General features: G+C 57.1%; 61 protein-coding genes (1 of these 61 only partly in view). 16 read left to right on the forward strand and 45 right to left on the reverse strand.

The window, feature by feature from the left end; all coding sequences use genetic code 11:
- Positions 1-92: 92 nt before the first annotated feature.
- Positions 93-2,210: a mechanosensitive ion channel domain-containing protein gene (locus QMX98_RS07275; RefSeq protein WP_221107488.1), complete on the reverse strand. Its 2,118-nt coding sequence runs from the start codon at positions 2,208-2,210 to the stop codon at positions 93-95.
- 357 nt (positions 2,211-2,567) lie between these two features.
- Here QMX98_RS07275 and QMX98_RS07280 point away from each other — a divergent pair, with 357 nt between their 5' ends.
- From QMX98_RS07280 to QMX98_RS07300, 5 genes are all read left to right on the forward strand, one after another.
- On the forward strand, positions 2,568-3,770 hold the full coding sequence (locus QMX98_RS07280) for an MFS transporter (protein WP_221107490.1): 1,203 nt from the start codon (positions 2,568-2,570) through the stop codon (positions 3,768-3,770).
- A gap of 121 nt (positions 3,771-3,891) precedes the next feature.
- Complete coding sequence (locus QMX98_RS07285; RefSeq protein WP_010467306.1) at positions 3,892-4,818, forward strand: DUF72 domain-containing protein; 927 nt, start codon at positions 3,892-3,894, stop codon at positions 4,816-4,818.
- On the forward strand, positions 4,815-5,612 hold the full coding sequence (locus QMX98_RS07290) for an endonuclease/exonuclease/phosphatase family protein (RefSeq protein WP_077749245.1): 798 nt from the start codon (positions 4,815-4,817) through the stop codon (positions 5,610-5,612). Before QMX98_RS07285 ends, QMX98_RS07290 begins: the two co-directional genes overlap by 4 nt.
- Positions 5,609-6,904 carry a cardiolipin synthase ClsB gene (clsB, locus tag QMX98_RS07295; protein ID WP_282410498.1) on the forward strand — a complete coding sequence of 432 codons (1,296 nt, stop codon included), beginning with the start codon at positions 5,609-5,611 and terminating at the stop codon, positions 6,902-6,904. The genes QMX98_RS07290 and clsB overlap by 4 nt, the downstream gene beginning before the upstream one ends.
- Positions 6,891-7,892, forward strand: a complete 1,002-nt coding sequence (locus tag QMX98_RS07300; protein ID WP_282410499.1) for a lysylphosphatidylglycerol synthase domain-containing protein — start codon at positions 6,891-6,893, stop codon at positions 7,890-7,892. Before clsB ends, QMX98_RS07300 begins: the two co-directional genes overlap by 14 nt.
- A 65-nt stretch (positions 7,893-7,957) precedes the next feature.
- Here the strand turns inward: QMX98_RS07300 and QMX98_RS07305 are convergent, their stop codons facing one another.
- The 3 genes from QMX98_RS07305 to QMX98_RS07315 form a co-directional block, all read right to left on the reverse strand.
- Complete coding sequence (locus QMX98_RS07305) at positions 7,958-8,716, reverse strand: alpha/beta fold hydrolase (RefSeq protein ID WP_010467301.1); 759 nt, start codon at positions 8,714-8,716, stop codon at positions 7,958-7,960.
- The gene (locus tag QMX98_RS07310; RefSeq protein WP_010467300.1) at positions 8,706-9,815 is read right to left on the reverse strand and encodes a DUF3182 family protein; all 1,110 of its coding nucleotides are present in this window, start codon (positions 9,813-9,815) and stop codon (positions 8,706-8,708) included. The genes QMX98_RS07305 and QMX98_RS07310 overlap by 11 nt, the downstream gene beginning before the upstream one ends.
- Positions 9,816-10,119: 304 nt before the next feature.
- Positions 10,120-11,115, reverse strand: a complete 996-nt coding sequence (locus tag QMX98_RS07315; RefSeq protein WP_010467299.1) for a GlxA family transcriptional regulator — start codon at positions 11,113-11,115, stop codon at positions 10,120-10,122.
- 104 nt (positions 11,116-11,219) lie between these two features.
- Between QMX98_RS07315 and QMX98_RS07320 the strand changes: the two genes are divergently transcribed.
- From QMX98_RS07320 to QMX98_RS07365, 10 genes are all read left to right on the forward strand, one after another.
- Positions 11,220-11,774 (forward strand): cysteine hydrolase family protein, encoded by a 555-nt coding sequence (locus QMX98_RS07320; RefSeq protein ID WP_010467298.1) that lies wholly within the window; start codon positions 11,220-11,222, stop codon positions 11,772-11,774.
- 282 nt (positions 11,775-12,056) lie between these two features.
- Positions 12,057-12,638 (forward strand): YjfI family protein, encoded by a 582-nt coding sequence (locus QMX98_RS07325; RefSeq protein ID WP_010467297.1) that lies wholly within the window; start codon positions 12,057-12,059, stop codon positions 12,636-12,638.
- A 24-nt stretch (positions 12,639-12,662) separates the two neighbouring features.
- Positions 12,663-13,361, forward strand: a complete 699-nt coding sequence (locus QMX98_RS07330) for a PspA/IM30 family protein (protein ID WP_010467296.1) — start codon at positions 12,663-12,665, stop codon at positions 13,359-13,361.
- 160 nt (positions 13,362-13,521) lie between these two features.
- Complete coding sequence (locus tag QMX98_RS07335) at positions 13,522-14,085, forward strand: rhomboid family intramembrane serine protease (protein ID WP_077749252.1); 564 nt, start codon at positions 13,522-13,524, stop codon at positions 14,083-14,085.
- 71 nt (positions 14,086-14,156) lie between these two features.
- Positions 14,157-15,191: an ion channel gene (locus tag QMX98_RS07340; protein ID WP_077749253.1), complete on the forward strand. Its 1,035-nt coding sequence runs from the start codon at positions 14,157-14,159 to the stop codon at positions 15,189-15,191.
- Positions 15,178-15,852: a DUF2491 family protein gene (locus tag QMX98_RS07345; protein WP_200667137.1), complete on the forward strand. Its 675-nt coding sequence runs from the start codon at positions 15,178-15,180 to the stop codon at positions 15,850-15,852. The genes QMX98_RS07340 and QMX98_RS07345 overlap by 14 nt, the downstream gene beginning before the upstream one ends.
- Positions 15,853-15,867: 15 nt before the next feature.
- Entirely contained in the window at positions 15,868-16,296 is a 429-nt protein-coding gene (locus tag QMX98_RS07350) for a DUF350 domain-containing protein (RefSeq protein ID WP_010467290.1), read from the forward strand.
- Between the two features lie 18 nt (positions 16,297-16,314).
- Positions 16,315-17,034: a DUF1190 domain-containing protein gene (locus QMX98_RS07355; RefSeq protein WP_010467288.1), complete on the forward strand. Its 720-nt coding sequence runs from the start codon at positions 16,315-16,317 to the stop codon at positions 17,032-17,034.
- A gap of 12 nt (positions 17,035-17,046) precedes the next feature.
- Positions 17,047-18,204, forward strand: coding sequence for a glutathionylspermidine synthase family protein (locus QMX98_RS07360; protein WP_010467286.1), 1,158 nt, complete (start codon positions 17,047-17,049; stop codon positions 18,202-18,204).
- A 120-nt stretch (positions 18,205-18,324) separates the two neighbouring features.
- Complete coding sequence (locus QMX98_RS07365) at positions 18,325-20,529, forward strand: OsmC domain/YcaO domain-containing protein (protein WP_010467284.1); 2,205 nt, start codon at positions 18,325-18,327, stop codon at positions 20,527-20,529.
- Positions 20,530-20,598: 69 nt separating this feature from the next.
- On the opposite strand, the gene QMX98_RS07370 is transcribed toward QMX98_RS07365, so the two are convergent.
- Both QMX98_RS07370 and QMX98_RS07375 read right to left on the reverse strand, forming a co-directional pair.
- Entirely contained in the window at positions 20,599-21,126 is a 528-nt protein-coding gene (locus QMX98_RS07370) for a single-stranded DNA-binding protein (RefSeq protein WP_010467282.1), read from the reverse strand.
- A gap of 9 nt (positions 21,127-21,135) precedes the next feature.
- The gene (locus QMX98_RS07375; RefSeq protein WP_083375648.1) at positions 21,136-22,533 is read right to left on the reverse strand and encodes an MFS transporter; all 1,398 of its coding nucleotides are present in this window, start codon (positions 22,531-22,533) and stop codon (positions 21,136-21,138) included.
- A gap of 191 nt (positions 22,534-22,724) precedes the next feature.
- On the opposite strand from QMX98_RS07375, the gene uvrA reads away from it, so the two are divergent.
- Positions 22,725-25,559, forward strand: coding sequence for an excinuclease ABC subunit UvrA (gene uvrA, locus QMX98_RS07380; RefSeq protein WP_010467278.1), 2,835 nt, complete (start codon positions 22,725-22,727; stop codon positions 25,557-25,559).
- A 65-nt stretch (positions 25,560-25,624) separates the two neighbouring features.
- On the opposite strand, the gene bfr is transcribed toward uvrA, so the two are convergent.
- From bfr to rplA, 39 genes are all read right to left on the reverse strand, one after another.
- Positions 25,625-26,089 carry a bacterioferritin gene (bfr, locus tag QMX98_RS07385; protein ID WP_010467276.1) on the reverse strand — a complete coding sequence of 155 codons (465 nt, stop codon included), beginning with the start codon at positions 26,087-26,089 and terminating at the stop codon, positions 25,625-25,627.
- Positions 26,090-26,238: 149 nt separating this feature from the next.
- Positions 26,239-27,693: a catalase gene (locus QMX98_RS07390; protein WP_010467275.1), complete on the reverse strand. Its 1,455-nt coding sequence runs from the start codon at positions 27,691-27,693 to the stop codon at positions 26,239-26,241.
- A 208-nt stretch (positions 27,694-27,901) separates the two neighbouring features.
- Positions 27,902-28,288: a 50S ribosomal protein L17 gene (gene rplQ / locus QMX98_RS07395; protein WP_008145500.1), complete on the reverse strand. Its 387-nt coding sequence runs from the start codon at positions 28,286-28,288 to the stop codon at positions 27,902-27,904.
- Positions 28,289-28,330: 42 nt separating this feature from the next.
- Positions 28,331-29,332: a DNA-directed RNA polymerase subunit alpha gene (gene rpoA, locus QMX98_RS07400; protein ID WP_003176403.1), complete on the reverse strand. Its 1,002-nt coding sequence runs from the start codon at positions 29,330-29,332 to the stop codon at positions 28,331-28,333.
- 22 nt (positions 29,333-29,354) lie between these two features.
- Complete coding sequence (gene rpsD, locus QMX98_RS07405) at positions 29,355-29,975, reverse strand: 30S ribosomal protein S4 (protein WP_003210056.1); 621 nt, start codon at positions 29,973-29,975, stop codon at positions 29,355-29,357.
- An 18-nt stretch (positions 29,976-29,993) separates the two neighbouring features.
- On the reverse strand, positions 29,994-30,383 hold the full coding sequence (gene rpsK, locus QMX98_RS07410; protein WP_002555466.1) for a 30S ribosomal protein S11: 390 nt from the start codon (positions 30,381-30,383) through the stop codon (positions 29,994-29,996).
- Between the two features lie 30 nt (positions 30,384-30,413).
- Complete coding sequence (rpsM, locus tag QMX98_RS07415; RefSeq protein WP_003186020.1) at positions 30,414-30,770, reverse strand: 30S ribosomal protein S13; 357 nt, start codon at positions 30,768-30,770, stop codon at positions 30,414-30,416.
- Between the two features lie 130 nt (positions 30,771-30,900).
- Complete coding sequence (rpmJ, locus tag QMX98_RS07420; protein ID WP_002555468.1) at positions 30,901-31,017, reverse strand: 50S ribosomal protein L36; 117 nt, start codon at positions 31,015-31,017, stop codon at positions 30,901-30,903.
- A gap of 27 nt (positions 31,018-31,044) precedes the next feature.
- Positions 31,045-32,373: a preprotein translocase subunit SecY gene (secY, locus tag QMX98_RS07425; RefSeq protein ID WP_007896784.1), complete on the reverse strand. Its 1,329-nt coding sequence runs from the start codon at positions 32,371-32,373 to the stop codon at positions 31,045-31,047.
- Positions 32,374-32,811, reverse strand: coding sequence for a 50S ribosomal protein L15 (rplO, locus tag QMX98_RS07430; protein ID WP_010467269.1), 438 nt, complete (start codon positions 32,809-32,811; stop codon positions 32,374-32,376).
- A 3-nt stretch (positions 32,812-32,814) separates the two neighbouring features.
- Complete coding sequence (gene rpmD, locus QMX98_RS07435; protein ID WP_003186033.1) at positions 32,815-32,991, reverse strand: 50S ribosomal protein L30; 177 nt, start codon at positions 32,989-32,991, stop codon at positions 32,815-32,817.
- Between the two features lie 2 nt (positions 32,992-32,993).
- Positions 32,994-33,494 carry a 30S ribosomal protein S5 gene (rpsE, locus tag QMX98_RS07440; RefSeq protein ID WP_007943782.1) on the reverse strand — a complete coding sequence of 167 codons (501 nt, stop codon included), beginning with the start codon at positions 33,492-33,494 and terminating at the stop codon, positions 32,994-32,996.
- 3 nt (positions 33,495-33,497) lie between these two features.
- On the reverse strand, positions 33,498-33,848 hold the full coding sequence (gene rplR / locus QMX98_RS07445) for a 50S ribosomal protein L18 (protein WP_003186037.1): 351 nt from the start codon (positions 33,846-33,848) through the stop codon (positions 33,498-33,500).
- Between the two features lie 10 nt (positions 33,849-33,858).
- Complete coding sequence (gene rplF, locus QMX98_RS07450; protein WP_003176412.1) at positions 33,859-34,392, reverse strand: 50S ribosomal protein L6; 534 nt, start codon at positions 34,390-34,392, stop codon at positions 33,859-33,861.
- Positions 34,393-34,404: 12 nt separating this feature from the next.
- Positions 34,405-34,797 carry a 30S ribosomal protein S8 gene (gene rpsH, locus QMX98_RS07455; protein ID WP_003186040.1) on the reverse strand — a complete coding sequence of 131 codons (393 nt, stop codon included), beginning with the start codon at positions 34,795-34,797 and terminating at the stop codon, positions 34,405-34,407.
- Between the two features lie 209 nt (positions 34,798-35,006).
- Positions 35,007-35,312: a 30S ribosomal protein S14 gene (gene rpsN / locus QMX98_RS07460; protein WP_003176414.1), complete on the reverse strand. Its 306-nt coding sequence runs from the start codon at positions 35,310-35,312 to the stop codon at positions 35,007-35,009.
- Between the two features lie 13 nt (positions 35,313-35,325).
- Positions 35,326-35,865, reverse strand: a complete 540-nt coding sequence (gene rplE / locus QMX98_RS07465; RefSeq protein WP_003176415.1) for a 50S ribosomal protein L5 — start codon at positions 35,863-35,865, stop codon at positions 35,326-35,328.
- 20 nt (positions 35,866-35,885) lie between these two features.
- Positions 35,886-36,200 (reverse strand): 50S ribosomal protein L24, encoded by a 315-nt coding sequence (rplX, locus tag QMX98_RS07470; protein WP_003176416.1) that lies wholly within the window; start codon positions 36,198-36,200, stop codon positions 35,886-35,888.
- 11 nt (positions 36,201-36,211) lie between these two features.
- Positions 36,212-36,580 (reverse strand): 50S ribosomal protein L14, encoded by a 369-nt coding sequence (rplN, locus tag QMX98_RS07475; protein ID WP_002555479.1) that lies wholly within the window; start codon positions 36,578-36,580, stop codon positions 36,212-36,214.
- Between the two features lie 23 nt (positions 36,581-36,603).
- Positions 36,604-36,870 carry a 30S ribosomal protein S17 gene (gene rpsQ / locus QMX98_RS07480; RefSeq protein ID WP_003176419.1) on the reverse strand — a complete coding sequence of 89 codons (267 nt, stop codon included), beginning with the start codon at positions 36,868-36,870 and terminating at the stop codon, positions 36,604-36,606.
- 2 nt (positions 36,871-36,872) lie between these two features.
- Positions 36,873-37,064 (reverse strand): 50S ribosomal protein L29, encoded by a 192-nt coding sequence (rpmC, locus tag QMX98_RS07485; protein ID WP_002555481.1) that lies wholly within the window; start codon positions 37,062-37,064, stop codon positions 36,873-36,875.
- Positions 37,064-37,477 (reverse strand): 50S ribosomal protein L16, encoded by a 414-nt coding sequence (gene rplP, locus QMX98_RS07490; protein ID WP_007896757.1) that lies wholly within the window; start codon positions 37,475-37,477, stop codon positions 37,064-37,066. Before rplP ends, rpmC begins: the two co-directional genes overlap by 1 nt.
- 12 nt (positions 37,478-37,489) lie before the next feature.
- Positions 37,490-38,176 carry a 30S ribosomal protein S3 gene (rpsC, locus tag QMX98_RS07495; RefSeq protein ID WP_003176422.1) on the reverse strand — a complete coding sequence of 229 codons (687 nt, stop codon included), beginning with the start codon at positions 38,174-38,176 and terminating at the stop codon, positions 37,490-37,492.
- Between the two features lie 13 nt (positions 38,177-38,189).
- Complete coding sequence (rplV, locus tag QMX98_RS07500) at positions 38,190-38,522, reverse strand: 50S ribosomal protein L22 (RefSeq protein WP_003103908.1); 333 nt, start codon at positions 38,520-38,522, stop codon at positions 38,190-38,192.
- Between the two features lie 13 nt (positions 38,523-38,535).
- The gene (gene rpsS, locus QMX98_RS07505) at positions 38,536-38,811 is read right to left on the reverse strand and encodes a 30S ribosomal protein S19 (protein WP_002555486.1); all 276 of its coding nucleotides are present in this window, start codon (positions 38,809-38,811) and stop codon (positions 38,536-38,538) included.
- A 16-nt stretch (positions 38,812-38,827) separates the two neighbouring features.
- Entirely contained in the window at positions 38,828-39,652 is an 825-nt protein-coding gene (gene rplB, locus QMX98_RS07510; protein WP_003176423.1) for a 50S ribosomal protein L2, read from the reverse strand.
- Positions 39,653-39,666: 14 nt separating this feature from the next.
- Positions 39,667-39,966, reverse strand: coding sequence for a 50S ribosomal protein L23 (rplW, locus tag QMX98_RS07515; protein ID WP_002555488.1), 300 nt, complete (start codon positions 39,964-39,966; stop codon positions 39,667-39,669).
- Positions 39,963-40,565, reverse strand: coding sequence for a 50S ribosomal protein L4 (gene rplD, locus QMX98_RS07520; protein WP_007896707.1), 603 nt, complete (start codon positions 40,563-40,565; stop codon positions 39,963-39,965). Before rplD ends, rplW begins: the two co-directional genes overlap by 4 nt.
- Positions 40,566-40,577: 12 nt before the next feature.
- Positions 40,578-41,213 (reverse strand): 50S ribosomal protein L3, encoded by a 636-nt coding sequence (rplC, locus tag QMX98_RS07525; protein ID WP_003186059.1) that lies wholly within the window; start codon positions 41,211-41,213, stop codon positions 40,578-40,580.
- Between the two features lie 80 nt (positions 41,214-41,293).
- A complete protein-coding gene (gene rpsJ / locus QMX98_RS07530) occupies positions 41,294-41,605 on the reverse strand; it encodes a 30S ribosomal protein S10 (protein WP_003186070.1) in 312 nt (103 codons plus the stop codon).
- Between the two features lie 156 nt (positions 41,606-41,761).
- The gene (gene tuf / locus QMX98_RS07535; RefSeq protein WP_007896660.1) at positions 41,762-42,955 is read right to left on the reverse strand and encodes an elongation factor Tu; all 1,194 of its coding nucleotides are present in this window, start codon (positions 42,953-42,955) and stop codon (positions 41,762-41,764) included.
- A 31-nt stretch (positions 42,956-42,986) separates the two neighbouring features.
- Positions 42,987-45,092 carry an elongation factor G gene (gene fusA, locus QMX98_RS07540; protein WP_010467261.1) on the reverse strand — a complete coding sequence of 702 codons (2,106 nt, stop codon included), beginning with the start codon at positions 45,090-45,092 and terminating at the stop codon, positions 42,987-42,989.
- A gap of 30 nt (positions 45,093-45,122) precedes the next feature.
- Positions 45,123-45,593 carry a 30S ribosomal protein S7 gene (gene rpsG, locus QMX98_RS07545; RefSeq protein ID WP_002555493.1) on the reverse strand — a complete coding sequence of 157 codons (471 nt, stop codon included), beginning with the start codon at positions 45,591-45,593 and terminating at the stop codon, positions 45,123-45,125.
- A 118-nt stretch (positions 45,594-45,711) separates the two neighbouring features.
- The gene (gene rpsL, locus QMX98_RS07550) at positions 45,712-46,083 is read right to left on the reverse strand and encodes a 30S ribosomal protein S12 (RefSeq protein WP_002555494.1); all 372 of its coding nucleotides are present in this window, start codon (positions 46,081-46,083) and stop codon (positions 45,712-45,714) included.
- Positions 46,084-46,299: 216 nt separating this feature from the next.
- Complete coding sequence (gene rpoC / locus QMX98_RS07555) at positions 46,300-50,499, reverse strand: DNA-directed RNA polymerase subunit beta' (protein ID WP_007896632.1); 4,200 nt, start codon at positions 50,497-50,499, stop codon at positions 46,300-46,302.
- A 64-nt stretch (positions 50,500-50,563) separates the two neighbouring features.
- Positions 50,564-54,637 (reverse strand): DNA-directed RNA polymerase subunit beta, encoded by a 4,074-nt coding sequence (gene rpoB / locus QMX98_RS07560; RefSeq protein ID WP_010467260.1) that lies wholly within the window; start codon positions 54,635-54,637, stop codon positions 50,564-50,566.
- Between the two features lie 220 nt (positions 54,638-54,857).
- Positions 54,858-55,223, reverse strand: coding sequence for a 50S ribosomal protein L7/L12 (gene rplL / locus QMX98_RS07565; protein WP_077749256.1), 366 nt, complete (start codon positions 55,221-55,223; stop codon positions 54,858-54,860).
- Positions 55,224-55,303: 80 nt separating this feature from the next.
- The gene (gene rplJ / locus QMX98_RS07570; RefSeq protein ID WP_010467255.1) at positions 55,304-55,804 is read right to left on the reverse strand and encodes a 50S ribosomal protein L10; all 501 of its coding nucleotides are present in this window, start codon (positions 55,802-55,804) and stop codon (positions 55,304-55,306) included.
- A 198-nt stretch (positions 55,805-56,002) separates the two neighbouring features.
- Positions 56,003-56,235, reverse strand: partial view of a 50S ribosomal protein L1 gene (gene rplA / locus QMX98_RS07575; RefSeq protein WP_007896626.1) — the end only. 463 nt of this gene lie beyond the right edge of the window; 233 of the gene's 696 nt are visible here — the last part of the coding sequence; the start codon falls outside the window, past its right edge; the stop codon is at positions 56,003-56,005.

The raw sequence follows: 56,235 nt of genomic DNA on the forward strand, positions 1-56,235 counted from the left end.
AGGCTTGCCCGCGAAGAACGAAGACACTGTTCTACTGATACACCGCGGTGCGCCCTTCGCGGGCAAGCCTCGCTCCTGCAAGGTTTGCGGTGTTATTGAGTACGCGGCTGATCCGGTAACAACACCGGCGAATTCTCCGGCGCCGGCCCGTCGTCTTCCTGCCCGGCCATCGCCTGCCTCGGCATCAAAACCTGCTGTGGATAAGTCTGCGCGAAATGCACGCACGGGCTGTTATCCACAAGCTTCTTCAACCGTTGGTTAAATGCCCGGCTCACCGCATATTGCCCACCCGACACCGTGCGGAACTGCGCCGTCAGCACCACGCCGTTGAGGTCCATTTTGTCGACGCCAAACACATCCAGCGGCCCTTGCAGGTTGTACTTGAGAAACGCGTCCTCGCGGATCGAATCCCCCGCCTCACGGATCAGTTCGATCGCTTTGTCGACATCGGTGTCGTAGGTGAACTGCACCGAGAAAAACGCATAGGCAAACTGCCGCGATTGGTTGGTGACGGCCTTGATCTGCCCGAACGGCACCGAGTGCACGAAACCCTTGCCGTCCCGCAGGCGCAAGGTGCGGATGGTCAGGCCTTCGACCGTCCCGGCATGGCCGGAGTCGAGCACCACCCAGTCGCCGATCGACAGCGTGTCTTCGATGATGATGAACAACCCGGTGATCACGTCCTGCACCAATTGCTGCGAACCAAAACCGATGGCCAGGCCGACCACGCCGGCACCCGCCAGCAACGGCGCAACGTTGATCCCAAGGTTGGCCATGGTGGTAATTGCGCAGATCACCACCAGGATGATTTTGATCGCGTTGCGCAGCAGCGGCAGAATGGTTTTGACCCGCGTACTCGGCTGCGTCGTGCGTTTGTTGACCGGCGGTTTCAGCGCTTCCTGGATCGCCGTATCGAGCACCACCCACAGCAACCAGGTCACCAGAAAGATCAGCCCCATGCTGCTCAACGAATCACTGATTGCCCGCCCTACCTTGTTTTGTTCGGCGAATTCGAACAGCGACACGCCCCAGATCCGCCCAAGGATTTCGATGAAAGCCACGGCCATGATGATTCGTAGCAGCGCATGCAGCAGACTGAGAAAACGCTCCTTGTAAGCGCTGCTGCGCTGGATCGCTTCAACCTGGCGCGACTTGAACATGTGCTGGAAAATTGTGCTGAGAAACACCGTGGCGATCAGCAGGATAGTGGTGAACAACGCACAGCGCAGCGCCTTCTGATTGTCATCGCCGACGCCGAGCAGGTTGATCGCCGAAACCATCACCATCAGCAGGATCGGCCAGTACCAGAGCCCGGAAAAGATCCGCAGGGATTCCTGCAGCGACGGCTGTTTGAGGCGCTGGGCCAAGGGCCGGTTACGGATCAGATGCGCCACCGGGCGCCTCAATCGAATCACCAATAAGCCGAAGATGATCGAGACGAAAAAACCGGTGAGCACGGCAGCGCTGCTGGTGATGTTACCGCCCAGTTGCCGGGCGATCTGCGGGCTGGTCAGCGCATCGCTGAGCGCGGCAAGGAAACCGATCAGGAACAGCGGTCGTGGGCAGAAATCGCGGATGATCTGCACCGCCGTGCGCTTGTGGCCGGTGTTGAACATGACAATCACGCAGAGCAGCATCGAGGTAGAAAAAATGCCGCTGCTGGTGGCGTAGGCGAAACACAGCGCCAGCGCACGGCCCACCGAGGCAGGCAGGAAATGGCTGACGTAAAGGGTCAACGGCAAGCAGATCAGGGCCGGTAGCGTGTAAGGCAACACATAATTGAGCAGGTCCTGACTGCGCTGGCGGGTTCGCAGAAAGCGGCCCTGGTTCAAGCGTTTGGCGAGTATCCCACCGAGCACGGTGAGCAAGGCAAAGCTGCCGAGCCAGACGCCGGACAGCATCAGGAAGTCGCCAATCACGCTCCAGCCGGAACGGCTAGAAGGTCGATTGACCAGTTTATCCACCTCATTCGCCGCCCGGTCCGCCCGCAGGCGCCAGGCATCGACCAGGTCTTCGTTGAGGTCGAGCTTGTCCTGAACGTCGTCGATGCTGGAGCTGATGGCCCCGAGCAGGCCGCCCTGGACCAACGGTTCAGGCGTAGCAGGCTCCTCGGCAGCGGCGGGAACACCCGGCAGCGTGACGGCTTCCAACTCGTTGCTGCCCAGAAACAGCAACGCCCCCAGCAGTATCGCGGTCTTGAACTTGAGCAAAACGGGAAGCTCCTTGGGAAGGGTCTGTAAGGAACTGATCGGGAAATGGCGGGCAAGTTCGGTTTTCACCCCGAGATAACGGCCAGCAAGTTCCCCTGTGGCGAGGGAGCTTGTTCCCGCTAGGGTGCGAAGCGCCCCCCAAAAACCTGCAAACCTGGCTCCTCAAATACAGCATGCGATATGGCATTTGCGACTGCTGCGCAGCCAAGCGGGAGCAAGCTCCCTCGCCACAGGGTTTCATTTGCCCGCGAGATATTTGACCTGCACGCAAATATCAAATGCCCACCCCTCTATTTTTCCGCACAACCCAAACCCCGACACTGCGCTCCATCAATCAAACCCACCGGAGTTGCAGTCATGCCCATTGCCTTGCTCGCGCTGACCCTCAGCGCCTTCGCCATCGGGACGACCGAGTTCGTCATCGTTGGCCTGTTACCCACCATCGGCGCCGACCTCGGCGTCAGTCTGCCGTCCGCCGGCCTGCTGGTCAGTCTCTACGCCCTGGGCGTCGCCATTGGCGCCCCGGTGCTGACCGCCCTCACCGGCAAAGTCCCGCGCAAATTGCTGCTGTTGTCGCTGATGGTGCTGTTCACCCTTGGCAACCTGCTGGCCTGGAAAGCCCCCAGCTACGAATCGCTGATCCTGGCGCGGATCGTCACCGGCCTCGCCCACGGGGTGTTTTTCTCGATTGGCTCGACCATCGCCACCAGCCTGGTGCCAAAGGAAAAAGCCGCCAGTGCGATCGCTATCATGTTCACCGGCCTGACCGTGGCGCTGGTCACCGGCGTACCGCTGGGAACCTTCATCGGTCAGCATTTCGGCTGGCGTGAAACCTTCCTCGCCGTGTCCGCCTTGGGCGTGATCGCCTTTATCGGCAGCCTGCTCTACGTGCCGAAAAACATCGCCCACAGCAAACCGGCTTCGCTGTTGCAGCAATTGCAGGTGCTCAAGCAGCCACGTCTGCTGCTGGTGTACGCCATGACCGCGGTCGGTTACGGCGGCTCGTTCATCGCTTTTACCTTCCTGGCGCCGATTCTCCAGGACATCTCCGGCTTCAGCGCCAGCACGGTCAGCCTGGTGTTGCTGGTCTACGGTATCTCGGTGGCGGTCGGCAACATCTGGGGCGGCAAACTGGCGGACAAGCGCGGCCCGATCAGCGCCCTGAAAATCATCTTTGCCTTGCTCGCGGCGGTGCTGTTCGTGTTGACCTTTACCGCTGGCAACCCATGGCTGGCGCTGGCTACCGTGCTGGTCTGGGGCGCAGTCGCGTTCGGTAACGTGCCGGGGCTGCAAGTCTATGTGGTGCGTCAAGCCGAACATCACACCCCGCATGCGGTGGACGTGGCGTCGGGGCTGAACATCGCCGCGTTTAACCTCGGCATCGCGGGTGGTGCTTGGGGTGGCGGCTTGATCGTGGCTCACATGGGCCTGATCCATACCGCCTGGATTGGCGGGCTGGTGGTGTTGGTGGCGTTGGCGCTGACGGCGTGGAGTGGACGTCTTGACCGACTCGGCCCGGTCTACGCCGAAAGCACGACCCGCATCGTCGCCGGACACTAACCCCACAGAAGGTCGGTATGGTTTTCCGGAACCACCGTCCGTAGCCCCGTCGAAACTTTCTCGGTTGCCCCACGGTCATCAAAAGACAGAGGCAACCGAGGACCATTAGACGGGAGGCGACATGGCGGCGATTCACATTGGCATTTCAGGCTGGCGCTACACACCCTGGCGGGGAGGTTTCTACCCGAAGGGGCTGACCCAGAAGCGCGAATTGCAATTTGCGTCTCGGGCGGTCAACAGCATCGAAATCAATGGATCGTTTTACGCCCTGCAACGGCCTGAGCGTTACGCCCAGTGGTACGCCGAAACCCCGGCGGACTTCGTGTTCAGCGTCAAAGCCCCACGTTTCATCACCCACATCAAGCGTCTGCGGGACATTCATACACCGCTGGCGAATTTCTTTGCCTCCGGGATCCTGGAGCTGAAAGAGAAACTCGGCCCGATCCTCTGGCAGTTTCCGCCCAACTTCAAATTCGATGTCGAGTTGTTCGAAAGCTTCCTCAAGCAATTACCCCACGACACCCAGCAAGCAGCCGCCCTTGCCCGCCAGCACGATTCGCACCTGCACGGCCCCGCCAGCATGAAGGCGTACAAGAAAAAGCCCCTGCGCCACGCCGTTGAAATCAGAAACGAGAGCTTTATTGATCCAGCGTTCGTGCGCCTGCTCAAGCGCTACAACGTGGCCTTGGTTATCGCCGATACCGCCGGAAAATGGCCGTACCGCGAAGACGTCACCAGTGATTTCGTCTATCTGCGCCTGCACGGTGCCGAAGAACTCTACGCCAGCGGCTACACCCCTGAGGCGCTGGAACGCTGGGGCGAACGGATCGACGCCTGGAACCATGGCCAGCAACCGGCCGATCCGCAGCTGATTGCACCTGGGCAAAAGCCGAAAGCACGCAAGTCCCGGGAAGTGTTCTGCTATTTCGACAACGACATCAAAGTCCGCGCGCCTTTCGATGCGCGGCGTTTGCTTGAGCACTTCCACCTCGACAAAGACCTCGCCACCCGTCCCGGTGAACCGGTCGCCGAAGGAGTGCTGTCATGAGTATTTCCGAACCGGTCGGCAGTACCGACGAACAGCAACCCGTCTTCGCCGCCGTGCGCCGTTTCACCGTACTGACGGTCAACACCCACAAGGGGTTCACCGCGCTCAATCGGCGTTTCATCCTGCCGGAATTGCGCGAAGCGGTACGCAGTGTGTCTGCCGATGTGGTGTTTTTGCAGGAAGTCCACGGCACCCACGAGGACCATCCGCAGCGGTACGACAACTGGCCGACGATGCCGCAGTACGAATTCCTCGCCGACACCCTGTGGCCACAATTTGCCTATGGCCGCAACGCGGTGTACCCGGCGGGTGATCACGGTAATGCGCTGCTGTCGAAGTTCCAGATCATTCGCCATGACAACCTCGACGTATCGATCAGCGGCCATGAGAACCGCGGCATCCTGCATTGCGTGCTGCGCCTGCCGGGCGATGGCCTGGAAGTGCACGCCATTTGCGTGCATCTGGGGCTGCGTGAGAGCCACCGCACGGAACAACTGAAGTTGCTGGCGCGACGGCTCGAAGACCTTCCGGTCGACGCCCCGGTGATTGTCGCCGGCGACTTCAACGACTGGCGCCAGCGTGCCGATGCGTTGCTCAAGCCCTGTGGCCTGCGCGAGGTATTCGCCGAGCACCACGGCAAACCGGCGCGCAGTTTTCCAGCGCGACTCCCAGCGCTACGCCTGGACCGCATCTATGTGCGCAACCTCAAGGCCAGCCGTCCGCAAGTGCTGGCGGCACGTCCCTGGTCACACCTTTCCGACCACGCACCGCTGTCGGTGGAGATCGAGCTATGAGCAGCGCCCCGATGGAAAAAGCCACCGTTGAACACGTGCCGACTACCCCGCCGGTGCGTGAGCCCGGCGTGGTCGACGTCGAATACGGCTGGCAGGGCAACAACCTCGTGGAAATGCTGGAAAACGGCGAAGCCTATTTCCCGCGAGTGTTCGAAGCCATGCGCCAGGCCAAGACTGAAATACTCCTGGAAACCTTCATTGTGTTCGAGGACAAGGTCGGCAATGAGCTGCAGCAAGTCCTGATCGAGGCCGCCCAACGCGGGGTACGGGTCACTGCCAGCCTCGACGGGTTTGGCTGTGGCGAGTTGAGCAACGGCTATCTCGCAACGTTGAGCGAGGCCGGCGTTCGCCTGCAAATATTCGATCCGGCGCCCAAGCTTCTGGGGATCCGCACCAACTGGTTCCGACGTCTGCACCGCAAGATCGTGGTGGTGGACGGCACGATCGCGTTCATCGGCGGGATCAACTTTTCCGCCGACCATCTGGCCGATTTCGGCCCCGAGGCCAAGCAGGATTACTCGGTTGAAGTGCAAGGCCCGGCGGTGGCCGATATCCATCACTTCGCGCTGCTGCAATGTGGCCGCCCGGCCCGCGCCAAATACTGGTGGCAACGCCGCCGGCAGCGACGCTCGGAACTGGCCTTCAGCGACCACGACGGCCAGGTTCGCCTGGTGTACCGCGACAACGGTGACCACCGGACGGATATCGAAGAGGTTTACCTTCAGGTGCTGCGCAGCGCCCAACGCCGGGTCGTGATCGCCAACGCCTATTTCTTTCCGGGTTACCGCTTGCTGCGCGAAATCCGCAACGCCGCTCGTCGTGGCGTCGACGTGCGCCTGATTCTGCAGGGGCAACCGGACATGATGGTGGCCAAACTGGCTGCGCGCATGACCTACGACTATTTGCTCAAGTCGGGCGTGCAGATCTTCGAATATTGCGAACGCCCGCTGCACGGCAAAGTCGCGCTGGTGGATGAGGACTGGAGCACCGTCGGCTCAAGCAATCTCGACCCGTTAAGCCTGTCGATGAACCTGGAAGCCAACGTGTTGATCCGCGACCGAGCCTTCAACCAAGATCTGTTCGAACGCCTTGAAGTGCTGAGCAATAACCACTGCAAAGCCATGTCAGCGGACACGTCGCCGCGCGGAAGGATCTGGCACATGACCGTCGGCTTTCTGGTGTTTCACTTCCTGCGTCACTTCCCGGCATGGGCCGGTTGGCTGCCGGCGCATAAACCACGCCTGAAACCCTTCACCCATTCGGCCGGGAGTGACCACCATGAACCGCGTTGAAGCGCACTCGGCACCTCAAGACGGCAGCACAACACCTGCCCCGGAAAAGAAGACACGCTGGAGCCGCTGGAAAAAACCGCTGACGATGCTGTTTTTCCTGGCGCTGATCGTGCTGTTGACGATGCTTGCCCAGCGCATCGAATGGGACGAAGTGTTCCACACCCTGGCCAATTTCAAGGTGCGCACGCTGATCATTGCGTCCGGCCTGACGCTGGTGAGTTTTCTGGTGTATGCCTGTTTTGATCTGATCGGCCGCACCTACATCCGCCAGGACCTGACCTGGAAACAGATCCTGCCGGTGGGGATCATCAGCTACGCCTTCAACCTGAACCTGAGCGCGTGGGTCGGCGGGATTGCCATGCGTTATCGCCTGTATTCGCGGCTAGGGGTGAGCAAAAGCAACATCGCGAAAATCCTCGGGCTGAGCCTGGCGACCAACTGGTTCGGCTACATGGTGATTGCGGGCGCCGTGTTCAGCAGCGGACTGGTCAGAATGCCGCCGGGCTGGAAGTTGAGCAGCGGTGCCTTGCAAGTTGTGGGCGTGTTGTTACTCCTGGTGAGCGCGGGATATCTGGCGGCGTGCCAGTTCTCCAAACGTCGGGAATGGGCGATACGCGGGGTGGAAATCAACCTGCCGTCCTTGCGCATGGCGATGCTGCAACTGGCCCTCGGAGCGCTGAACTGGTCGCTGATGGCGGCGGTGATCTTCACGTTGCTGCCTAACAAGCTGGATTACCCATTGGTGCTGGGCGTGTTGCTGATCAGTGCGATTGCCGGGGTGATTACGCACATTCCGGCCGGGTTGGGTGTGTTGGAGGCGGTGTTTGTGGCACTGCTGCAACATGAAGCGTCGCGGGGGAGCCTGGTGGCGGGGTTGCTGGCTTATCGGGCGATCTATTTCATCTTGCCGTTGCTGATTACGTTGGTGATGTATCTGGTGGTGGAGGCCAAGGTGAAGTCGCTGCGGATTGCCAAGAAACCTTCCTGAGATTGTTGGGGAGGCGGATGACGCTTTCGCGGGCAAGCCTTCGAAAGCGTCCGCAAACCCACCACTCATTTCGACTGAATAATGCTCAACCGCTCACCCACGACCATCTCGGTAATCCAGTCCACCAGGATCGAGGTGTAGGCCTGTTGCGACACCGGCTCGCTCAACGCGTGGTCGGCGCCGTCAATGATCCGGTGCGTCAGCGAATGCGTCTGCTGGCACGCAGCGCGGTAGCTCATGATCGTCGCGTGAGGCACATAGTCGTCGGTCTCGGACTCCACGAGCAGCACATCCCCGGTGAATTGCGAGCACGCATGCAGCGCACGATTGCTGTCGGCGCGTACCAGCGTGTTGCGGTAATCGCGTAAATCAGCCTTATCCAGCTCACGCTTGGGCGTATGCCATTGATCGTCGCGATACAGCGCCGGCACCCGCAGCGCCAGCCAGCGCACCGGGCGCAATGAAGTCAGTATCGAGGCCAGATAACCGCCATAACTGGTGCCGACCACCGCAATGGCGGAGGTGTCGAGCGCCGGGTGGGCGAGCAAGCGGTCGTATGCCGCCAGCAGGTCACGCAGGTTGTCTTCGCGCGTTACGCGAGTAAGCGGGATGCCGGTGCCGCCGGTGTGCCCGCGCAAGTCGAACGTCAGGCACACGCATCCCAGACCGGCGATGCCTTTGGCCCGCTCCAGGTCCCGCTCCTGGCTGCCGCCCCAACCGTGCACAAACAACACGCCGGGGACTTTCGATTTGGGGCTCAGAAAGGTCCCGCTCATCTGTTCATCGTCGATGTCGATCTGAATGGTTTCGCTTCTAGCCGTCATAGGATTTGACCGTCACGTACTTGAGAAGAAAGTCACTGTTTTCCGCGGGCCCGCGATACACCTCAATGGCGTCCGGCGGCAGCGGTTGGTCGATGTAGGTTTCCACTGAAGACACGCGAATCGCGCGCATCCCCGGGTTGTTGACGAAGCTCTGCAACGCGGCCACTTCGGCGCTGCTGGCACCGCCCATGCGCCAGGACTGTTCGAGCACGCCGCTGCGCTGTTTGCCACTGCTGTCCAGGCCTTGGGCGATGTCATAGTTGCGGCGCGAGGCGTAAAAACCGGGATAGGCCTCGTCCGCGGCGCTGTCGAACACTTGCGCTTGCCGGATCGCCAGTTGCACATCGTCAGGCAGGTCCAGTTTCAGCAGGTCTTCGTAATACCCCTGCACCACCAGCAGATTGGAACCTCCATAAACCTGCTCGCCCTGACCGTCTTCGGTCAAGTATTGATCACCGCAATAACTCAGCACCTTATCGCCGATAAAACTCTGGCCAACACTGTGGGTGACGACGTTGTCGAGATCCTGTTCAAGCACCACGCCTTCGCTGAACAGTGCCCTGGCATCGGGGCGAGCCAGAACTTCGTCGAACTGGTCGAGGCTTTTGATCACTTCCTGCCCACGTCCGGCGCAGGCATGAATCGGCTTGATGCGGATCGGGCCGGTGTAAAGCAAATGCTCTGCGGCCGGCCGCGCATCGTCGAGCGAGAACACGCTGAGGCCATCGAGCACGACGTTGCGCACACGTTCGGAAAACAACGGAGACCAGCCTTGCGGGGCGTGCGCATGTTTATTGCGCAACCCGTGGCTGATGGCTTTGGTGCAGATGAAATCGTGGTCGACGTAACCGCCCCACAGATCTTCCGGCCCGGTGACGCCCAATGCCCGGGCGGCAGCGACGCCGACCAGGGTCTGGGTCGGCAAGAGATAAAGATCTCGACCGTTGTGAAGTCCGGGGTCGTAGCTGCCACCGAACTTGAGCCCCAGGATGTGCGCCAGCCAACGGGCCAGCGCGTGATTGGTGTCGACTTCGTGCTGGGGCGCCTCGGGGCGGACTGAGTGGGCGACTACCAGTTTCTTGCGGTTTGTTGGGGTCATGCGTCCCCCTTCAATCGGCTTTTGATGAATGTAGTTGAAGGGGTGCAGAGATCAAGCCATTGAGGGTTGGATAGAAACGGGTTTCAAATCAGGCAGTTGCTGCGAAGGTGATGGCACTGAGCCTGTTTTATTCTGCACGAAGGGTTTCTCTACTCCTGCATTTTGCACGATCCAGGCCTTGCACTGAGCCAATGCGGGAGAGAGCCTGCTCGCGAATTCGGCGTGGGTCAGCCTGCATCTAAGTCACTGACATTGCGCCTTCGCGAGCAGGCTCGCTCCCACATTTGGCTCGGCGGTGATCTGGCTACCGCGTGACAGCTGCACCCGGCGTCACGCCAAACCGCGCCCGGTAATCACTTGGCGCCAGCCCGGTGATTTTCTTGAAGGTCGCGCGAAACGCACTGGGGTCTTGATAACCCACGGTCCACGCAATGTGATCGATGGTGCCGTTGGTGAATTCAAGCATTTCCCGAGCCTTGCCGACCCGCAGATGCTGGCAGTACTCGGTGGGTTTCAACCCGGTCGCTGCACGGAAACGGCGCAGGAACGTGCGCTCTTCCAGCCCCGCCCGCTCGGCCATCGCCGTCAGCGATACATCGGTGGCCCCGGTGCTTTGCAGCCAGTGCTGAACCTTGAGAATCGAAGCATCCCCGTGGCTGAGAATCGGTGAAAAATTGCTGCCGCACTCACTCGCGCTGTCGCTGTGTTCCACCACCAGAAAACGCGCAGTGCCGGTGGCAATGCTCGGGCCGAGCAGGCGGTCGACCAGGCGCAATCCCAACTCGGACCAGGCCATCAACCCGGCGGTGGTGATCAGGTCGCCGTCGTCGACGATAGGGGTATCGGCCTTGAGCTTGATGGCCGGGTAACGCTCGGCGAAGGTTTTGGCCGAGGTCCAGTGGGTGGTGGCGCTGCGGCCGTCGAGCAAGCCGCTTTCCGCCAGTAGAATCGAGCCCACGCAGACGCCGCCGAGGGTCGCGCCCCGGGCGTGTTGCTGACGCATCCAGTGGATCAACGCCTGCGGTGCCTGGCCTTCGGAAAATCCGGCAATCGATGGCGGAATCAACACCGCCACCAAGGCGCGCTCGGGCCCGGGATGACTGTCGTACACCCGCTCGGGCGCCTGCTCGCCATCAACTTGCCAATGGCTGACCCGCAGCAGCGGCAATTGCGCAGCCTGATGCTCGGCGGCAATCCGGTTCGCCACCCCGAACAGGTCCGTCAACCCGTGCACCGCCGCCATCTGCGCGCCGGGATAAATCAGCACGCCGAGTTCGACGATTGCCCTTTCTGCGTCCATTGTCAGTTTTCCCCCTTCTATTGTCGGTGCGGCCAATCCTCGGAAGGCCTGCCACAGACAATACTTCTTTCCACGCCCAACCCACACATTTCGAGGAATCAGGCATGGCCAAGCAAGCACTCATCGTAGTTGATATCCAAAACGACTACTTCCCTCAAGGCAAGTGGCCGCTGGTCGGCGCCGACGCTGCCGCCGACAACGCCGCCCGTCTGCTCAAAGCGTTTCGCGACGCGGGTGATTCGGTGGTGCACATCCGCCACGAATTCACCTCCGAAGAAGCCCCCTTCTTCACCCCGGGTTCCGAAGGCGCGAAGCTGCACCCCAAAGTTCTGAACCGTGCCGATGAGCCGGTGGTGCTCAAGCACTTCGTCAACTCGTTTCGTGAAACCGAACTGAAATCGATCCTCGACGAGCAAGGCATCAAGGAATTGGTGGTCGTTGGCAGCATGAGCCACATGTGTGTGGACGGCATCACCCGCGCCGCCGCGGACTTTGGCTACACCGTCACGGTGATCCACGACGCCTGCGCCTCACGCGATCTGGAATTCAACGGCGTTACGGTGCCCGCCTCCCACGTTCACGCCGCGTTCATGTCGGCCCTGGGTTTCGCCTATGCGAGCGTGATTTCCACTGATGAATTCCTGGCGGCTAACCACTAACCACATAACGTATTGATCAAATTCCAAAAAGGGCCCGCCGCGTTTTAGCGCTGCGGGCCTTTTTCATGGAGCGGAAAATGTATGACAAAAAATCTCACGCGTGAGCTATTGAGCGTGGCAAAAATTGCCTGTAGTGTTTCTCACGCGTGAGTTTTTCACAACGAGGTCAGCCCCATGAAAAGCAGCTCTCCATCGAGTCCTCCCACAGGGCCCGATACCGATTCGGCAAGCCGCAAGGGAGAGCGCTCCAAACCGTCCGCGAAAAAACCATCGAGCTTTTACATGAAGCAGATGCGCGCGGGCCTGGGTGCCGCCGGTTATGTGAAACACGAGACTTGGGTGCTTCCCGAAAACCGAAGCCTGCTCAAGCAGATGGAGAAACAGCTTCGCCAACCGATTCTGGCTGGCTCATTCATGTCGGAGAATTACATGAGCGCAGGTACAAACTGGAACATCGACCGCCTCTTCAGCGCCCTTCAAGCCCTGGACGAAGTGGTTTCAAACGACATCACGCTTTCTCTCGTTCAAGGCTCCGAGTCCAGCATCAAGCTGGAAATGAACGACTTCGGTGGCTTGCCGATTTACATCGCGGTGGTGGGCGAACAGATCATCGTCGACACCGTTCTGGTCGACATCGAGTCCATCAATGACGTACCGGCCTTCAATGACGCCGTGCTGCGCAGCCGGGAGATGTTCCCGCTGTCCTCGATCGGTATCGAGTCCATGCCGAACGGGCAGATTGTCTACAACATGTTCGGCGCTCTGAGCTCCGACTCCAGCCTGACGAACATCGTGACCGAGGTCAAAACCCTGGTCGACAACGTCCAGCGCGCCAGCGAAGCCTTCGAACGTTTCTTCAATTAATTATTCGGGAACAGGAAATATCCAATGACTCAGTCCATCTGGAGCAAATTGTTCACCGCGCTGCGTGGCGGTGCCAACGAAGTCGGCGAATCGATCGTCGACCAACAGGCCCTGCGCATCCTCGATCAGGAAATTCGCGATGCGGACAGCGCCCTGGCCAACGCCAAGCGTGAGCTCGTCACCATCATGGCCAAGCACAAACTGTCGGCTGACCGCGTCAGCGAGTACAACGCCAAGATCAAGGACCTGGAATCCAAGGCTCTGGCCGCCATCCAGGCCAACCGTGAAGACCTGGCCCTGGAAGTGGCCGAAGCCATTTCGACCCTGACCAACGAGCTGGACGTCGAGCAAAAGCAGGCCACCGAGTTTGGTGGTTACGCTGAAAACATGCGCAAAGACATCACCAAGGCTGAAAGCCGCATCAAAAGCCTGCGCCAGCAAGTGGACATGGCCAAGGCGCGCGAAAGCGTACAGAAAGCCCAGGTCAGCGCTTCGATTGCCAGTGGCGGCGCCAACGGCAAGCTGGAAACCGCCGTCGGTACGCTGAACCGTTTGCAGGCCAAGCAACAGCAACGCGCCGCTGAACTGGAAGCCCAGGACCAATTGGCCGATGCGTCGACGGGCACTGACCTGGAACGCAAACTGCGCGATGCTGGCATCACCCCGGACGCAGGCAGCGCCAATGCGATCCTGGAGCGCCTGAAGCAAAAATCGGCCGAATAACCGACTCTCGAGTCGAACGCATAACCTGTGGGAACTAGCCTGCTAGCGATTGCGGTTTGTCAGAAAACATTGATGTCGACTGACACTCCCCCTTCGCGAGCAGGCTCGCTCCCACATGGAATGCGCTGAACTGACAGACATTCAACTGTCGAGGTCAAGGATGGATGCCCTGAAGGGTTTCAAGACAATCGCAGGCCTGGCGCTCTTCATGGTCGCGTTGCAACTGTTCAACGTCGCGACCGGCTACAGCCTCATGGCCTTCGGTTTGATCCCGAGAACCGTGCACGGTCTGCTCGGCATCATCACCTCGCCTTTCCTGCACGCCTCTTTTGCGCACCTGAGCGCGAACCTGATTGCCTTTTTGATTCTGGGTACCCTGGTCATCATCGAAGGACTCAACCGGTTCATTGCGGTCAGCGCGATCATTATTCTGCTGGGCGGCGCGCTGGTCTGGCTGTTCGGCTTTGCAGGCGTACATATCGGCGCCAGCGGCTGGGTGTTCGGACTGTGGGCATACCTCTTGTCCCGCGCCTGGTTCCACAGGAGCTGGGGCAACCTGATAACAGCCGGCGTCGTGGCCCTGCTCTACGGCGGTCTGATTTTTGGCTTCCTGCCTCGCCAGGGTGTTTCCTTCGAAGGCCATCTGTTTGGTGCACTCGCCGGATTTATTGCAGCCAAGGTACTTTTCTCGGCGCCGCGCAACAGGTTTAATGCCGCCGGCTGAACGCACTTGCGCAGTCAGACGCCGAGGCGATGACGTCGCCAGGAACAAGTACCCACGGAGTCAGGGACGAAATGTCGATTTTCCTTTTATTGCGCATGTATGCCTCGTCCCTCTTCCACCGTTTCGGCTGGGCAGGCCTGGTCATTGCCTTGGGCGTACACCTGACCACGGCGTATCTGGGCCTGGTGTTACTGGGCGAACAACACCTCACCGCGCCCGCCACGTTTACTTACTTCTATCTGACCACCACACTCACCGTCGGTTATGGCGATCTCGCGCCGCAGACAGCGGCGGGACGGATATTCGTGGCCACCTGGGTCATGCTCGGGGGCATTGCGCTGCTGACGGCAGCCATCGGCAAAACCACCAGCAGCGTCATCGATGCATGGAGAAAAGGCATGAAGGGCAAAGGCGATTTCACCGGCAAGGTCGGCCATACGGTTCTCATCGGCTGGGAAGGCGCGTCCAGCGAACGGGTCATTGAGTTGTTGCTCCAGGACGAAACCTCGAACGACAACCTGATCGTCATTTGCGATTGCACCCTTGAAGAAAACCCGATGCCGGGCAAAGCGAGCTTCATCAAAGGTGAAAGCCTGTCCTCCGTGGCCTTGTTGCTGCGCGCGGGCGTTCCCGGTGCCGAGCGCGTTCTGGTGCGAACCCATTCAGACGACCTGACCCTGGCCACCGTGCTGGCGGTCAATCAACTGCAGCCTGTCGGGCATGTGGTCGCCCACTTCAATGACAGTGAAATCGCTGCGCTCGCCAGCGCCTACGCGCCCAGCCTGGAATGCACTTCCAGCATGGCCATCGAGATGTTGGTGCGCGCCTCGCAGGATCCGGGCTCGTCAGTGGTCATCAATGAACTGCTGTGCGTGGGCCAGGGCGCCACTCAATACCTGATGAAACTGCCCGAGGCCTTTGAAGCGACGTTTGGCGATCTGTACACACGGATGAAAGAACATCACAACGCCACGCTCATCGGCTATCGCGCCAAAGGCGCCCGACAACCGTCGATCAACCCGCCCGGCGCCACACGCGTTGAGGGCGGCGAGCTCTTCTACATCGCCTCCACTCGCCTCAAGGAAATCTCCAATGGGATGGTTTAAACAGTTGATGGGGCTTGAGGCCCCGAACGCGACGACAGAGTCGAAATGGACCGCCAGCGAATCCCTGCCCGTCACCGGTCCGCTGGACCTGGCACTGGGCAAAGGCGTGATGTTCGACACCACCCTGAAATTGTTGCTCGACGGCAACACCACGGTGACCATCCCGGGCTCGCAGCAGATCTGGAGCAACGGCACCGTCGATCTCGGGCAGTCGACCTGGCTGTCACGCTACTACATGAACGAGGAAGACTACTGGCTGCAGGTGCATACCACCGGCGAAATCGCCGGGCAGGTTGAGTCGGTGATCCTGTTCAATTACCTCAGCTACATCACCATCAGCAGTGAAGCGGAGTTGCGCCGATTAGCCGGTCCGCAAAGCCTGATCGGGCTGCCGACCTACACCCACAACGGCGTCGAATACACCCGCGAATGGGGCACCGAGGATGGCCAGACAGAATTGGTGGCGTTGAGCGAGCAGCTGAAAAACCCGAAGGAGTCCTACGGCATCGAGCACCGTTCGATGCTGTACGCCCGCGAAACCGGCCTGACAGACCGCCGGGAATTCCTGCTGTTTTCAGTTGAGGAAGACGCCGAAGGCACCATCAGCTTGAGCACGTCGCTGGGCATCTCGCTGTACACAACCGACCTGAATACGTTCTAAAAAAGGAAGCAGTCCATGCTAGAAGCACTCTCTATCTCCTTGAACAAAGCCGCCGTGTTCGGGTTTGTTTCGTACATCCTCGGCGCCGCGGTATTGTTCGCACTGTTCCAGTTCATCTACACCCGCATCACCCCGCACAAGGAATTCGAACTGATCCGTTCCGGCAACGTAGCCGCTGCGATCGCCCTGGGCGGGGCCATCATCGGTTTCGCCATTCCGGCCAGCAACGTGATTGCGTACTCGATCAGCATCCTCGACTTCGTGGTCTGGGCGGTCATCGCAGCCCTCGTTCAATTGCTGGCATTTCTGGTGACCAGCCTGGTGCTCAAAGGCACCTCCGAGCGCATCAAGAAAGGTGAAATCGCGGCGGGCATCTACGTGGCAGCCGTGGCCATCAGCGTCGGCATGTTGAACGCCGCGTGCATGACTCCTTCCCAGAACTGATTGCGCCCGGAGATCCCGATGAAACGAAGCAAGTACGTTCAGCTTTCGCTGGCAGCGTCGGTCGCCATGGCGATATCAGGCTGCGGGCCGACGGAAAAAACCTACGCGGTGCAGAAGAAGTACAACTTCCAGTCCGTTCAGCAGTGTGCCGATGAAAAGCTCCCGGTGGACGTGTGCTCGGACGCCTACATGACGGCCATGGCCGAGCATCGCCGCATTGCGCCGGTGTACGACAGCCAGGCGGATTGCGATGCCGACTTCGTCGCCGACTGGTGCCAACAGGATTCCGCCGGCAAGTTCATCCCCAAGCTCGGCGGCTTCGAACTGACCGCTGATGGCCAGGTGACGCAATCCCAGGTGGACGCGGCCAAGGCTCAATTACCCGCCTCGGAAGCGGCAAACACGGGTGGCTCGGGCTTCTCCACCAGCAGCCTGCTGACCGGCCTGCTGATCGGCAACATGCTGAGCAGCAACCGCAACAGTTACTACTCCGAGCCGGTCTACCGCTATCGCGATGACCGCGGCAGCTACTCGAACTCGACGCTCAGCCAGCGGATTGCCAAGGGCTCGACGTTCACCAAGTCCAATCAGGCAAGGTACGGCAGCAGCAACTACGCCGACTCGGTTCGCTCTTCTACCAGCAAGCCGGTCTCCGTTGCCTCGTCCACCTCCCGTGGCGGCTTCGGCAGCAAGGCCAGCGCACGCAGCGGCTGGGGCGGCGGCGGATCGAGCAGTTAAGGAACCCGGGCCATGAAGAAGATCCATTGCGCAGAGCGTCCTGACTGGAAACAGACCGCCGAGAATCTCGGCTTTCTGTTCCACACCATCGACAACGAACCCTACTGGGATGAGAGCGCGTATTACCAGTTCTCGCTCAAGCAGATCGAGAACGATCTCGAAGACCCGACCACCGAGATCCATGGGATGTGCATGGACCTGGTGGCCCGCGTGGTTCAGAGCGAGGAGTTGCTGGAGCGCCTGAGCATTCCCGCGCCATTCTTCGACATGGTGCGCACCTCATGGCTCGAAGGTCACCCGCACCTGTACGGGCGCATGGATTTCTCCTACAACGGCACCGGGCCCGCCAAGTTGCTGGAACTCAATTACGACACGCCGACCAGCCTGTATGAGGCGGCGGCGTTTCAGTGGGGCTGGCTGGAGCAATGCATCGAACGCGGCTTGCTGCCCAAGCATGCCGACCAGTTCAACAGCATCGACACCAAACTGCATCAGGCCTTCGCTCAATTGCAGCTCAAGCAACCCTTCTATTTTGCCTCGATGAAAGACTCGGTCGAAGACAAGGGCACCACCGACTACCTGCGGCTGGTGGCGGAAAAGGTCGGCATCGAATCACGCCACATCGATATCGAAGACATCGGCCTGACCAGTGACGGACGTTTCGTCGACCTCGAAGATCGCTGGATCCCTCACCTGTTCAAGCTGCACGCCTGGGAGTTCATCTTCCACGAGCCCTTCGGTGCAGCGATTGCCCAGAGTGATACGCAATTTTTCGAACCGGCCTGGAAATCCATCATCTCCAACAAAGGCATCCTGCCGCTGTTGTGGGAATTCAACAAAGGTCACCCGAACCTGCTCGCGGCGCACCTGGATACCGAGCCGGGCAAAGCCGTACCAAAAGGCTGGGTGCGCAAGCCGTTCTTCTCCCGGGAAGGTGCCAATATCGAGCTGCAAACTGCTGACGGCCTGATCGTGAAAGAGGACGGCCCCTACACCGATGCGCCGTTTATCCTTCAGGAGTTCGCGCCGCTTCCGCAGTTCGGCGACAGCTTTACGTTGATTGGCTCCTGGGTAATCGGCGATCAGGCGGCGGGGATCGGTGTACGTGAGGACAACAGCTTGATCACCAAGGATTCGAGCCGGTTCTTGCCGCATCTGATACTCGACTGACCGCTCCATCGCCCACTAAAAAGGCCCGGTGAGGACATATCGACAGACGCCCGCAAGACTTATGGCTGAAATGCCGGATAATGGCGGCCATTCGTTTAGCCGTTATTCTGGTAATCCCCCATGGAAATCAAGGTCAACTTTCTCGACAACCTTCGACTTGAAGCCAAGTTCGACGACTTCACGGTGGTGGCCGATCAACCTATCCGCTACAAGGGCGATGGCTCGGCGCCGGGTCCGTTCGACTATTTCCTGGCGTCGTCGGCGTTATGTGCGGCGTATTTCGTGAAGTTGTACTGCGACACTCGCAGTATTCCGACCGAAAACATCCGCCTGTCGCAGAACAACATTGTTGATCCGGAAAACCGCTACAACCAGATTTTCAAGATCCAGGTCGAGTTGCCCGCGGACATCTCCGACAAGGACCGCCAGGGCATCCTGCGTTCCATCGACCGTTGCACCGTGAAAAAAGTGGTGCAAGCCGGGCCTGAGTTTGTGATCGAAGAGGTGGAAAACCTCGACGCCGATGCCCAGGCGTTGCTGATGCCTGCTTCTACCTCAGAGGCGAGCACCTATATCGCGGGCAAGGATCTGCCGCTGGAGCAGACCATCGCCAATATGTCGGCCATTCTGGCGGACCTGGGCATGAAGATTGAAATCGCCTCGTGGCGCAATATCGTGCCCAACGTATGGTCGCTGCATATCCGCGATGCACACTCGCCGATGTGTTTTACCAACGGCAAGGGCGCAACCAAGGAAGGCGCACTGGCGTCGGCGTTGGGCGAGTTTATCGAGCGACTCAACTGCAACTTCTTCTACAACGACCAGTTCTGGGGCGAAGAGATCGCCAACGCGCCGTTTGTGCATTACCCGGACGAACGCTGGTTCAAGCCTGGCCGTAAAGATGAACTGCCGAGCGAAATACTCGACGCGCACTGCCTGAAGATTTACAACCGCGACGGCGAGTTGCGCGGTTCCCACCTGATCGACACCAACTCGGGCAATGAAGAACGCGGCATCTGCGCGCTGCCCTACGTGCGCCAGTCGGACGGCGAAGTGGTGTATTTCCCGTCCAACCTGATTGAAAACCTGTTCCTGAGCAACGGCATGAGTGCCGGTAACACGCTGGCCGAAGCCCAGGTGCAATGCCTGTCGGAGATCTTCGAGCGCGCGGTAAAACGCGAAATCATCGAAGGTGAATTTGCCCTGCCGGATGTGCCCGCCGATGTGCTGGCGAAGTACCCGGGAATACAGGCCGGTATACAGGCGCTGGAAGAGCAAGGGTTCCCCGTATTGGTGAAGGATGCGTCCCTGGGGGGGGAATTCCCGGTGATGTGCGTCACGTTGATGAACCCGCGTACCGGCGGCGTGTTCGCCTCGTTCGGCGCGCACCCGAGCCTGGAAGTGGCGCTGGAACGCAGCCTGACCGAATTGCTCCAGGGCCGAAGCTTCGAAGGCCTCAACGACTTGCCCCAGCCGACGTTTGAAGGTCATGCGGTGACCGAGCCGAATAACTTCGTCGAGCACTTCATCGATTCCAGCGGCGTGGTGTCGTGGCGCTTCTTCAGTTCCAAGTCGGACTACGAATTCGTGGAGTGGGACTTCTCCGGCCAGGGTGAAAACTCGAATGCCGAGGAAGCCGCGACCTTGTTCGGCATTCTCGAAGGCATGGGCAAGGAAGTGTACATGGCGGTCTACGAGCATATCGGCGCGACGGCATGCCGCATCCTGGTCCCGGACTATTCGGAAATCTATCCCGTGGACGACCTGATTTGGGATAACACCAACAAAGCGCTGTTCTTCCGCGCCGATATCCTGAACCTGCATCGCCTGGACGACGAAGAACTGCAAGCGCTGGCTGAGCGTCTGGTGGAAAGTGAGCTGGACGACTACACCGACATCACCTCCCTGATCGGCATCGAGTTTGACGACAATACCGCTTGGGGTCAGCTGACAATCCTGGAGTTGAAACTGCTGATTTATCTCGCCTTGCAGCAATTTGAAGAGGCCAAAGAGGCGGTGGAGATGTTTCTGCAGTACAACGACAACACGGTTGAGCGCGGCTTGTTCTACCAAGCTGTCAATGCGGTGCTGGAGATGAAGCTGGACGAAGACCTGGAGTTGGAAGACTACGAGGCCAATTTCCGTCGGATGTTTGGTAACGAACGGATGGATGCAGTGATCGGCTCGGTGGACGGCAGTGTACGCTTCCATGGTTTGACGCCGACCAGCACCAAACTGGAGGGGCTCGACAGGCACCTGCGGTTGATCGAAAGCTACAAGAAACTGCACTCGGCACGGGCCAATGTGACCACGTTGGCCGGTTAACAGCGGCAACAAAAAAGCGAAGCCATATGGCTTCGCTTTTTTTTGTCTACGGTTCTGAAAAGCTGCGGATCAGAACGGGATATCGTCATCAAAGCTGTCGAAATCCGGAGCCGGTTGTGGCGCTGCCTGCTGTGGAGGCGGAGCCTGACGCGACTGCTGCGGTGCTGACTGCTGCGGGCGCGGAGCCTGCTGGCGTGGAGCCGGAGCGGACTGCTGGTAGTTATTGCCCCCGCCTTGTTGGTCGCCCTGCTGTGGACGGCCGCCGAGCAGTTGCATGGTGCCTTGCATGTCGACCACGATTTCGGTGGTGTAACGCTTGATACCGTCTTTTTCCCACTCGCGGGTCTGCAGCTTGCCTTCGATGTAGACCTGCGAACCTTTACGCAGGTATTCACCGGCGATCTCGGCCACCTTGCCGAACATCGAAACACGGTGCCATTCAGTCTTCTCGACCTTCTGACCGGTTTGCTTGTCGGTCCACTGTTCGCTGGTCGCCAGACTCAGGTTGGTCACGGCGTTACCGTTAGGCAAGTAGCGAACTTCGGGATCCTGGCCGCAAGTGCCGACCAATATGACTTTGTTAACCCCACGGGCCATAACGTTCTCCTAGGCTACGCACGCTGCCCCGGCCGGGTTGTTCACCAGGCGCTCAAGGGTGGTGCGATCCAATAGTTCTGTGTCCAATTTGATGTAAATCGCCGCTTCATCAGCAACGATTACCGCATCTGTTACCCCTACGACGGCCTTCAGGCGGTCAACCAACCCCGCTTCGCGGATCGCCTCGGGCGACAGCGGCAAGCGCAGACTCGTCACGTAGGGAGGTTCGCGCATGGTAACAGCAAAGGCCAGCCAAAGTGCAGCCAGGCCGGCGCATCCGAGGAATACAACCGACAAACCGCCGTGCTGGAACATCCAGCCGCCGAGGATCCCCCCCAGCGCCGAACCGAGGAACTGGCTGGTGGAATAAACCCCCATCGCCGTGCCTTTGCCGCCCGCCGGTGAAACCTTGCTGATCAGCGATGGCAATGAAGCTTCCAGCAAATTGAAAGCGGTAAAGAACACCACCGTCCCGATCACCAGAGCCCGCAGGCTGTCGCCGAACTGCCAGAAGAATAGCTCAGTGAGCATCAGCGTCAGCACTGCGCCCAATAAAACTCGTTTCATTTTGCGTTTCTTCTCGCCGTAGATAATGAACGGGATCATGGCGAAGAAGGAGATCAGCAGCGCGGTGAGGTAGACCCACCAGTGCTGCTCTTTGGGCAGCCCGGCTTTTTCCACCAGGGCCAGGGGCAATGCAACGAAGCTCGACATCAACATCGCGTGCAACACAAAAATGCCAAGGTCCAGGCGCAGCAGGTCCGGGTGCTTTAGCGTCGGCATCAGCGCCGAACGGGCGACGCCGGACTCACGGTGCTGCAACGGTCCGGTGGAACGCGGCACCATGAACATGACGATCACGATGCCGAACAGCGCCATGCCGCCCGTGGCGAGGAACAACCCCGACAGGCCGAAGGCGCGGGTCAACAGCGGCCCGACAACCATGGCCACTGCGAAGGACAGACCAATCGTCATGCCGATCATGGCCATGGCTTTGGTCCGGTGCTGCTCGCGGGTCAGGTCTGAAAGCAACGCCATCACTGCGGCGGAAATAGCCCCGGCGCCTTGCAGGATGCGTCCGGCGATGACGCCCCAGATCGAATCGGCATTGGCTGCCAGCACGCTACCGAGGGCGAAGATGATCAGCCCGAGGTAAATCACCGGACGACGGCCGATGCGGTCGGAAATGAAGCCGAAAGGAATCTGAAAGATTGCCTGGGTCAGGCCGTAAGCGCCAATCGCCAGTCCGATGAGGGCCGGGGTCGCTCCTGCCAGATCCATCCCATAGGTCGCCAGTACCGGCAACACCATGAACATGCCAAGCATACGGAAGGCGAACACAAGGGCCAGCCCGCTTGCTGCGCGGGTCTCACTGCCACTCATGCGTTCGCTGTGGGGATCGTGCATGGAAAAACCTCATGTGAACCGGCGGCGATTCTACCAGTCCCATCGATTGACGGGGTATATCGCGACGCTTTGACGCGCTCCGCTGACAGACTCTTCATGTAAGACACAACTCCGCTCGTTTGATAGTGTGCATCCATCCAGTATTTGGCCGTATACTCCTACGTTTTCGACGCCCGCCAAGCGAGGCCACTTTGGACAAGATCCTGATTCGTGGGGCCCGAACCCACAACCTGAAGAACATCGACCTGACCCTGCCACGGGACAAACTGATCGTCATCACCGGCCTGTCCGGATCCGGCAAATCGTCCCTGGCGTTTGACACGCTGTATGCCGAAGGCCAACGCCGCTATGTCGAATCACTGTCGGCCTATGCCCGGCAGTTTTTGTCGATGATGGAAAAGCCTGACGTCGACACCATCGAAGGTTTGTCGCCAGCCATTTCCATCGAACAGAAATCGACCTCGCATAACCCGCGCTCGACGGTCGGCACCATCACCGAAATCTACGACTACCTGCGCCTGCTGTACGCACGCGTGGGTATTCCACGTTGCCCGGATCACGACATTCCGCTGGAAGCGCAAACCGTCAGCCAGATGGTCGACCTGGTCCTCGCGCAACCGGAGGGCAGCAAGCTGATGCTGCTGGCCCCGGTGATTCGCGAGCGCAAAGGCGAACACCTTTCGGTCTTCGAAGAACTGCGCGCCCAGGGCTTTGTCCGGGCCCGGGTCAACGGCAGGATCTGCGAACTGGATGAGCTGCCGAAGCTGGATAAGCAAAAGAAGCACTCGATTGATGTAATAGTCGACCGCTTCAAGGTCCGCGCCGATCTGCAGCAGCGCCTGGCCGAGTCGTTCGAAACCGCGCTGAAACTGGCGGACGGGATCGCACTGGTCGCGCCGATGGACGACGAGCCCGGCGAAGAGATCATCTTCTCCGCGCGCTTCGCCTGCCCGATTTGCGGCCATGCGATCAGCGAGCTGGAACCCAAGCTGTTCTCCTTCAACAACCCCGCCGGCGCTTGCCCGACCTGCGATGGCCTGGGGGTCAAGCAGTTCTTCGACATCAAGCGTCTGGTGAACGGCGAGTTGACGCTGGCCGAGGGCGCTATTCGCGGCTGGGACAGGCGCAACGTCTATTACTTCCAGATGCTCGGGTCGCTGGCTTCGCACTACAAGTTCAGCCTGGAAGTGCCGTTCAACGACCTTTCGGCGGATCAGCAGAAATTCATTCTGCATGGCAGCGGTTCGCAAAACGTCGACTTCAAATACCTGAACGACCGCGGCGATATCGTCAAACGCTCGCACCCGTTCGAAGGCATCGTGCCGAACCTGGAACGCCGCTATCGCGAAACCGAGTCGGCTTCAGTGCGTGAAGAGCTGGCCAAGTTCCTCAGCACCCAGCCCTGCCCGGACTGCCGTGGCACGCGCTTGCGTCGTGAGGCGCGGCACGTCTGGGTGGGCGAGAAGACGCTGCCGGCGGTGACCAATCTGCCGATTGGCGATGCTTGCGAGTATTTCGGCATACTGAAGCTCACGGGCCGTCGCGGTGAAATTGCCGACAAGATTCTCAAGGAGATCCGCGAGCGCCTGCAGTTCCTGGTCAACGTAGGCCTCGACTATCTTTCGCTGGATCGCAGCGCCGACACGTTGTCCGGCGGTGAAGCTCAGCGGATTCGCCTGGCCAGCCAGATTGGCGCCGGCCTGGTGGGGGTTCTGTACATCCTCGATGAGCCGTCGATCGGTCTGCATCAACGTGATAACGATCGGTTGCTCGGCACACTCAAGCACCTGCGCGACATCGGCAACACGGTGATCGTGGTCGAGCATGACGAAGACGCTATTCGCCTGGCCGACTACGTGGTGGACATCGGGCCGGGCGCGGGGGTCCACGGTGGGCATATTGTTGCCGAAGGGACGCCGGCCGAAGTGATGGCGCATCCTGATTCTTTGACCGGCAAGTACCTGTCGGGCCGAGTAAAGATTGCCGTTCCAGCCAAACGCACACCGCGTAACAAAAAGTTGTCACTGTCGCTCAAGGGCGCTCGCGGTAACAACTTGCGCAATGTCGACCTGGACATTCCGATAGGTCTGTTGACGTGCGTGACCGGTGTGTCCGGCTCGGGCAAATCGACGCTGATCAACAATACGCTGTTTCCCTTGAGCGCTACGGCACTCAACGGTGCAACGACGCTTGAGGCGGCCGCTCACGACAGCATCAAGGGACTGGAGCATCTGGATAAGGTCGTCGATATCGACCAGAGCCCTATCGGCCGAACGCCGCGCTCCAATCCGGCGACCTACACCGGGCTGTTCACGCCGATTCGCGAACTGTTCGCCGGCGTACCGGAATCACGCTCACGCGGTTATGGTCCGGGACGCTTCTCCTTCAACGTGAAGGGCGGACGCTGCGAAGCGTGTCAGGGAGATGGCCTGATCAAGGTGGAAATGCACTTCCTGCCGGACATCTATGTCCCGTGCGACGTCTGCAAGAGCAAGCGTTACAACCGCGAGACACTGGAAATCAAGTACAAAGGCAAGAGCATCCACGAAACCCTCGAAATGACCATCGAGGAAGCGCGGGTGTTCTTTGACGCCGTTCCTGCGCTAGCGCGCAAGCTTCAGACATTGATGGACGTAGGTCTGTCCTACATCAAGCTGGGGCAATCGGCGACGACGTTGTCCGGCGGTGAAGCCCAAAGGGTGAAGCTCTCCCGTGAACTGTCCAAGCGCGATACCGGCAAGACGCTGTACATCCTCGACGAACCAACCACCGGCTTGCACTTCGCGGATATTCAGCAATTGCTCGACGTACTGCATCGACTGCGCGACCACGGCAACACTGTGGTGGTGATCGAGCACAACCTGGACGTGATCAAGACCGCCGACTGGTTGGTGGACCTGGGGCCGGAAGGCGGCTCCAAGGGCGGCCAGATCATTGCGGTTGGTACCCCGGAGGAAGTGTCCGAGATGAAGCAATCTCACACCGGCTTCTACCTCAAGCCACTGCTGGCTCGCGACAAGGCCTGAATCGGGCCCACGAAAAAGCCCCTGTCACTTCATCGGTGTCAGGGGCTTTTTTGTATAGGGAGCAATCAGGCGTGAGATTGCAGGTAGTTCTCAAGACCGATCAACTTGATCAGACCCATCTGCTTTTCAAGCCAGTAGGTGTGGTCTTCTTCAGTGTCATGCAATTGAACCCGCAGCATCTCGCGGCTGACATAGTCCTGGTGTTGCTCGCAGAGTTTGATGCCCTTGCAGAGCGCGGCGCGGACTTTATATTCAAGTCGCAGGTCAGCGGCGAGCATGTCCGGCACAGTGGTGCCAACATCAAGATCGTCCGGACGCATGCGCGGCGTGCCTTCGAGCATCAGAATCCGACGCATCAGGGCATCAGCGTGCCCGGCCTCTTCTTCCATCTCGTGGTTGATGCGTTCGTAGAGCTTGGTAAAACCCCAGTCCTCATACATCCGCGAATGGACGAAATACTGATCACGCGCCGCCAGTTCGCCGGTCAGCAACGTGTTGAGGTAATCGATTACGTCTGGGTGCCCTTGCATCGCCCTACATCTCCCTGCATGAAAGTCTGTAGTTTGAACCAAGGCGACTGTTTGGTCACTCCGTTTACGCGATAAAAGCGAAGATATTCTGAGAAAAGTGGTTCAAATAACGCAAAAACCGCCCAAATGAGGGCGGTTCTGCTTCTCGTTTAGACTTCGTTAAGCTGTACACCCAACGCCCTTGCAATTGCTTCTCCATACGCCGGATCGGCCTTGAAGAAGTGCTGCAATTGACGATCAATCACATCACCGGAAACGCCGGCCATGGCTCCGGCAATGTTGTTGGTCAGCAGCGCTTTCTGCTCGTCACTCATGAGTCGGAACAGAGCACCGGCATGGCTGTAGTAGTCGGAGTCTTCACGATGATCGTAACGATCAGCGGCACCGCTCAATGCCAACGGTGGCTCAGCGTAGCGAGGCGCTTGTTTCGGCGAATCGACGTAGCTGTTCGGCTCATAGTTAGGTGCTGCACCGCCATTGCTGCCGAATGCCATCGAACCATCACGCTGATAGCTATTCACCGGGCTGCGGGGCGCATTCACCGGTAGTTGCTGATGATTGGTGCCAATGCGGTAGCGGTGCGCGTCGGCATAAGCGAACACGCGGCCCTGGAGCATGCGATCCGGAGAAAGACCAACGCCCGGGACCATGTTGCTCGGGCCGAATGCCGCTTGCTCGACTTCGGCAAAGTAGTTTTGCGGATTGCGATTGAGCTCCAGCTCGCCGACTTCGATCAGCGGAAACTCTTTCTGCGACCAGGTTTTGGTCACATCGAACGGGTTCTCATAGTGCGCCGCGGCCTGAGCCTCGGTCATGATCTGAATGCACACACGCCATTTCGGGAAGTCACCGCGCTCAATCGCCCCGAACAGGTCACGCTGCGCGTAATCCGGATCGGTACCGGCCAAACGTGCCGCTTCTGCAGGCGCCAGGTTTTTGATGCCTTGCTGAGTCTTGTAGTGCCACTTCACCCAGTGCCGCTCGCCATTGGCGTTGATCAAGCTGTAGGTGTGGCTACCAAAGCCGTGCATGTGACGATAGCCGTCAGGAATGCCACGGTCGGAGAACAGAATAGTGACCTGGTGCAGCGCCTCAGGCGAGTGCGACCAGAAGTCCCACATCATCTGCGCGCTTTTCAGATTGCTCTGCGGCAGACGCTTTTGGGTGTGGATAAAGTCCGGAAATTTCAACGGATCACGGATGAAGAACACGGGCGTGTTGTTGCCGACGATGTCCCAGTTACCTTCCTCGGTGTAGAACTTCAGGGCAAAGCCACGCGGATCGCGCTCGGTATCGGCCGAACCACGTTCGCCGCCAACCGTAGAAAAGCGCAAGAACGTCGGAGTTTGTTTGCCGACCGATTCAAACAGTTTAGCGCTGGTGTACGGGGTGATGTCGCGAGTGACAGTAAACGTGCCGTAAGCACCCGAGCCCTTTGCGTGTACACGGCGCTCAGGGATGTTCTCGCGATTGAAGTGGGCAAGCTTTTCGATCAGGTGAAAGTCGTCGAGCAGCAGCGGGCCACGAGGGCCGGCGGAACGGGAATTCTGGTTGTCGGCGACAGGAGCGCCACTGGCGGTGGTCAGCGTTTTATTTTGACTCATGCGATCTCTTCCTCTGTCAGTCTTTAACTGCCGGCTATCGGCTGAGGGGGAGTATTGATCAGGAACGTTACAGCTACAAATTCATTGCGTTGCGACTATCGATAGAAAATTACTAATTACCTTTCTATTCATGCATTGATGGCAATGCTTTTCGAGCGCGCACAAAAAACCGGGCACTAGGCCCGGTTCTTCGTTTCAGACTGACGTCTTACTCAGCGGATACAGCTTCACCACCGGCAGGACGATCAACCAACTCGACATACGCCATAGGCGCGTTGTCGCCAGTGCGGAAACCGCACTTGAGGATGCGCAGGTAGCCACCCTCACGGGTAGCGTAACGCTTGCCCAGGTCGTTGAAGAGCTTACCAACGATAGCTTTCGAACGAGTACGGTCGAAAGCCAGACGGCGGTTAGCCAGGCTGTCTGTCTTGGCCAAAGTGATCAGCGGCTCAGCAACGCGACGCAGTTCTTTAGCTTTTGGCAGTGTAGTTTTGATCAGCTCGTGCTCGAACAGCGACACCGCCATGTTTTGAAACATGGCCTTGCGGTGCGAGCTGGTGCGGCTCAGGTGACGACCACTTTTACGATGACGCATGGTTCATTCCTTACCAAACACAACGTTCGGTGATTACGACGATCAGGCAGTCGCCTTGTCGTCCTTCTTAAGACTTGCAGGCGGCCAGTTGTCGAGGCGCATGCCGAGGGACAGACCGCGGGAGGCCAGAACGTCCTTGATTTCAGTCAAGGATTTCTTGCCAAGGTTCGGAGTCTTCAACAGCTCTACTTCGGTACGCTGAATCAGGTCACCGATGTAGTAGATGTTTTCCGCCTTAAGGCAGTTAGCCGAACGTACAGTCAGTTCCAGATCGTCAACCGGGCGAAGCAGGATCGGATCGATCTCGTCTTCCTGCTCGATAACCACTGGCTCACTGTCACCTTTGAGGTCGACGAACGCAGCCAGCTGCTGTTGCAGAATGGTTGCAGCGCGGCGGATAGCCTCTTCAGGATCCAGGGTACCGTTGGTTTCCAGATCAATAACCAGCTTGTCCAGGTTAGTACGCTGCTCGACACGGGCGTTTTCCACCACGTATGCGATACGGCGAACCGGGCTGAACGAAGAGTCAAGCTGCAAGCGACCGATGCTGCGGCTTTCGTCTTCATCGCTCTGACGCGAGTCTGCCGGTTCATAACCACGACCACGAGCTACGGTGAGCTTCATGTTCAGGGCGCCGTTAGACGCCAGGTTAGCGATTACGTGATCGGGGTTAACGATCTCGACATCATGATCCAGCTGAATATCGGCAGCGGTAACCACCCCCGAACCCTTCTTCGACAAGGTCAGCGTAACTTCGTCACGACCGTGCAGCTTGATAGCCAGACCTTTAAGGTTCAACAGGATTTCAATTACGTCTTCCTGTACGCCTTCGATGGCGCTGTACTCATGGAGCACACCGTCAATCTCGGCCTCGACTACTGCACAGCCGGGCATTGAGGACAACAGGATGCGTCGCAGCGCGTTGCCCAGGGTGTGGCCGAAACCACGCTCGAGAGGCTCGAGAGTGATCTTGGCGCGGGTTGGACTGACAACCTGCACATCAATATGGCGGGGTGTCAGGAACTCATTTACCGAAATCTGCATGGATGCACCTATTTTCTAGCCCTTACTTGGAGTAGAGCTCGACAATCAGGCTTTCGTTGATGTCGGCGGACAGATCACTGCGAGCAGGAACGTTCTTGAAAACGCCCGACTTCTTCTCAGTGTCTACTTCTACCCATTCTACGCGGCCACGTTGGGCACACAGATCGAGAGCTTGGACAATGCGAAGTTGGTTCTTTGCTTTCTCGCGAATCGCGACCACGTCACCAGCACGAACCTGGTAGGACGGTACGTTTACGGTCTGACCGTTAACGCTGACGGATTTGTGCGATACCAGCTGACGGGATTCGGCACGAGTAGAGCCAAAACCCATACGGTATACAACGTTGTCCAGACGGCATTCGAGCAGTTGCAGCAGGTTTTCACCGGTTGCACCTTTCTTGCCAGCAGCTTCTTTGTAGTAGCCGCTGAATTGACGCTCGAGAACGCCGTAGATACGACGGACCTTCTGCTTTTCACGCAGTTGGGTGCCGTAATCGGACTGGCGACCGCGGCGTTGGCCGTGGATACCAGGTGCTGCTTCGATGTTGCACTTCGATTCGATCGCGCGCACGCCGCTCTTCAGAAAGAGATCGGTGCCTTCGCGACGAGCGAGTTTGCATTTTGGACCAATGTAACGAGCCATTCTTTACAATCTCCTGGATTACACGCGGCGCTTCTTCGGCGGACGGCACCCGTTGTGCGGGATTGGCGTCACGTCGGTGATGCTGGCGATCTTGTAGCCACAGCCGTTCAAAGCGCGGACTGCAGATTCACGACCTGGGCCTGGACCTTTGACGTTAACGTCGAGGTTTTTCAGACCGTATTCCAGCGCAGCTTGACCAGCACGTTCAGCAGCTACTTGAGCAGCAAACGGGGTGGACTTGCGGGAACCGCGGAAACCCGAACCACCGGAGGTAGCCCAGGAAAGAGCGTTGCCTTGACGGTCGGTGATGGTCACGATTGTGTTGTTAAAAGATGCATGGATGTGGGCGATGCCATCAACCACTGTCTTTTTAACTTTTTTACGAGGACGAGCAGCAGGTTTAGCCATGATTAATTTCCTGTCGATTCGCTGGGGCGATTACTTGCGGATCGGCTTACGCGGACCTTTACGGGTACGCGCGTTAGTCTTGGTACGCTGACCGCGCACTGGAAGACCACGACGATGACGCAGACCGCGATAGCAACCGAGGTCCATCAAACGCTTGATTTTCATGTTGATTTCGCGACGCAGGTCACCTTCAGTGGTGAACTTCGCCACTTCGCCACGCAGCTGTTCAATCTGCTCGTCGCTCAGATCCTTGATCTTTGCGGCTGGGTTTACCCCAGTCACTGCACAGATCTTCTGCGCAGTAGTGCGACCAACACCATAGATGTAGGTCAGCGAGATAACAGTATGCTTGTTATCTGGAATGTTAACGCCTGCAATACGGGCCATTCAGTGGGACTCCAATTGACAGCTACCTACGCCCCGGAAGCCAAGAAATAGGGCGCGAGATAATATCGCTGTAATAACAAATAATCAACCCGGTAGCGCACTAGCTACCGGGCTTGAAGCACAATCACACTCAGCCTTGGCGCTGTTTGTGACGCGGTTCCGCGCTGCAAATTACTCGAACAACACCTTCGCGGCGAATAATCTTGCAGTTGCGGCACAGCTTTTTCACCGATGCACGAACTTTCATCACCAACTCCTCGAACCTTATGGGTACTCAGCGCAACATGCCGCTGCCGTAACCCTTCAGGTTGGCTTTCTTCATCAGGGATTCGTACTGGTGCGAAACGAGGTGCGATTGTACTTGGGACATGAAGTCCATCACAACCACGACGACGATCAGCAACGAGGTCCCGCCAAGGTAGAACGGAACGTTTGCTGCAACCACCAGGAACTGGGGCAACAGGCATACGGCCGTCATATATAGAGCACCGAACAGGGTCAAACGAGTCAGAACGCCATCAATGTAGCGCGCAGACTGCTCACCTGGACGGATGCCCGGAATAAAGGCACCGGACTTCTTCAGGTTTTCCGCTACGTCTTTCGGATTGAACATCAACGCCGTATAGAAGAAGCAGAAGAAAATAATCCCTGCACTAAACAGCAGAATATTCAACGGCTGACCAGGAGCGATCGACTGCGAGATGTCCTGCAGCCAGCCCATACCTTCAGACTGACCGAACCAGGTACCCAACGAAGCCGGGAACAGCAAAATGCTGCTCGCGAAAATGGCCGGAATAACACCGGCCATGTTCACCTTCAACGGCAAGTGGCTAGTCTGCGCAGCAAAGACCTTACGACCCTGCTGACGCTTGGCGTAATGAACAGCAATACGACGCTGACCACGCTCAATGAACACCACAAAACCGATAATCGCTACTGCCAGCAAACCGATGGCAACCAAGGCAAAAATGTTGATATCACCCTGACGCGCAGACTCGAAAGACTGCCCGATCGCTCTCGGAAGACCGGCGACGATACCTGCGAAAATCAACATCGAGATACCGTTGCCAACACCACGCTCAGTAATCTGCTCACCCAGCCACATCATGAACATCGCACCAGCCACAAACGTGGATACCGCGACGAAATGGAAGCCAAAGTCACCAGTGAACGCAACGCCCTGCCCCGCCAGACCAATGGACATGCCAATTGCCTGAACGAGAGCGAGGACGACAGTGCCGTAGCGGGTGTACTGGGCAATCTTGCGACGCCCAGCTTCACCTTCCTTCTTCAACTGCTCCAGCTGCGGGCTGACGGCTGTCATCAGTTGCATGATGATCGATGCCGAAATGTACGGCATGATCCCCAGTGCAAAGATACTCATCCGCTCCAGCGCGCCGCCGGAAAACATGTTGAACAAGCTAAGAATGGTCCCCTCATTCTGTCGAAACAGGTCCGCGAGTCGGTCCGGGTTGATACCTGGAACCGGGATGTGTGCGCCTATTCGGTAGACGATAATCGCCAGGAACAGAAAACGCAGACGAGCCCAGAGTTCAGACATACCGCCTTTGCCGAGCGCAGAGAGAGCACCTTGCTTAGCCATTTATTCCTCGAACTTGCCGCCAGCTGCTTCGATAGCCGAACGCGCACCTTTGGTGGCGCCGATTCCCTTTCCGATGGTAACAGCGCGAGTAACTTCGCCGGACAGCATGATTTTCACACGCTGTACGTTGACGTTGATCACGTTGGCATCTTTCAGGGACTGCACAGTGACGATGTCGCCTTCCACTTTAGCCAGCTCGGACAGACGCACTTCTGCGCGGTCCATGGCCTTCAGGGAAACGAAACCGAACTTTGGCAGGCGACGATGCAGCGGCTGTTGACCGCCTTCAAAGCCTGGAGCAATGGTGCCACCGGAGCGGGAGGACTGACCTTTGTGGCCACGGCCACCGGTCTTGCCCAAACCACTACCGATACCACGGCCCGGACGATGCTTTTCGCGACGGGAACCCGGCGCTGGACTCAGATCATTGAGTTTCATCGATTAACCCTCGACACGCAGCATGTAGTAAGCCTTGTTGATCATCCCGCGATTCTCGGGAGTATCAAGTACTTCTACAGTGTGACCGATGCGACGCAGACCCAGACCCTTAACGCACAGTTTGTGGTTAGGGATGCGGCCGGTCATGCTTTTGATCAGCGTAACTTTAACGGTAGCCATGATCAGAAGATCTCCTTGACGCTTTTGCCACGCTTGGCGGCAATGGATTCAGGAGACTGCATAGCTTTCAAACCTTTGAAAGTGGCGTGAACCACGTTTACCGGGTTAGTCGAGCCGTAGCACTTGGCCAGAACGTTCTGAACGCCAGCAACTTCGAGGACAGCACGCATAGCGCCGCCAGCGATGATACCGGTACCTTCAGAAGCAGGCTGCATGTACACCTTCGAAGCGCCGTGACCGGACTTCATTGCGTACTGCAGAGTGGTGCCGTTCAGATCAACTTGGATCATGTTGCGACGAGCAGCTTCCATTGCCTTCTGGATCGCAGCAGGCACTTCACGTGACTTGCCACGGCCGAAGCCAACACGCCCTTTACCATCACCTACCACGGTCAACGCGGTGAAAGTGAAGATACGGCCGCCTTTAACGGTTTTGGCTACGCGGTTAACTTGAACCAGCTTCTCAATGTAGCCTTCGTCGCGCTTTTGGTCGTTATTTGACATAACTTAGAACTCCAGCCCAGCTTCACGAGCAGCATCAGCCAGCGCCTTGACGCGGCCGTGGTACTTGAAGCCAGAGCGGTCGAAAGCCACCTGCGAGACGCCAGCGGCTTTTGCACGCGTAGCGACCAGCTGGCCAACCTTAGTGGCCGCGTCGATGTTGCCAGTGGCGCCATCACGCAGTTCTTTATCCAAAGTCGAGGCAGATGCCAGGACTTTGTTGCCGTCGGCCGAAATGACCTGGGCGTAGATGTGCTGCGACGAGCGGAACACGCAGAGACGCACGACTTCGAGTTCGTGCATTTTCAGGCGTGCTTTGCGAGCGCGACGCAGTCGAGTAACTTTTTTGTCGGTCATTTGCTATGCCCTACTTCTTCTTGGCTTCTTTACGACGGACGACTTCGTCCGCGTAGCGCACACCTTTGCCTTTGTACGGCTCTGGTGGACGGAAGTCGCGGATCTCGGCGGCCACTTGACCTACCAGCTGCTTATCGATGCCCTTGATCAGGATATCGGTCTGGCTAGGAGTCTCAGCGGTGATGCCTTCCGGCAGTTCATAATCCACTGGGTGCGAGAAGCCAAGAGCCAGGTTCAGCACTGTGCCTTTTGCTTGCGCTTTGTAACCAACACCGACCAGCTGGAGCTTACGCTCGAAGCCTTGGCTTACGCCTTGGACCATGTTGTTTACCAACGCACGAGTGGTACCAGCCATTGCGCGAGTTTGTTGATCGCCATTGCGAGCAGCGAAACGCAGCTCACCAGCTTCTTCAACGATCTCAACGGACGAATGGATGTTCAGTTCGAGAGTGCCCTTGGCACCCTTCACCGAAAGCTGTTGGCCTGCGAATTTTACTTCGACACCGGCTGGCAGCTTAACGGGGTTCTTAGCGACGCGTGACATGCTTATCCCCCCTTAGAACACAGTGCAAAGAACTTCGCCGCCGACACCGGCAGCGCGCGCAGCACGATCCGTCATCACACCTTTGTTGGTGGAGACGATAGACACACCGAGACCGCCACGAACTTTTGGCAGATCATCGACGGACTTGTACTGACGCAGGCCTGGACGGCTAACGCGCTTCACTTCCTCGATGACCGGACGGCCTTCGAAGTACTTCAGCTCGATGGACAGCAGTGGCTTGATTTCGCTGCTGATCTGATAACCCGCAATGTAACCTTCGTCCTTCAGGACTTTGGCAACAGCTACCTTCAAAGTAGAAGATGGCATGCTTACGACGGACTTTTCAGCCATCTGGGCATTACGGATTCGAGTTAGCATGTCCGCTAACGGGTCCTGCATACTCATGGGCTAGACGCTCCTAATACAAAAAAATTAGCCTTGCGGCTACTACTTGTCGCCGAGCTCATCCATGCGGAAAAAGCACGGGCTCAGGCGAGCCGGGTATTCTAGACACACCCCACAAATGAATCAAGCCCCAAAAGGGGCTTGATTCAAGTTCAAGGTCACCGGTGGTCAGGATCTTGCGATCCCGAACACCGAGACTTTGATAGTGCTTACCAGCTGGCTTTAACCAGACCAGGTACGTCACCACGCATTGCAGCTTCACGCAGTTTGTTACGGCCGAGGCCGAACTTGCGGTAAACGCCGTGTGGACGACCGGTCAGGCGGCAGCGGTTACGCATGCGCGAGGCGCTTGCGTCACGTGGCTGCTTCTGCAGAGCTACTGTAGCTTCCCAACGTGCTTCTGGACTTGCGTTCAGATCAACGATGATAGCTTTCAGTGCTGCACGCTTTTTGGCGTACTTGGCAACCGTGAGCTGACGCTTCAGCTCGCGGTTTTTCATGCTCATCTTGGCCATTTTCCTACTCCAATCAGTTGCGGAACGGGAATTTGAAAGCACGCAACAGGGCGCGACCTTCATCATCGTTCTTGGCAGTGGTGGTCAGGGTAATGTCCAGACCGCGGAGAGCATCGATCTTGTCGTAGTCGATTTCCGGGAAGATGATCTGCTCTTTAACGCCCATGCTGTAGTTACCACGACCATCGAAGGACTTGGCATTCAGGCCGCGGAAGTCGCGAACCCGAGGCAGGGAGATCGACAGCAGACGATCCAGGAACTCGTACATACGCTCACGGCGCAGGGTCACTTTGACGCCGATCGGCCAACCTTCACGGACTTTAAAGCCAGCGATGGATTTCCGAGCGTAAGTCACAACGACTTTCTGACCGGTGATCTTTTCCAGGTCGGCAACAGCGTGCTCGATGACTTTTTTGTCACCGACAGCTTCGCCCAGACCCATGTTCAGGGTGATTTTGGTAACGCGTGGAACTTCCATCACGTTCGAAAGCTTAAGTTCTTCCTTAAGCTTCGGTGCGATTTCCTTCCAGTAAATCTCTTTTAGTCGTGCCATGGTCTTCTACCTAGCAGTGTTCAAGCATCAACCGCTTTTTGGGTCGACTTGAAGACACGAATTTTCTTGCCGTCTTCTACTTTGAAACCAACGCGGTCAGCCTTGTTGGTTTCGCCGTTGAAAATGGCGACGTTAGAAGCGTCCAGTGGAGCTTCTTTTTCGACGATACCGCCTTGTACGCCCGACATCGGGTTAGGCTTGGTATGACGCTTAACCAGGTTCAGACCACCAATAACCAGACGGTTATTAGCGAGAACCTTAAGCACCTTACCGCGCTTACCTTTGTCTTTGCCGGCGATCACGATGATCTCGTCGTCACGACGAATCTTTTGCATGTCGGATCTCCTTACAGCACTTCTGGGGCGAGCGAGACGATCTTCATGAACTTCTCAGTACGAAGTTCACGGGTCACTGGCCCAAAGATACGGGTGCCGATCGGCTCTTGCTTGTTGTTCAGAAGAACAGCAGCGTTGCCATCAAAGCGGATAATGGAGCCATCAGCACGGCGTACACCGTGACGAGTGCGGACTACAACAGCAGTCATCACTTGGCCTTTTTTCACTTTACCGCGAGGAATTGCTTCCTTGACGGTAACTTTGATGATGTCACCGATACCAGCGTAACGACGATGGGAGCCACCCAGCACCTTGATGCACATAACACGGCGAGCGCCGCTGTTATCGGCCACATCGAGCATGGATTGAGTCTGAATCATATAATTTCTCCGACCCCTAGTCCTTAGACTTCCACAGCGCGTTCGAGAACATCAACCAGCGCCCAAGACTTGGTCTTGGCCAAAGGACGAGTTTCACGAATAGTGACTTTGTCGCCGATGTGGCACTGATTGGTTTCGTCGTGCGCGTGCAGCTTAGTCGAACGCTTAACGTATTTACCGTAGATCGGGTGCTTAACGCGACGCTCGATCAGAACGGTGATGGTTTTGTCCATCTTGTCGCTGACAACACGGCCAGTCAGCGTACGGACAGTTTTTTCGGCTTCAGCCATGATTACTTACCTGCCTGCTGGTTGAGCACAGTCTTCACGCGAGCGATGTCACGCTTAACTTGCGAGAGCAGATGAGACTGCCCCAACTGGCCAGTTGCTTTCTGCATACGCAGATTGAACTGGTCGCGCAGCAAGCCGAGCAGTTGCTCGTTCAGCTGCTGTGCGGATTTTTCACGAAGTTCATTCGCTTTCATCACATCACCGTCCGTTTAACAAAGGCGGTGGCGAGCGGCAGCTTTGCAGCAGCCAGGGCAAAAGCCTCACGCGCCAGCTCTTCAGAAACACCCTCGATTTCATACAGGACTTTGCCTGGCTGAATCTGGGCAACCCAGTACTCCACACTACCCTTACCTTTACCCATCCGAACTTCGAGTGGCTTTTTGGAAATAGGCTTGTCCGGGAATACACGGATCCAGATCTTGCCGCCACGTTTAACGTGACGGGTCAGAGCACGACGCGCTGACTCGATCTGACGAGCGGTGAGACGACCACGAGCTACAGACTTCAGCGCGAACTCGCCGAAGCTGACTTTGCTACCGCGCTGAGCCAGACCACGGTTGTGGCCTGTCATCTGCTTGCGGAACTTCGTACGCTTTGGTTGCAACATTTGGCGTACCCCTTACTTAGCAGCTTTTTTACGAGGCGCTGGTGCTTGTGGTTTCAGTTCTTCTTGGCGACCACCAATTACTTCGCCTTTGAAGATCCAAACCTTTACACCGATCACACCGTAAGTGGTGTGAGCTTCGTAGTTGGCATAGTCGATGTCGGCACGCAGGGTGTGCAGTGGCACACGACCTTCGCGATACCATTCAGTACGTGCGATTTCAGCACCGCCGAGACGACCGCTCACTTGGATTTTGATGCCTTTGGCACCAATGCGCATGGCGTTTTGTACAGCGCGCTTCATAGCGCGACGGAACATTACGCGACGCTCCAGCTGCTGAGCTACGCTCTGCGCAACCAACATACCGTCGAGTTCCGGCTTGCGGATTTCTTCGATATTGATGTGCACAGGCACACCCATTTGTTTGGTCAGGTCCTGACGCAGTTTCTCAACATCTTCACCTTTCTTCCCGATAACGATACCTGGACGAGCGGTGTGGATGGTGATACGTGCAGTTTGAGCCGGACGATGGATATCGATACGGCTTACGGACGCGCTTTTTAGTTTGTCTTGGAGATACTCACGCACCTTCAGATCAGCGAACAAATAGTCCGCATAAGTCCGACCGTCTGCGTACCAGACGGAGGTGTGTTCCTTGACGATTCCCAGGCGAATGCCAATGGGATGTACTTTCTGACCCATCTCTTCGACTCCGTTACTTGTCAGCAACCTTGACAGTGATATGGCAAGACCGCTTGACGATGCGATCAGCACGGCCTTTGGCACGTGGCATGATTCGCTTCAGCGAACGCCCTTCGTTGACGAAAACGGTGCTGACCTTGAGGTCATCAACGTCTGCGCCTTCGTTATGCTCGGCGTTGGCTACGGCCGACTCCAGCACTTTCTTCATGATCTCGGCGGCTTTCTTACTGCTGAAAGCCAACAGGTTGAGCGCTTCGCCCACCTTCTTCCCGCGGATCTGGTCGGCGACCAAGCGGGCTTTCTGGGCGGAGATTCGAGCGCCCGACAACTTAGCGGCTACTTCCATCGTTCCTTACCCCTTAACGCTTGGCTTTCTTGTCTGCCACGTGCCCACGATATGTGCGGGTACCGGCAAACTCGCCTAGTTTGTGGCCGACCATGTCTTCGTTCACGAGAACTGGAACATGTTGACGACCGTTATGAACTGCAATGGTCAGACCGACCATTTGTGGCAGGATCATCGAACGACGCGACCAGGTTTTAACTGGTTTGCGATCGTTCTTTTCCGCCGCCACTTCGATCTTCTTCAGTAGGTGAAGATCAATAAAAGGACCTTTTTTCAGAGAACGTGGCACTGTCGTATCCCTCTATTTACTTGCGACGACGGACGATCATTTTGTCGGTACGCTTATTACCACGAGTCTTCGCGCCCTTAGTCGGGAAGCCCCATGGCGATACCGGATGACGACCACCAGAGGTACGACCTTCACCACCACCATGTGGGTGGTCAACCGGGTTCATGGCAACACCACGAACGGTTGGGCGAACGCCACGCCAGCGTTTGGCACCAGCTTTACCCAGCGAACGCAGGCTGTGCTCGGAGTTCGAGACTTCACCCAGGGTCGCACGGCATTCAGCCAGCACTTTACGCATCTCACCAGAACGCAGACGCAGGGTCACGTAGACACCTTCACGAGCGATCAGCTGAGCCGAAGCACCAGCGGAACGAGCGATTTGCGCGCCTTTACCTGGCTTCAATTCGATGCCGTGTACGGTGCTACCAACTGGAATGTTACGCAGTTGCAGAGCGTTGCCCGGCTTGATCGGCGCCAAAGCACCTGCGATCAGCTGGTCGCCAGCACTCACGCCTTTAGGGGCGATGATGTAGCGACGCTCGCCATCTGCGTACAGCAGCAGAGCGATGTGAGCAGTACGGTTTGGATCGTATTCGATACGCTCGACAGTGGCAGAGATGCCATCTTTGTCGTTGCGACGGAAATCGACCAGACGATAATGCTGCTTATGGCCACCACCGATGTGACGAGTGGTAATGCGACCATTGTTGTTACGACCACCAGTCTTCGATTTTTTCTCGAGCAGCGGTGCGTGAGGAGCGCCTTTATGCAGCTCCTGGTTGACCACCTTGACCACAAAACGGCGGCCAGGGGAAGTCGGTTTGCATTTAACGATTGCCATGATGCACCCCTTCCTTACTCAGCACTGCTGCTGAAATCGAGATCTTGGCCTGGCTGAAGGGAGATAACTGCCTTCTTCCAGTCATTACGCTTGCCCAGACCGCGAGCAGTGCGCTTGCTCTTACCCAGAACATTCAGGGTAGTAACACGCTCTACTTTCACGCTGAACAGGCTTTCGACGGCCTTCTTGATTTCCAGCTTGGTTGCGTCAGTTGCAACCTTGAAAACGAACTGGCCTTTCTTGTCAGCCAGAACCGTAGCCTTCTCGGAAACGTGCGGGCCAAGCAGAACTTTAAATACGCGTTCCTGGTTCATCCCAGCAGCTCCTCGAATTTCTTCACGGCCGACACGGTGATCAACACCTTGTCGTATGCGATCAGACTAACTGGATCGGAACCTTGCACGTCACGTACATCAACGTGTGGCAGGTTACGAGCAGCCAGGTACAGGTTCTGATCAACTACTTCAGACACGATCAAGACGTCAGTCAGGCCCATGCCGGTCAGTTTGTTCAGCAGATCTTTGGTCTTCGGTGCATCAACAGCGAAGTCCTGAACCACAACCAGACGATCAGTACGCACCAGCTCAGCAAGGATGGAACGCATTGCTGCGCGATACATCTTCTTGTTCAGCTTCTGGGTGTGATCCTGAGGACGAGCTGCGAAAGTGGTACCGCCGCCACGCCAGATTGGGCTACGGATAGTACCGGCACGAGCACGGCCAGTACCTTTCTGACGCCATGGGCGCTTACCGCCACCACGAACGTCGGAACGGGTCTTTTGCTGCTTGCTACCTTGACGGCCGCCGGCCATGTAGGCCACGACTGCTTGGTGAACCAGCGTCTCGTTGAATTCGCCGCCAAATGTCAGTTCGGAAACTTCGATCGCTTGAGCGTCATTTACATTTAATTGCATGTCAGCTTCCCCTTAACCGCGAGCCTTGGCTGCTGGACGTACAACCAAGTTGCCGCCAGTAGCGCCAGGAACAGCGCCCTTGACCAACAACAGATTGCGTTCAGCGTCCACGCGCACTACTTCGAGGGACTGCACGGTCACGCGCTCAGCGCCCATATGACCGGACATTTTTTTGCCCTTGAATACACGACCAGGAGTCTGGCACTGGCCGATAGAGCCTGGAACGCGGTGGGACACGGAGTTACCGTGGGTATTATCTTGCCCGCGGAAGTTCCAACGCTTGATCGTACCCTGGAAGCCCTTACCCTTGGACTGACCGGTTACATCAACCAGTTGACCAGCGGCGAAGATTTCAGCGTTGATCAGATCGCCGGCCTGGTACTCGCCTTCTTCAAGGCGGAATTCCATTACGGTACGACCAGCGGCAACGTTCGCTTTAGCGAAGTGGCCAGCTTGAGCAGCTGTAACACGCGAAGCACGACGCTCGCCTACAGTGACTTGCACTGCACGATAGCCATCGGTCTCTTCAGTTTTGAACTGGGTGACGCGATTCGGCTCGATCTCAATGACCGTGACCGGAATGGAGACACCTTCTTCGGTGAAAATACGGGTCATACCGCATTTACGACCGACTACACCAATAGTCATGTTGTAAACCTCATGAGTGTACGGGGCTTTCACCCGCTATGGCCGCCCATTTCAGAGCGTTACACGACTAAGACCGAGTCTTAGCCGAGGCTGATCTGTACTTCCACACCGGCCGCAAGATCAAGCTTCATAAGAGCATCAACGGTTTTATCCGTTGGCTGGACGATGTCCAGTACGCGCTTATGAGTACGGATCTCGTACTGGTCACGCGCGTCTTTGTTGACGTGCGGGGAGACCAGAACGGTGAACCGCTCTTTACGGGTAGGCAGTGGAATTGGACCACGCACTTGAGCACCAGTACGTTTCGCGGTTTCCACGATTTCCTGGGTGGATTGGTCGATCAGGCGATGGTCAAAAGCCTTCAACCTGATACGGATTTGCTGATTTTGCATTGGATTTCAGACTCCGGCTGCTATTCCCACCGAGCGCAATACGCCCGTTAAAAGGAGGCGCAATTCTATAGACGCCCCATATAGGTGTCAACCCAATAAAAAAGCCCCCGCTAAGCGGGGGCTTTTTCAATTCATCAAAGCCAACTCGAAAAGAGCTTACTCGATGATTTTGGCTACGACGCCAGCGCCGACGGTACGACCGCCTTCACGGATAGCGAAACGCAGACCGTCTTCCATTGCGATGGTCTTGATCAGGGTGACAACCATTTTGATGTTGTCGCCCGGCATTACCATTTCAACGCCTTCCGGCAGTTCGCAGTTACCAGTCACGTCAGTAGTACGGAAGTAGAACTGTGGACGGTAGCCTTTGAAGAACGGAGTGTGACGACCGCCTTCTTCTTTGCTCAGAACGTAGACTTCAGCTTCGAACTTGGTGTGCGGCTTGACCGAACCTGGCTTAACCAGAACCTGGCCACGCTCAACGTCGTCACGCTTGGTACCACGCAGCAGAACGCCGCAGTTCTCGCCAGCACGACCTTCGTCGAGCAGCTTACGGAACATTTCAACACCGGTACAGGTGGTGACGGTAGTGTCACGCAGACCAACGATTTCCAGTGGATCCTGAACCTTGACGATACCGCGCTCGATACGGCCAGTTACAACAGTACCGCGACCGGAGATCGAGAATACGTCTTCGATTGGCATCAGGAACGGCTTGTCGATAACGCGAACTGGATCTGGAATGTAGCTGTCCAGAGTCTCAACCAGCTTACGAACGGCAGTGGTGCCCATTTCGTTGTCGTCTTGGCCGTTCAGAGCCATCAGAGCCGAACCGATGATGATCGGAGTGTCGTCACCTGGGAAGTCGTAAGTGCTCAGCAGGTCGCGCACTTCCATCTCAACCAGTTCCAGCAGCTCAGCGTCGTCAACCATGTCAGCCTTGTTCAGGAAGACAACGATGTACGGAACGCCAACCTGACGGGACAGCAGGATGTGCTCACGGGTTTGTGGCATCGGACCATCAGCGGCCGAGCAAACCAGGATAGCGCCGTCCATCTGAGCAGCACCGGTGATCATGTTCTTCACGTAGTCAGCGTGACCTGGGCAGTCAACGTGAGCGTAGTGACGGATCAGCGAGTTGTATTCAACGTGCGCGGTGTTGATGGTGATACCACGAGCCTTTTCTTCCGGAGCGCTGTCGATTTTGTCGAAAGCAACAACGGCCGAACCGAAAACTTCGGAGCAGACGCGAGTCAGAGCAGCGGTCAGCGTGGTTTTACCGTGGTCGACGTGACCGATGGTGCCAACGTTGACGTGCGGGAGGGTACGGTCAAATTTTTCTTTAGCCACGACAATTAACTCCTAGCCTAAAGGGGCTGAATCAGCCTTGTTTTTTGGTAACGGTTTCGACGATGTGCGACGGAGCCGTATTGTATTTTTTGAATTCCATAGAGTAGCTTGCGCGACCTTGGGACATGGAACGGACGTCAGTTGCATAACCGAACATCTCGCCCAGCGGAACCTCAGCACGAATTACTTTGCCGGAGACCGTGTCTTCCATACCCAGGATCATGCCGCGACGACGGTTAAGGTCGCCCATCACGTCACCCATATAGTCTTCAGGTGTAACAACCTCTACCGCCATGATCGGCTCAAGCAACTCACCACCGCCCTTCTGGGCCAGTTGCTTGGTTGCCATGGAAGCAGCCACCTTAAACGCCATCTCGTTGGAGTCGACGTCGTGGTAAGAACCATCAAACACGGTAGCCTTCAGGCCGATTAGCGGATAGCCGGCCACAACGCCGTTCTTCATCTGCTCTTCGATACCCTTCTGGATAGCCGGGATGTATTCCTTAGGAACCACACCACCCACTACTTCGTTCAGGAATTGCAGACCTTCCTGACCTTCGTCAGCAGGAGCAAAACGAATCCAGCAGTGACCGAACTGGCCACGACCGCCGGACTGACGAACGAACTTGCCTTCAATTTCGCAGCTCTTCGTGATGCGCTCACGGTACGAAACTTGTGGCTTACCGATGTTGGCTTCGACGTTGAACTCACGGCGCATCCGGTCAACCAGGATGTCCAGGTGCAACTCGCCCATGCCGGAGATGATCGTTTGACCAGTCTCTTCATCAGTCTTGACGCGGAAAGATGGATCTTCCTGAGCGAGCTTGCCCAGAGCGATACCCATTTTTTCCTGGTCATCCTTGGTCTTAGGCTCTACGGCAACCGAAATAACCGGCTCCGGGAAGTCCATGCGAACCAGGATGATTGGCTTGTCAGCGTTGCACAAAGTCTCACCAGTGGTGACGTCCTTCATGCCGATCAAGGCCGCGATGTCACCAGCGCGTACTTCCTTGATTTCTTCACGGGCGTTTGCGTGCATTTGCACCATACGACCCACACGCTCTTTCTTGCCTTTAACCGAGTTGATCACGCCGTCGCCGGAGGCCAACACGCCCGAGTAAACTCGAACGAAGGTCAAGGTACCCACGAATGGGTCGGTAGCGATCTTGAACGCCAGAGCCGAGAACGGCTCGCTGTCGTCTGCGTGACGCTCCATTTCCTTGGTCTCGTCATCCGGGTCTGTACCCTTGATGGCAGGAATGTCGGAAGGAGCAGGCAGGTAGTCGATCACGGCGTCGAGAACCAGGGGAACACCCTTGTTCTTGAAGGAAGAACCGCAAACAGCCAGAACGATCTCACCAGCGATAGTACGCTGACGCAGAGCGGCCTTGATTTCCGCGTTGGTGAGTTCTTCACCTTCGAGGTACTTGTTCATCAGCTCTTCGCTGGCTTCAGCCGCAGCTTCAACCATATTGCCGCGCCATTCGTCAGCCAGTTCCTGCAGTTCTGCAGGGATAGGCTTGCGAACTGGAACCATGCCTTTGTCAGAATCATTCCAGTAAACAGCTTCCATAGCCATCAGGTCGATCTGACCCTGGAAGTTGTCTTCGGAACCGATAGCCAACTGGATTGGAACCGGGGTGTGACCCAGACGCTGCTTGATCTGACCGATCACGCGCAGGAAGTTCGCACCAGCACGGTCCATCTTGTTTACATAAACAAGACGTGGAACGCCGTACTTGTTGGCCTGACGCCATACGGTTTCCGACTGAGGCTCAACACCCGAGGTGCCGCAGAACACAACGACCGCGCCGTCGAGAACACGCAAGGAACGCTCAACTTCAATAGTGAAGTCAACGTGGCCCGGGGTGTCGATGACGTTGAAGCGATACTGGTCTTTGTGCTGCTTCTCGGAACCCTGCCAGAAGGCGGTAATAGCAGCAGAAGTAATGGTAATACCACGCTCCTGCTCCTGCACCATCCAGTCTGTGGTCGCGGCGCCGTCATGCACCTCGCCCATTTTGTGACTTTTGCCAGTGTAAAAAAGGACGCGCTCGGTGGTGGTGGTTTTACCAGCATCCACGTGAGCAACGATACCAATGTTACGGTAGCGATTAATCGGTGTAGTACGAGCCATAAAGCCCTCGCAAAATTAGTGACGCTAAAATTAGAAGCGGTAGTGCGAGAAAGCCTTGTTGGCTTCAGCCATACGGTGCACGTCTTCACGCTTCTTAACTGCAGCACCTTTGCCTTCAGCAGCGTCCAACAGTTCGCCAGCCAAACGCAGAGCCATAGACTTCTCGCCGCGCTTACGGGCGAAGTCTACCAACCAGCGCATTGCCAGAGCGTTACGACGGGACGGACGAACTTCGACCGGAACCTGGTAAGTGGCACCGCCTACACGGCGCGACTTTACTTCGACCAGCGGAGCGATGGCGTCGAGAGCTTTCTCGAAGATTTCCAGGGGATCGCTGTTCTTGCGTTCTTTAACCTTTTCCAGCGCGCCATAAACGATACGCTCGGCAACGGCTTTCTTGCCGCTTTCCATTACGTGGTTCATGAACTTGGCCAGGATCTGGCTGCCGTATTTTGGATCGTCAAGCACTTCGCGCTTGGCTGCTACGCGTCTTCTTGGCATGGATAAGCCCTCAAACGGTCTTCAGGTTCGCTCGGAATCGGTGCCCTTTCGGGACGCCTCCGACCTTACTCTTATCGACTCAGAAAAATAGAAAATCAGTTCTTACAAAAAGCCGCTACTACTTAGGCTTCTTGGTACCGTACTTCGAACGACCCTGGTTACGACCTTTAACGCCGGAAGTATCCAAAGAACCGCGTACGGTGTGGTAACGAACACCTGGCAAGTCTTTTACACGACCGCCGCGGATCAGTACCACGCTGTGCTCTTGCAGGTTGTGGCCTTCACCGCCGATGTACGAGGAAACCTCGAAACCGTTGGTCAGACGCACACGGCATACTTTACGCAGTGCCGAGTTAGGTTTTTTCGGCGTGGTGGTATACACACGGGTGCATACGCCACGACGTTGCGGGCAGTTCTGCAGCGCAGGCACGTCGGATTTCTCGACGATACGCTTACGCGGCTGACGTACCAGCTGGTTGATAGTTGCCATCTACTAGCTCCACTGTTGTCTTGCGACGCTATTGTCTTGCAAGAAAAGCAAAATGGCAGGAACGAATTCCCGCCAAATTTAGGGGTACAAGAGTCTAAAGAGGATCTTGTCCCCAGTCAAGGCAAGGCCCCGACCTCCCCGCTCATCCAACCTCGACAAATTGTCTCGATTCGATGAACGGAACGACCGGGGCCCCACACTCATTTACCGCAGAACTCAGTTACCGCTCGAGTTCAGTGCTTCGGTCAGTGCAGCTTCCACTTCACTGGCGCTAACGCGCAACGGTTTGTCAGCATCACGGCGGCGCTTGCGCTCGCTGTGATAAGCCAGACCGGTACCGGCCGGGATCAGACGACCCACGACTACGTTTTCTTTCAGGCCGCGCAGGTAATCGCGCTTGCCGGTTACCGCCGCTTCGGTCAGTACGCGAGTGGTTTCCTGGAAGGAAGCCGCCGAGATGAACGATTCGGTGGACAACGACGCCTTGGTGATACCCAGCAGCACGCGAGTGAACTTGGAAACGAATTTCTCGTCGCCAGCCAAACGCTCGTTCTCTACCAGAACGTGAGTCAATTCCATCTGGTCGCCCTTGATGAAACTGGAATCGCCGGATTCAGCGATTTCAACTTTACGCAGCATCTGACGCAGGATGGTCTCGATGTGCTTATCGTTGATCTTCACGCCTTGCAGACGATAAACGTCCTGGATCTCGTTCACGATGTACTTGGCCAGCGCACTCACACCCAGCAGACGCAGGATGTCGTGTGGATCGCTTGGGCCGTCGGAGATAACTTCGCCGCGGTTTACCTGTTCGCCTTCGAAGACGTTCAGGTGACGCCACTTCGGAATCAGCTCTTCATACGGATCGCTACCGTCGTTCGGGGTAATGACCAGACGGCGCTTGCCTTTGGTCTCTTTACCGAACGCGATGGTGCCGCTGACTTCAGCCAGAATCGAGGCTTCTTTCGGACGACGGGCTTCGAACAAGTCGGCAACACGCGGCAGACCACCGGTGATGTCACGGGTTTTCGAAGTCTCTTGCGGAATACGAGCGATAACATCACCGATCGCGATTTTCGCGCCGTCCGCTACACCGACCAGGGCGTTAGCAGGCAGGAAGTACTGAGCAATTACGTCGGTACCCGGCAGCAAGAGATCCTTGCCGTTGTCATCAACCATCTTCACAGCAGGACGGATATCTTTACCGGCAGCTGGACGGTCTTTGGCGTCGAGTACTTCAATATTGGTCATACCGGTCAATTCGTCAGTCTGACGCTTGATCGTGATGCCTTCTTCCATGCCCACGTAGGTCACGGTACCTTTCATTTCGGTAACGATTGGGTGAGTGTGCGGATCCCACTTGGCCACGATTGCGCCAGCGTCGACCTTGTCACCTTCTTTAACCGAAATCACAGCACCGTACGGCAGCTTGTAACGCTCGCGCTCACGACCGAAGTCATCAGCGATCGCCAGCTCACCGGAACGGGACACAGCAACCAGGCAACCATCCACTCGCTCAACGTGTTTCAGGTTATGCAGACGGACGGTACCGCCATTTTTCACCTGAACGCTATCAGCTGCGGAGGTCCGGCTTGCCGCACCACCGATGTGGAACGTACGCATGGTCAGCTGGGTACCCGGCTCACCGATGGACTGGGCAGCGATAACGCCGACCGCTTCACCGATGTTCACCTGGTGACCACGAGCCAAGTCACGGCCGTAGCACTTGGCGCAAATGCCATAGCGGGTTTCGCAGCTGATCGGCGAACGCACGATCACTTCGTCGATGCTGTTCAGCTCGATGAACTCGACCCACTTCTCGTCTACCAGCGTGCCGGCAGGAACGATGATTTCTTCGGTACCTGGCTTGAACACGTCACGAGCAATGACACGACCCAATACGCGCTCACCCAACGGCTCGACAACGTCACCGCCTTCAATGTGCGGAGTCATTACCAGGCCATGTTCGGTGCCGCAATCAATCTCGGTCACAACCAGATCCTGCGCCACGTCTACCAGACGACGAGTCAGGTAACCGGAGTTCGCAGTTTTCAACGCGGTATCCGCCAAACCTTTACGAGCACCGTGAGTGGAGATGAAGTACTGAAGTACGCTCAAACCTTCACGGAAGTTCGCAGTAATCGGCGTTTCGATGATGGAACCGTCCGGCTTGGCCATCAGGCCACGCATACCGGCGAGCTGACGGATCTGCGCAGCAGAACCCCGTGCGCCCGAGTCGGCCATCATGTACATCGAGTTGAAGGACTCTTGGTCGACTTCGACGCCATGACGGTCGATGACTTTCTCTTTCGAGAGGTTGGCCATCATCGCCTTGGAAACTTCGTCGTTCGCCTTGGACCAAAGGTCGATCACTTTGTTGTACTTCTCGCCCTGGGTTACCAGGCCGGAGGCGTACTGACTTTCGATCTCTTTCACTTCGTCGGTAGCAGCACCGATGATGCGGGCTTTTTCATCCGGGATAACGAAGTCGTTAACACCGATGGAAACGCCGGAGATGGTCGAATAAGCAAAACCGGTGTACATCAACTGGTCAGCGAAGATCACGGTCTCTTTCAAACCAACCACGCGGTAGCACTGGTTGATCAGCTTGGAGATCGCCTTTTTCTTCATCGGCTGGTTGACGACGTCGTATGACAGGCCAGGTGGAACAACCTGGAACAACAGCGCACGGCCGACAGTGGTGTCGACGATACGGGTGTTCTTGACGCTGCCACCATCACGATCGTTGACGGTTTCGTTGATCCGCACTTTGACCTTGGCGTGCAGTGCGGCTTCGCCGGCACGGAACACACGGTCAACTTCTTGCAGATCCGCGAACACACGACCTTCGCCTTTGGCGTTGATCGCTTCACGAGTCATGTAGTACAGACCCAATACAACGTCCTGCGACGGAACGATGATTGGCTCACCGTTGGCTGGCGACAGAATGTTGTTGGTCGACATCATCAACGCACGCGCTTCCAACTGGGCTTCCAGTGTCAGCGGTACGTGCACGGCCATTTGGTCGCCGTCGAAGTCGGCGTTGTACGCAGCACAGACCAGAGGGTGCAGCTGGATAGCCTTACCTTCGATCAGTACCGGTTCAAACGCCTGGATACCCAGACGGTGAAGGGTCGGTGCACGGTTGAGGAGAACCGGGTGTTCACGGATCACTTCAGCGAGAACGTCCCAAACCTCTGGCAGCTCGCGCTCGACCATCTTCTTGGCAGCTTTGATGGTGGTAGCGAGACCACGCATTTCCAGCTTGCCGAAGATGAACGGCTTGAACAGCTCGAGGGCCATTTTCTTCGGCAGACCGCACTGGTGCAGACGCAGGGTCGGACCTACGGTAATTACCGAACGACCGGAGTAGTCAACACGCTTACCGAGCAAGTTCTGACGGAAACGACCTTGCTTACCCTTGATCATGTCAGCCAGGGATTTCAGAGGACGCTTGTTCGAACCGGTGATAGCGCGGCCACGACGACCGTTGTCGAGCAGTGCATCGACAGCTTCCTGCAACATACGCTTTTCGTTGCGCACGATGATGTCCGGAGCGGACAGATCGAGCAGACGCTTCAAGCGGTTGTTACGGTTGATTACTCGACGATACAGATCGTTGAGGTCGGAAGTCGCGAAGCGACCGCCATCCAGCGGGACCAGTGGACGCAGATCTGGCGGCAGAACCGGCAGAACGGTCAGCACCATCCATTCTGGAAGGTTGCCGGAACCCTGGAAGGCTTCCATCAACTTCAGACGCTTGGACAGCTTTTTGATTTTGGTTTCGGAGTTGGTTTGCGGAATTTCTTCGCGCAGACGGCCAATCTCGTGTTCCAGGTCGATAGCGTGCAGCAGTTCACGGACAGCTTCGGCACCCATACGGGCATCGAAATCGTCGCCGAACTCTTCCAGCGCTTCGAAGTACTGCTCGTCGTTGAGCAGCTGACCTTTTTCAAGGGTGGTCATGCCTGGATCGATAACGACATAGCTCTCGAAATAGAGAACGCGTTCGATATCACGCAGGGTCATGTCCATCAGCAAGCCGATACGCGACGGCAGCGATTTCAAGAACCAGATGTGGGCAACTGGCGAGGCCAGTTCGATGTGCGCCATGCGCTCACGACGAACTTTAGCCAGCGCGACTTCAACGCCGCACTTCTCGCAGATCACGCCACGGTGCTTCAAGCGCTTGTACTTACCGCACAGGCACTCGTAATCCTTTACCGGGCCAAAGATCTTGGCGCAGAACAGGCCGTCACGTTCAGGTTTGAACGTACGGTAGTTGATGGTTTCCGGCTTTTTAACTTCACCGAACGACCACGAACGGATCATCTCAGGCGATGCCAATCCAATACGGATGGCGTCGAACTCTTCGACTTGACCCTGGTTTTTCAGCAAATTCAGTAGGTCTTTCAAGGCCTTTCCTCCTGGCGGAGCAGAGAGCGGGCAATCCTGCCCCGCTCTCGATTCGCGTCACGTGTTATTCGGTTTCCAGATCGATATCGATGCCGAGGGAACGAATTTCCTTGATCAACACGTTGAAAGACTCGGGCATGCCCGGCTCCATACGGTGATCGCCATCCACGATGTTTTTGTACATCTTGGTACGGCCGTTCACATCGTCCGACTTCACTGTGAGCATTTCTTGCAGAGTGTAAGCAGCACCGTATGCTTCCAGTGCCCAGACCTCCATCTCCCCGAAACGCTGACCACCGAACTGCGCCTTACCACCCAGCGGCTGCTGGGTAACCAGGCTGTACGAACCGGTAGAACGAGCGTGCATCTTGTCGTCTACCAAGTGGTTCAGCTTCAGCATGTACATGTAGCCAACAGTAACCGGGCGCTCGAACTTGTTGCCGGTACGGCCGTCGGTCAGCTGCATCTGGCCGCTCTCTGGCAGGTCTGCCAGTTTCAGCATGGCCTTGATTTCGCTTTCCTTGGCGCCGTCGAACACTGGAGTGGCCATTGGAACGCCGCCACGCAGGTTCTTCGCCAGATCCAGGATTTCCTGGTCCGAGAAGCTATCCAGATCTTCGTTACGACCGCCGATCTGGTTGTAGATCTCGTCGAGGAATTTACGAAGCTCAGCGACTTTGCGCTGCTCTTCGATCATCCGGTTGATCTTCTCGCCCAGACCTTTGGCCGCGAGGCCCAGGTGGGTTTCAAGGATCTGACCAACGTTCATACGCGAAGGTACGCCCAACGGGTTGAGGACGACGTCGACCGGAGTACCATTGGCATCGTGCGGCATGTCTTCAACCGGCATGATCACGGAGACCACACCCTTGTTACCGTGACGACCGGCCATCTTGTCGCCCGGCTGGATGCGGCGACGGATTGCCAGGTAAACCTTGACGATTTTCAGCACGCCTGGAGCCAGGTCATCGCCCTGCTGCAGTTTGCGCTTCTTGTCTTCGAACTTGTCGTCCAGCAGACGGCGGCGATCAACGATGTAGGCCTGAGCCTTCTCAAGCTGCTCGTTCAGAGCATCTTCAGCCATGCGCAGTTTGAACCACTGACCATGCTCAAGACCGTCGAGAACTTCGTCGGTGATGTCCTGACCTTTCTTCAGGCCGGCGCCGCCTTCGGCTTTGTGGCCGACCAGAGCGGAACGCAGACGTTCGAAAGTGGCGCCTTCAACGATACGGAACTCTTCGTTCAGGTCCTTGCGGATCTCGTCGAGTTGAGTCTTCTCGATCGACAGTGCACGAGCATCACGCTCAACGCCGTCGCGGGTGAAGACCTGTACGTCGATGACGGTACCCTTGGTGCCGGTAGGCACGCGCAGGGAGGTGTCTTTAACGTCGCTGGCTTTTTCACCGAAGATGGCACGCAGCAGTTTTTCTTCCGGAGTCAGCTGGGTCTCGCCTTTCGGAGTGACCTTACCAACCAGGATGTCGCCTGCGCCTACTTCAGCACCTACGTAAACGATACCGGCTTCGTCCAGCTTGTTCAGTGCAGCTTCACCCACGTTCGGGATGTCTGCAGTGATTTCCTCTGGCCCAAGCTTGGTGTCACGCGCCACACAGGTCAGTTCCTGAATGTGGATCGTGGTGAAGCGATCTTCCTGAACCACACGCTCGGACAGGCAGATGGAGTCTTCGAAGTTGAAGCCGTTCCATGCCATGAACGCGATGCGCATGTTCTGACCCAGAGCCAGCTCACCCATATCGGTGGACGGACCGTCGGCCATGATGTCGCTACGCTGAACCCGATCACCTTTACGCACCAGCGGACGCTGGTTGATGCAGGTGTTCTGGTTGGAGCGGGTGTACTTGGTCAGGTTGTAGATGTCGACACCAGCTTCGCCGGTTTCAACTTCGTCATCAGCAACTCGAACCACGATACGGCTGGCGTCGACGGAATCGATAACGCCACCACGACGAGCCACGACGCAAACGCCGGAGTCACGGGCTACGTTACGCTCCATGCCGGTACCGACCAGCGGCTTGTCAGCGCGCAGAGTTGGTACAGCTTGACGCTGCATGTTCGAACCCATCAACGCACGGTTGGCGTCGTCGTGCTCGAGGAACGGGATCAGCGACGCAGCAACCGAAACTACCTGCTTCGGCGATACGTCCATCAAGGTGACGTCTTCCGGCGCCTTGACGGTGAATTCGTTCAAGTGACGAACAGCTACCAGCTCGTCGATCAGGACTTTCTTGTCGTTCATCGTGGCCGAAGCCTGAGCGATCACGTGATCAGCTTCTTCGATGGCGGACAGGAACACGATCTCGTCGGTGACCAGAGCGTCTTTCACCACACGGTACGGGCTCTCGAGGAAGCCGTACTGGTTGGTGCGCGCATAGGCAGCCAGGGAGTTGATCAGACCGATGTTCGGACCTTCCGGCGTTTCAATCGGGCATACACGACCATAGTGAGTCGGGTGTACGTCACGAACTTCAAAGCCAGCACGCTCACGAGTCAAACCGCCAGGGCCGAGTGCAGACACACGACGCTTGTGGGTGATCTCGGACAGCGGGTTGTTCTGGTCCATGAACTGGGAAAGCTGGCTGGAACCGAAGAACTCTTTCACCGCCGCAGCCACTGGCTTGGCGTTGATCAGGTCTTGCGGCATCAGGCCTTCGCTTTCAGCCATCGACAGACGCTCTTTGACCGCACGCTCAACACGTACCAGGCCAACGCGGAACTGGTTCTCGGCCATTTCGCCTACGCAGCGAACACGACGGTTACCCAGGTGGTCGATGTCATCGACGATGCCTTTACCGTTACGGATGTCGACCAGAGTCTTCAGTACCGCGACGATGTCTTCTTTGCACAACACGCCCGAACCTTCGATCTCGGTACGACCGATACGACGGTTGAACTTCATCCGGCCGACCGCAGACAGGTCATAGCGCTCAGGGCTGAAGAACAGGTTGTTGAACAGAGTCTCGGCAGCGTCTTTGGTTGGCGGCTCGCCTGGACGCATCATGCGATAGATCTCGACCAGCGCTTCCAATTGGTTGCTGGTGGAGTCGATCTTCAGGGTGTCGGAAACGAACGGACCGCAGTCGATATCGTTGGTGTACAGAGTTTCGATGCGAACAACCTGGGCCTTGGCAATTTTTGCCAGGATCTCGGTGTTCAGCTCGGTGTTGCACTCTGCCAGGATTTCGCCGGTTGCCGGATGCACGATGGCCTTGGCGGTAGTGCGACCCAGAACGTAGTCCAGAGGCACTTCCAGGGTCTTGAGACCGGCTTTTTCGATCTGGTTGATGTGGCGCGCAGTAATACGGCGACCAGCCTCAACGATGACCTTGCCCTTCTCATCCTGAATATCAAGAACAGCGATTTCACCACGTAGACGCGAAGCAATCAGTTCCAGACTGAGGGTTTCGCCGCTCAGGTGGAAAACGTTGGTGGTGTAGAACGCGTCGAGCACTTCTTCAGTGGTATAGCCGAGCGCGCGCAGCAGTACCGATGCAGGCAGCTTGCGACGACGGTCGATACGCACGAACACGCAGTCTTTCGGGTCGAACTCGAAGTCCAGCCACGAACCGCGGTAAGGAATGATGCGCGCGGAGTACAGCAGTTTGCCGGAGCTGTGCGTCTTGCCACGGTCGTGGTCGAAGAACACGCCCGGGGAACGGTGCAGCTGGGAAACGATTACACGCTCGGTACCGTTGATTACGAAGGTACCGTTCTCAGTCATCAGGGGGATTTCACCCATGTAGACTTCTTGCTCTTTAATGTCCTTGATCGCTTTGTTCGACGATTCTTTGTCGAAAATGATCAGGCGCACTTTTACCCGCAAAGGTACGGCGTAAGTCACACCGCGCAATACGCATTCTTTGACATCAAATGCCGGTTCGCCCAGGCGATAACCGACGTACTCCAGCGCAGCATTGCCGGAGTAGCTGATGATCGGGAAAACGGATTTGAAGGCCGCATGCAGGCCCACGTCGCGGAACTGATCTTTAGTCGCTCCCGCTTGCAAGAATTCACGATACGAATCCAGCTGGATGGCCAGGAGGTACGGCACATCCATGACGTCCGGCAACTTGCTAAAGTCCTTGCGGATACGTTTTTTCTCAGTATATGAGTAAGCCATCAGCGTTCCCCAGCTTGGTCACCTGCTTGTTTGGCCCCTCCCGACGGGAGCAGCCAGAAAATCGTGCAAACCCCATGGTTTGCGCCACCGCATCGGGTGGTTACAGCTCGTTACCAGCATCGACCCAGTCGGCTGCCAATAACGGAAAAAGGCCGGTGGCAAGAGCCACCAGCCATCAGCCTTTCGCTTAACGCTCGGGCTGGAGGAGCAAAGTCGATGCTTACTTCAGCTCGACTTTAGCGCCTGCTTCTTCCAGAGTGGCTTTGGCTTTGTCAGCTGCGTCTTTCGAAACAGCTTCCAGAACGATGCCAGGAGCGCCGTCAACTACAGCCTTGGCTTCTTTCAGGCCCAGACCGGTCAGTTCACGTACTGCCTTGATCACGTTAACTTTCTTCTCGCCAGCTTCCAGCAGCATGACGTTGAATTCAGTTTGTTCTTCAACAACAGCAGCGACAGCAGCTGGACCAGCGGAAGCAGCGGCAGCAGAAACGCCGAACTTCTCTTCCATAGCCTTGATCAGCTCAACGATTTCCAGAACGGATTTTTCGCCGATTGCTTCGATGATTTGGTCGTTAGTCAGAGACATGACTATAAATTCCTGTATTGGGGTGACAGCCTACGCGGCCGTCGAAATAAACAATAAACGCTGAAAGGTGTCGCTCAGCCTTAGGCTGCAGCGGCTTCTTTCTGGTCGCGAAGAGCCGCCAGAGTACGAGCCAATTTGCTGGTTGCGCCTTGAATCACGCTCATCAGCTGAGAAATTGCTTCGTCACGGGTCGGCAGGCTTGCCAGTACGTCGATCTGATTAGCCGCGAGGAACTTGCCCTCGAACGCAGCTGCCTTGATCTCGAACTTATCCTGACCTTTTGCGAACTCTTTGAAGATACGAGCAGCAGCGCCCGGATGTTCTTTGGAGAATGCAATCAAGGTCGGGCCAGTGAACACGTCGTTGAGCACGTCATATTGAGTGCCAGCAACGGCGCGCTTGAGCAGGGTGTTACGTACAACACGTACGTAAACGCCAGCTTCACGAGCCTCTTTACGGAGTCCGGTCATAGCGCCTACTGTTACGCCACGGGCATCAGCCACGACAGCGGACAGAGCAACTTGGGCAGCCTTGTTGACTTCAGCGACGATGGCCTTCTTGTCTTCAAGTTTAATTGCCACGGGAAAAACTCCTGCTTGTTACCGTTTCATCCAACCGAGGCCAGATGTCGTTTTGGTGTCTGATTCGGTAAGGAACCGGGAGCACCATCTGCGTAGGCTTGAGGTTTAAGACTTGCGTCGCCTACGGTCTTGGATAGCCCCCGCCAGGCAGGGACCCCAATCTTTCAATTGGCGCAATCGCTTGCGCCAATCTGTGTCTTACGCGTCGAGCGAGCCTTGGTCGATGACCAGACCTGGACCCATGGTGGTGCTCAGGGTAACGCGCTTGACGTAAATACCTTTCGAGGAAGCTGGCTTGATACGCTTCAGATCAGCGATCAGGGCTTCAACGTTTTCCTTCAGCTTGACGGCATCAAAGCCGACTTTGCCAACGGAGGTGTGAATGATGCCGTTTTTGTCGGTGCGATAACGAACCTGACCAGCCTTGGCGT

It is taken from the genome of Pseudomonas sp. PS02303, from assembly GCF_029959925.1.
Classification (GTDB): Bacteria; Pseudomonadota; Gammaproteobacteria; order Pseudomonadales; family Pseudomonadaceae; genus Aquipseudomonas; species Aquipseudomonas mandelii.

Excerpts from the sequence above, each read along its gene's own strand:
- rpsJ (WP_003186070.1), bottom strand. The coding sequence starts at position 41,605 with ATGCAAAATCAGCAAATCCGTATCAGGTTGAAGGCTTTTGACCATCGC.
- rplQ (WP_008145500.1), bottom strand. The coding sequence starts at position 28,288 with ATGCGTCATCGTAAAAGTGGTCGTCACCTGAGCCGCACCAGCTCGCAC.
- rplN (WP_002555479.1), bottom strand. The coding sequence starts at position 36,580 with ATGATTCAGACTCAATCCATGCTCGATGTGGCCGATAACAGCGGCGCT.
- QMX98_RS07350 (WP_010467290.1), top strand. The coding sequence starts at position 15,868 with ATGCTAGAAGCACTCTCTATCTCCTTGAACAAAGCCGCCGTGTTCGGG.
- rpsE (WP_007943782.1), bottom strand. The coding sequence starts at position 33,494 with ATGTCAAATAACGACCAAAAGCGCGACGAAGGCTACATTGAGAAGCTG.
- rpoA (WP_003176403.1), bottom strand. The coding sequence starts at position 29,332 with ATGCAGATTTCGGTAAATGAGTTCCTGACACCCCGCCATATTGATGTG.
- rplW (WP_002555488.1), bottom strand. The coding sequence starts at position 39,966 with ATGAACCAGGAACGCGTATTTAAAGTTCTGCTTGGCCCGCACGTTTCC.
- QMX98_RS07345 (WP_200667137.1), top strand. The coding sequence starts at position 15,178 with ATGGGATGGTTTAAACAGTTGATGGGGCTTGAGGCCCCGAACGCGACG.
- rpoB (WP_010467260.1), bottom strand. The coding sequence starts at position 54,637 with ATGGCTTACTCATATACTGAGAAAAAACGTATCCGCAAGGACTTTAGC.
- QMX98_RS07320 (WP_010467298.1), top strand. The coding sequence starts at position 11,220 with ATGGCCAAGCAAGCACTCATCGTAGTTGATATCCAAAACGACTACTTC.
- QMX98_RS07280 (WP_221107490.1), top strand. The coding sequence starts at position 2,568 with ATGCCCATTGCCTTGCTCGCGCTGACCCTCAGCGCCTTCGCCATCGGG.
- QMX98_RS07310 (WP_010467300.1), bottom strand. The coding sequence starts at position 9,815 with ATGACCCCAACAAACCGCAAGAAACTGGTAGTCGCCCACTCAGTCCGC.
- bfr (WP_010467276.1), bottom strand. The coding sequence starts at position 26,089 with ATGCAAGGGCACCCAGACGTAATCGATTACCTCAACACGTTGCTGACC.
- fusA (WP_010467261.1), bottom strand. The coding sequence starts at position 45,092 with ATGGCTCGTACTACACCGATTAATCGCTACCGTAACATTGGTATCGTT.
- clsB (WP_282410498.1), top strand. The coding sequence starts at position 5,609 with ATGAGCAGCGCCCCGATGGAAAAAGCCACCGTTGAACACGTGCCGACT.
- rpsG (WP_002555493.1), bottom strand. The coding sequence starts at position 45,593 with ATGCCAAGAAGACGCGTAGCAGCCAAGCGCGAAGTGCTTGACGATCCA.
- QMX98_RS07325 (WP_010467297.1), top strand. The coding sequence starts at position 12,057 with ATGAAGCAGATGCGCGCGGGCCTGGGTGCCGCCGGTTATGTGAAACAC.
- QMX98_RS07335 (WP_077749252.1), top strand. The coding sequence starts at position 13,522 with ATGGATGCCCTGAAGGGTTTCAAGACAATCGCAGGCCTGGCGCTCTTC.
- QMX98_RS07315 (WP_010467299.1), bottom strand. The coding sequence starts at position 11,115 with ATGGACGCAGAAAGGGCAATCGTCGAACTCGGCGTGCTGATTTATCCC.
- QMX98_RS07390 (WP_010467275.1), bottom strand. The coding sequence starts at position 27,693 with ATGAGTCAAAATAAAACGCTGACCACCGCCAGTGGCGCTCCTGTCGCC.
- rpsN (WP_003176414.1), bottom strand. The coding sequence starts at position 35,312 with ATGGCCAAGATGAGCATGAAAAACCGCGAGCTGAAGCGTCAGCTCACG.
- rplV (WP_003103908.1), bottom strand. The coding sequence starts at position 38,522 with ATGGAAGTAGCCGCTAAGTTGTCGGGCGCTCGAATCTCCGCCCAGAAA.
- rplC (WP_003186059.1), bottom strand. The coding sequence starts at position 41,213 with ATGACTATTGGTGTAGTCGGTCGTAAATGCGGTATGACCCGTATTTTC.
- rplF (WP_003176412.1), bottom strand. The coding sequence starts at position 34,392 with ATGTCACGCGTCGCTAAGAACCCCGTTAAGCTGCCAGCCGGTGTCGAA.
- QMX98_RS07340 (WP_077749253.1), top strand. The coding sequence starts at position 14,157 with ATGTCGATTTTCCTTTTATTGCGCATGTATGCCTCGTCCCTCTTCCAC.
- rpsH (WP_003186040.1), bottom strand. The coding sequence starts at position 34,797 with ATGAGTATGCAGGACCCGTTAGCGGACATGCTAACTCGAATCCGTAAT.
- rpsK (WP_002555466.1), bottom strand. The coding sequence starts at position 30,383 with ATGGCTAAACCTGCTGCTCGTCCTCGTAAAAAAGTTAAAAAGACAGTG.
- rpsM (WP_003186020.1), bottom strand. The coding sequence starts at position 30,770 with ATGGCCCGTATTGCAGGCGTTAACATTCCAGATAACAAGCATACTGTT.
- rpsL (WP_002555494.1), bottom strand. The coding sequence starts at position 46,083 with ATGGCAACTATCAACCAGCTGGTACGTCAGCCGCGTAAGCGTATCGTC.
- rplL (WP_077749256.1), bottom strand. The coding sequence starts at position 55,223 with ATGTCTCTGACTAACGACCAAATCATCGAAGCAATCGGCGAAAAATCC.
- QMX98_RS07365 (WP_010467284.1), top strand. The coding sequence starts at position 18,325 with ATGGAAATCAAGGTCAACTTTCTCGACAACCTTCGACTTGAAGCCAAG.
- rplX (WP_003176416.1), bottom strand. The coding sequence starts at position 36,200 with ATGCAAAAGATTCGTCGTGACGACGAGATCATCGTGATCGCCGGCAAA.
- rpmD (WP_003186033.1), bottom strand. The coding sequence starts at position 32,991 with ATGGCTACCGTTAAAGTTACGCTGATCAAAAGCATGACCGGCCGCATC.
- QMX98_RS07285 (WP_010467306.1), top strand. The coding sequence starts at position 3,892 with ATGGCGGCGATTCACATTGGCATTTCAGGCTGGCGCTACACACCCTGG.
- QMX98_RS07370 (WP_010467282.1), bottom strand. The coding sequence starts at position 21,126 with ATGGCCCGTGGGGTTAACAAAGTCATATTGGTCGGCACTTGCGGCCAG.
- rplD (WP_007896707.1), bottom strand. The coding sequence starts at position 40,565 with ATGCAATTAAATGTAAATGACGCTCAAGCGATCGAAGTTTCCGAACTG.
- QMX98_RS07300 (WP_282410499.1), top strand. The coding sequence starts at position 6,891 with ATGAACCGCGTTGAAGCGCACTCGGCACCTCAAGACGGCAGCACAACA.
- secY (WP_007896784.1), bottom strand. The coding sequence starts at position 32,373 with ATGGCTAAGCAAGGTGCTCTCTCTGCGCTCGGCAAAGGCGGTATGTCT.
- rplE (WP_003176415.1), bottom strand. The coding sequence starts at position 35,865 with ATGGCACGACTAAAAGAGATTTACTGGAAGGAAATCGCACCGAAGCTT.
- rplB (WP_003176423.1), bottom strand. The coding sequence starts at position 39,652 with ATGGCAATCGTTAAATGCAAACCGACTTCCCCTGGCCGCCGTTTTGTG.
- rpsQ (WP_003176419.1), bottom strand. The coding sequence starts at position 36,870 with ATGGCTGAAGCCGAAAAAACTGTCCGTACGCTGACTGGCCGTGTTGTC.
- rplO (WP_010467269.1), bottom strand. The coding sequence starts at position 32,811 with ATGAAACTCAATGATCTGAGTCCAGCGCCGGGTTCCCGTCGCGAAAAG.
- rplR (WP_003186037.1), bottom strand. The coding sequence starts at position 33,848 with ATGACCGACAAAAAAGTTACTCGACTGCGTCGCGCTCGCAAAGCACGC.
- QMX98_RS07290 (WP_077749245.1), top strand. The coding sequence starts at position 4,815 with ATGAGTATTTCCGAACCGGTCGGCAGTACCGACGAACAGCAACCCGTC.
- rpmJ (WP_002555468.1), bottom strand. The coding sequence starts at position 31,017 with ATGAAAGTTCGTGCATCGGTGAAAAAGCTGTGCCGCAACTGCAAGATT.
- QMX98_RS07360 (WP_010467286.1), top strand. The coding sequence starts at position 17,047 with ATGAAGAAGATCCATTGCGCAGAGCGTCCTGACTGGAAACAGACCGCC.
- rpsC (WP_003176422.1), bottom strand. The coding sequence starts at position 38,176 with ATGGGTCAGAAAGTACATCCCATTGGCATTCGCCTGGGAATCGTCAAG.
- QMX98_RS07375 (WP_083375648.1), bottom strand. The coding sequence starts at position 22,533 with ATGCACGATCCCCACAGCGAACGCATGAGTGGCAGTGAGACCCGCGCA.
- rpsD (WP_003210056.1), bottom strand. The coding sequence starts at position 29,975 with ATGGCTCGTTACATTGGTCCAAAATGCAAACTCGCTCGTCGCGAAGGC.
- QMX98_RS07330 (WP_010467296.1), top strand. The coding sequence starts at position 12,663 with ATGACTCAGTCCATCTGGAGCAAATTGTTCACCGCGCTGCGTGGCGGT.
- QMX98_RS07305 (WP_010467301.1), bottom strand. The coding sequence starts at position 8,716 with ATGACGGCTAGAAGCGAAACCATTCAGATCGACATCGACGATGAACAG.
- rpmC (WP_002555481.1), bottom strand. The coding sequence starts at position 37,064 with ATGAAAGCGAATGAACTTCGTGAAAAATCCGCACAGCAGCTGAACGAG.
- rplP (WP_007896757.1), bottom strand. The coding sequence starts at position 37,477 with ATGTTGCAACCAAAGCGTACGAAGTTCCGCAAGCAGATGACAGGCCAC.
- QMX98_RS07355 (WP_010467288.1), top strand. The coding sequence starts at position 16,315 with ATGAAACGAAGCAAGTACGTTCAGCTTTCGCTGGCAGCGTCGGTCGCC.